Origin of the sequence: Stenotrophomonas hibiscicola ATCC 19867 (genome assembly GCF_000382065.1) — a bacterium.
Taxonomy (GTDB): Bacteria; Pseudomonadota; Gammaproteobacteria; order Xanthomonadales; family Xanthomonadaceae; genus Stenotrophomonas; species Stenotrophomonas hibiscicola.
Window position 1 is genome coordinate 401,192 of sequence record NZ_KB907500.1, and the last position, 53,915, is coordinate 455,106.

Sequence of the window (53,915 nt, forward strand, 5' to 3'; positions counted from 1 at the left end):
CTGCCGCATCCTGTTCGATCCCAGCCACTTCGTGCTGCAGCAGCTGGACTATCTGGAGTATCTGGACATCTACCACCCACTGATCCGCATGTTCCACGTCAAGGATGCGGAGTTCCGCCCCAGCGGCCGCCAGGGCATCTATGGCGGTTATGCCGACTGGACCGAGCGCGCAGGTCGCTTCCGCTCGCTGTGCGATGGGCAGGTCGACTTCAAGTCGATCTTCTCCAAGCTGGCGCAGTACGGCTACCAGGGCTGGGCAACGCTGGAATGGGAGTGCTGCCTGAAGGACCAGGAAGCTGGCGCGCGCGAAGGCGCCGCGTTCATCCGCGACCACATCATTCCGGTCACCGACAAGATCTTCGACGACTTCGCCGGTGCACCGATCAGCACCGCACAGATGCAGCAGATGCTCGGCATTGCCTGAGCCCCAACGGAGCATTCCCCCATGACCACCTTCCTTTCCGCCGGCGCTGCCGGCGACGCTTCGCTGCGCCACCACTACCTGCGCATCGATGGTCAGCGCGTGCATTGCGTCTCCGCCGGGCACGGTGCGCCCGTGCTGCTGATTCCCGGCTGGCCGCAGACCTGGTACGCGTGGCGCCACGTGCTGCAAGCACTGGCCGAGGCCGGTTTCGAAGCAATCGCCGTTGATCCACCGGGCATCGGCGAATCCGACCGTCCCGCCCACGGCTACGACACCGGCAGTGCTGCCGCAGTACTGCACCAGACCATGCTGGCGCTTGGCCACGACCGTTACCAGGTGGTCGGCCATGACATCGGCATGTGGATAGCCTATGCACTGGCCAGCGACCAGCCGCAGGCCGTGCGCCAGCTGGCGGTCACCGAAGCGGTGATTCCCGGCCTCGCGCCGGAACCCGGCATTTTCGCCGCACCGGCCGACAACATCTTCCTCTGGCACTTCATGTTCAACCAGGTGGCCGACCTGCCCGAGGCGCTCATCAGCGGACGCGAACGCGCCTACCTGGAATTCATGTTCGACCGCTGGTCGTACCGGCGCGATGCGGTGGCCGCCGATACCTACATCGCCGCCTACAGCCGCCCCGGCGCACTGCGGGCAGGCTTCGCCTGGTACCGCGCGATTCCGGAGACCATCCGCCAGAACAAGCTGCGCGCGCAGCGCCGGCTGCCGATGCCGGTGCTCGCGATCGGCGCCGAACACGCCACCGCCGATGCGCCGATGCTGACCCTGCAACCGCATGCCGATGATGTGCGCGGCAGCATCGTGCCGGGCTGCGGCCACTTCATCATGGAAGAAGCGCCCCAGGCGTTCCTCGAACAGTTGTTGCCGTTCCTGCAGGAGGCACGCCATGCTGCTTGAGCCGGCACTGCAGCAGTTCGTTGACGCCGTCGCGGCCCATCCGCTGCCGGAGGACCTGCGCGAACTGCGCGCGATCAGCGAGAACGCGCTGCCACAGCTGCAGGGCGCGCCCCAGCCGGTAGCACATGTGGTCGAACACACCGTGATCGCTCGCGACGGGCAGGCGCTGGAGCTCCGCCTCTACACGCCGCAAGGACTGTCCCATGGGCCCGCGCCGGCCCTGCTGTTCGCTCATGGGGGTGGCTGGTTCCAGTGTTCGCTGGCGGTCTATGACGGTCCTTGCCGTGCGCTGGCCAATGCCAGCGGCTGCGTGGTCGCCGCCGTGGGCTACCGGCTGGCGCCGGAGCACCCGTTCCCAGTGCCGCTGTACGACATCGCTGACGCCTGGCAGTGGCTGCAGGACCACGCCGAGCGCCTCGGCCTGGACCCACAGCGGCTGGCGATCGGGGGCGACAGCGCCGGTGGCAACCTCGCGGCCGCCTGCTGCCTGCTGCTGCGCGAACTGGGCCTGCCGCAACCGTGCCACCAACTGCTGCTGTATCCGGCGCTGGATGCCGGCATGGACAGCGATTCCTACCGCGACTACGCCGCTGGCTACTACCTCAGCGCCGAACTGATGCAGCGCTGCTGGCAGGCCTATCTGGGGGATCTGGCCGAGCCGCCGGCGCTGGCTTCGCCGGCCCACGCAACCGACCTGAAGGGGCTGGCGCCCGCCTCCGTGCTCAGCTGTGAGCACGACCCGCTGCGCGACGAGGCCGAATACTACGCGCGACGCCTGCAGGCTGCGGGTGTCGGCTGCACGCTGGACCGGCTGCCGGGGATGATCCACGCCTGCATGCACCTGCAGGCGGTGAGCACCGCCACTGCAGTGGCGGTACAACGCGCGGGCGATCTGCTGCGCCACGCCTTGGCCTGAAACGGCCCGGGACGGCGGTGGATCCCGTCCCTGCCCCGTCCCGGCCGGGCGCTTGGCAAGCGCGGCAGGCGGCGCTACACTGAAAGCCTGCCGTGGGGCCATAGCTCAGCTGGGAGAGCGCGTCGTTCGCAATGACGAGGTCAGGAGTTCGATCCTCCTTGGCTCCACCACTCTTCAGAAGAACCCGCAGATCGCCATGATCTGCGGGTTTTTTCTTTTCAGCGCCTCCGGCTCAGGCCGGCTCCTGGTCTCCATCCTTGCGTTGCGGGCCGCGCGAGTGCGTATCACGCACCTGTTGATCGCGCTGCCCCGGCCGCTGCTTGGCCACATCGTCCTGCTTCCTGTCCTGGCGGCTTTCCTGGATGCCCTGCTTCGGGTCCTGATCCCTGCTTTGCTCGTTCATCGAAAACTCCCTCGCCGGCAGCAGGCCAGCGCTGCCACCACGCTAGAGGTTGCCGGGTAAGCCGCAGGTCAGTCCCGCGCCAACATCCTGTGCAGGAAGCGGCTTGCCGCCACCGCCCCGCCCAGCCAGAATCCGGGGCACCACGCTCACCGGTGTGCCATGCCCTCCTCTGCCCAGCATGCAGCCCACGCGTTGCCGATGCTCCTCAATGCGACCGACGGCAGCATCCAGCTCGGCAACCTGCCAGCATTGATCGGCCCCACCTTGTTACTGGACGAAGCGCGTGCCGCCTTTGCCCCGCTGGTCCGAGGGGAGCGCGATGTCGGCACCGGCTATCGCTGGCTCAGCCTGCACCGGCTCAGCCTGGGCGGTGTGCCCGCTGGCATCAGCCTGTGCTTCCACGGGCAACAGCTCGACATGGTGACGATCGGCGTCGATCTGCCTGGTGCGACACTGGAAGACGGCTGGCCGACCCAGGCCGCGATCGATGCCGAAGTCGCTTTCATGCGGCGCACCTTGGCCACGGCACTGGGGCGCAAACTGGCAGGTGGCCGCGCCCGGTTCGACTGGGGCGAAGCCTGGGCCGGTTTCGATCCGAAGGGCTTCATGGCCAGCAGCGGCATCCGCTACGCGCCACGCTCATGACGCCGCTCAGGTACGGGTGATCGACACGCCGCCTTCAACACGCATCGCGGTACCGGTAACGAAGCTGCTTTCATCGCAGGCCAGGAACAACGCCGCATTGGCGATCTCCTCCGGCTCGGCCATGCGCTTGAGTGCATGCAGCGAGCGCACGAAGTCGCGGGCATCGCCGGTCGGTGCGGCCTGCCGGCCCATTTCGGTATCGGTGCCACCGGGCAACAGCACATTGCTGCGTACGCCGCGCGCGCCGTACTCGGCCGCGATCACTTGGCTCAGGCCGATCAGCCCCGCCTTGCTCGACGCATAGGCCGCCATGCCCGGGAAGCCCACGGTATGGCCGACAAAGGTGCCGACAAACACGAGCGAGCCGCCGCCGCGCGCCAGCAGTGCCGGCAACTGCGCGCGTGCCCCGCGGAAAGCGGCATCCAGATTGGTCGCCATCACTTCGCGCCAGGCGTCCACCGGGAACTCCGCCGCAGGTACGCCCGGGCCGAGCATGCCAGCATTGTTGAGCGCGATGTCCAGGCCGCCGAAGGACTGCTGGGCCAGATCGACCAGCGCTTGTGCCGTGCCCGGGTCAGCCACGTCAGCGGCATGCGCCACGGCTTCGCCACCGGCGGCGCGAATCTGCTCGACCAGCGCCTGCAGCGGCTCCGGCCGCCGTGCGTTGAGCACCAGCTTCGCCCCTTCGGCGGCGAAGCGCAGCGCGCTGGCGCGGCCGATGCCGGCGCTGGCACCGGTGATGAGAGCGATCTTGTTGTTCAGGCGCATGGTCGTGGTACCGGTTGTGAAGTGGCCGCCACGATGCCGCGCCTCTCCCCTGCCAACACTCCGTTTCCGGGCCTGGCCCGTCGGTGCAGGAAACGGAGTTTCCGCAGCACCGGCGCGTGCCAGAATCCGGCCATGGACAGTACCGCCACCACCGCCCTCGATGCCCGCGTCGAACGGGTCTGCCGCCACCTTCAGGCCAGCCACGACGAACCCTCGCTGCAGGAACTGGCCGGGATCGCGGGTTGCAGCCCAACCCGCCTGCATCGCCTTTTCAAGGAAGCAACCGGGTTGACCCCGAAGCAGTACGCTGCCGCGCTGCGCGCCGACCGCCTGCGCACCGGGTTGGAACAACAGGAACGCATCACCGACGCTTTCCACGATGCCGGCTTCGGCTCCAGCGGACGCTTCTACGAGAACGCACCGAAGTTGCTGGGCATGACTCCCAAGCAATGGCGCGCAGGGGGGCGTGGCGAAGTCATCCATTTCGCGCTTGCCGAAAGTTCATTGGGCAGCGTGCTGGTGGCCAGCAGTGCCACCGGCGTGGTCGCGATCCTGCTCGGCGACGATCCGGAGACGCTGCTGCAGTCATTGCAGCAACGCTTCCGCCAGGCCGTACTGGTCGGCGCCGACCAGGGCTATGAACAACTGGTGGCACAGGTGGTGGGCCTGGTCGAGGATCCCACGCGGGGCGCCACACTGCCGCTGGACATCCGCGGCACCGCGTTCCAGCAACGGGTATGGCAGGCCTTGCAGCAGATCCCACGTGGCCAGACCGCCTCGTATGCCGACATCGCCGCGCGCATCGGCGCGCCGCGATCAAGCCGTGCGGTGGCTCGCGCCTGCGCCAGCAATCCACTGGCGGTGGCCGTCCCTTGCCACCGCGTCGTACGTCGCGATGGGGACCTGTCCGGCTATGCGTGGGGCGTAGCGCGCAAGCGCGAACTGCTGCGCCGGGAAAAGGCCTCGACTGCCTGACGTGGGTGCCGACCTTGGTCGGCACGCCCAGCTTCCGGTAGGTGCCGACCTTGGTTGGCACACCGCCAAGCCCTCAATCCAGCTTCACCACCAGCTTGCCGAAGTTGTGCCCCTTCAACAGCCCGAAGAACGCCTCCGGCGCATTCTCCAGCCCTTCCACCACATCCTCGCGGTACTGGATGCGGCCTTCGCGCAGCCACTGCGGCATCTCGCGTTCGAAGTCCGGCCACAGGTGGTTGAAGTCGTGCACGATGAAGCCACGCACGGTCAGGCGCTGGCGCAGGATCTGGCTGAACAGTGCCGGCAACCGGTCCGGGCCGGGCTGCTCGACGCCCCGCTCGTTGTAGGTGGCGATGGTGCCGCACACCGGAATGCGGGCGAAGTTGTTGAGCAGCGGCAGCACTGCATCCAGCACATGGCCACCGACATTCTCGAAGTACACGTCGATGCCGGCAGGTACCGCCGCGCGCAGCTGCTCGGCAAAATCAGCGGCGCGATGATCCAGCGCCACGTCCACGCCCAGCGTATGCAGATAGGCACGCTTGACCTCGCCACCAGCGATAGCCACTACGCGCGCGCCCTGCAGCTTGGCCAGCTGCGCCACGGTCGCGCCGACCGGCCCCGTTGCGGCAGCCACCACCAACGTCTCGCCCGGCTTCAGACGGGCGATTTCATGCAGGCTGGAATAGGCGGTGAAGCCGGGCATGCCATATACCCCCAGCGCCGTACTCAGCGGCAGTCCGGCCGGGTCCAGGCGGCGCCCCAGTGCCGTGGCCGGCAGCACCGCGTGGGTCTGCCAGCCACCCGGCGCCAGCACCAGCTCACCTGCAGCTACGCCCTCGGCGTTGGACTGCAGCACCTCGGCCACGGTCTGCCCTTCCATCACCGCGCCCACCGCCACCGGCGCGGCATAGGACGGTCCCTCATCCATGCGTCCACGCATGTACGGATCCAGTGAGAGGTAGCGATTGCGCAGCAGCACCTCGCCGTCGCCCAAGGGCGGCAGCGCGGCATGCTCCAAGCGGAAATTGGCTGCAGTAGGCGCCCCCAGCGGACGCGACGCCAGCACGATGCGGGTGGTGGTCGATGAGTCGGACATGACGACGATCTCTGCTGTTGCCAGCGTCAGGAAGAGAACGCCGACACTACGCCGCAGCGTGCCCCAATGGCGGTCACGAAAACAGCGTTCCATGTCAGGTGTCGGTGCCGTCCACGCGCTGGCCCCGCCACACCGCTTTTGTCGATCACCGTGGCCCGCTGAATTCCGCCGCAGGCGATGATCACCGCGCCGCCGCGCCCGGATGAATCGGCATCCAGCGCGCCCCCGCCCCGCGACGGCGGATCAAGTACTTGCGCCTGCGCAGACGGCAATGTGAAGGTTTTTTGCCAAAATGCTTGCCGTAGGCGACTGACCTCCGTAATATGCGCGTCCTTGGCAGCGACCTCGCTGCAATGAACTACGTGGCCGAGTAGCTCAGTTGGTAGAGCAGGGGATTGAAAATCCCCGTGTCGGCGGTTCGATTCCGTCCTCGGCCACCACGTTCGACAGCCTGCAGAAATGCGGGTCTTTTTTTCGGGAATCGCAGTTGATCGTGATTGCCACACAGTTTGGCCGAGTAGCTCAGTTGGTAGAGCAGGGGATTGAAAATCCCCGTGTCGGCGGTTCGATTCCGTCTTCGGCCACCATCTTTCGAGACCTGCAGAGATGCAGGTCTTTTTTTTGTCCGTGCTTCGCGCACTGCACAAGTTGCGGATGCGGCGCCTGCGCACACGCCCGGTTGACGAAACATTTACACCGGCATGCGCGGCGGCACCTACGCTCCAGACTCCTGCCTGGAGCCTAACGATGCCTCTGCGCCCTGCCCTGCTCGCCTGCCTGCTGCTGGCCGCCTTCCCGGTGATCGCCACTGAACCTGTGCGCGCGGTCGAGCGCCTGGACATCGATCGCTATGCCGGCCAGTGGCACGAGATTGCGCATCTTCCGGTGTCGTTCCAGAAGCAATGCGTGGGCGATATCACCGCCAACTACGGGCTGCGCCGCGATGGCCGCATCAGCGTCACCAATGCCTGCCGCAACGGCGACGGAGAACGCGTGGTTGCTGAAGGCGTGGCGCGCCCGGTTGCCGGCCATCCCGGCCAGTTGCAGGTGCGATTCGTTCCGGACTGGCTGAGCTGGGTGCCACTGGTCTGGGCCGACTACTGGGTCCTGGCCCTGGACCCGGACTATCAGTGGGCGTTGGTCGGTGAACCGGACCGAAAGTACCTGTGGATCCTCTCGCGCCTGCCGGAAATGGATCGCGCCCAGTTCGAACAGCTGAAAGCCAAGGCCGAGACGATGGGCTACGACCTCGGCCCGCTGCGCCTGATGGCCCCGATTCGCGATACACCCGCCGACTGAACCCCCCCGCATCCGGCGCACCACGCGCGCGCCATCCGGCGCCGCGCACGCCCGGCCGCCATCTTCACGCGCTACCCTCTGCGACGGGTCGCCACAGGCGATCCAAACGACCATACGCCGTAGTATGCTTATCCAACGCACCCCTTCAGAGGAACTGCGCCCATGCTCCACCGTTTCCGTATCGCCTTGATCGTCCTGTGCACCCTCGCCCTTGTTGCCTGCAACAACGGCATCGTCAAGCGTGTTTCGGAACCGGCGGCCAGCCTCCAGCAGCTGACCGTGCGCGCCGACGGCAACTGGACCGTGGCCCTGCGCCTGCAGAACTACAGCTCCATGCCCATGACCTTCGATGACGTCGCGCTGGCGCTGACCGTCGGCGACAGCGACGCCGGCACCCTGCAGGCCAAGCCGGGCATCTCCATTGGCGGCACCTCAGCCGATGTCATCAATGTTGACCTTGTGCCCAGCTCGGCCGCACGCCTGGTGGTGGCCGACGCGCTGGCCAGCAACCGCACCCTGGCTTACGGCCTGAAGGGAACGGTGGCGGCCACGCCGCAGGAAAAGAAGCAGCGCAGCTTCGATATCAGCAGCCGCAGCACCCTCAACCAGGCGCCCGGCCTGCCGGGCGTGCTGCGCTGATTTCCACCTTCCGTCGCGGCGCCTGGCGCCACTCTCCCCTGCCCTGATCAAACCGAGACGTACCGATGAGCAGCTACACCGCCCCGCTTTCCGACCTCCGTTTCGCCCTGCACGATGTGCTCAAGGTCGAACCCCTGTTCGCCCGCCTGGGCTTCACCGACGCCACCGCCGACGTGGTCGATGCCGTGCTGGAGGAAGCCGGCCGCTTCAGCGCCACCGTGCTGGCCCCGCTCAACAGCGTCGGCGACGAGATCGGCTGCGTGCTCGACCAGGCCACCGGTGAAGTGACCACCCCGCCCGGCTTCAAGCAGGCCTACGACCAGTTCGTCGATGGCGGCTGGACCGGCCTGACCGCCTCGCCGGAACTGGGTGGGCAGGGCCTGCCGCACACCCTGGGCGTGCCGCTCAACGAAATGATCAACGCCGCCAACCTGGCGTGGGGCAACTTCCCGCTGCTCTCGCACGGCGCCATCGAAGCGCTGAAGCAGCACGGCGAAGCCTGGCAGCACGAGGCCTTCCTCAAGCCGCTGATCGAAGGCCGCTGGACCGGCACCATGTGCCTGACCGAACCGCACTGCGGCACCGACCTGGGCCTGCTGAAGACCAAGGCCGAGCCGAATGCCGATGGCAGCTACGCGATCACCGGCACCAAGATCTTCATCACCGCCGGCGAGCACGACCTGACCGGCAACATCGTGCACCTGGTGCTGGCCAAGCTGCCCGACGCCCCTCCGGGTGCCAAGGGCATCTCGCTGTTCGTCACCCCCAAGTTCAAGGTCGACCGCGAAGGTAACGTCGGCGAGCGCAACACACTGCGCTGTGGCTCGATCGAGCACAAGATGGGCATCAAGGGTTCGGTCACCTGCGTGATGAACTTCGATGGCGCACAGGGCTACCTGGTCGGCCAGCCGCACAAGGGCCTGCAGGCGATGTTCACCATGATGAACACCGCGCGCCTGGGCGTTGGCCTGCAGGGCATCGGCCTGTCCGAGCGCGCCTACCAGAACGCACTGAAGTACAGCCGTGAGCGCCTGCAGTCGCGCGCCCTGAGTGGCGCCAGGTTCCCGGACAAGCCGGCCGACCCGATCCTGGTCCACCCGGATGTGCGACGCATGCTGCTGACGGTGAAGTCGCTGGTCGAAGGCAGCCGCCTGCTGGCGCTGCACGCTGCCACCCTGATCGACATTGCCCACCATGCCGGCGATGCCGCCGAGCGCGAGCGCGCCGACACCCTGGTGAGCTTCCTCACGCCCATCTCGAAGGCCTGCCAGACCGAATGGGGCATCGAGAACACCTACAACGCCCTGCAGTGCTTCGGTGGCCACGGCTACATCCGCGAACACGGCATGGAACAGCTGGCCCGCGATGCGCGCATCACCACGCTGTATGAAGGCACCACCGGCATCCAGGCGCTGGACCTGATCGGCCGCAAGACCGCCTCCAGCCAGGGCGCCGGCCTGAAGCTGATGCTGGCCGAGATCGAAGCCTTCGCCAAGGAACACGAGGGCAACGAAGCGCTGGCCGAGTTCATTGGCCCGCTGCGCGCCAAGGCCGCCGAATGGGGCAAGCTGACGATGGACGTGCTGCAGCGCGCGGCCGGCAATCCGGACGAACTGGGCGCAGCCAGCTACGACTACCTGTTCTATTCGGGTTACGTGGTGCTGGCCTACTGGTGGGCCCGCAGCGTGGCCGCCGCCGATGCCAGCGCGCACGGTGCCGCTTTCGCCCAGGGCAAGCGCGAAACCGCGCGCTTCTACTTCGCCCGCGTGCTGCCGCGCACCCTCAGCCACGCCGCCGCCATCCAGGCCGGCGCCGCCCCGCTGATGGCAATGGACGACGAGCGCTTCGGCGCCTGAGCCGGGCTGCCGCCCGGCACCCGCGGTAGTGCCGGCCGCTGGCCGGCAACCGCAATAGGAACAGCTGGATCCCGGTGGATGGCGGGGCGGTGTGGGCTGGCAGGACACGCCGTAAACCCCGCTCCGCGGTCCGGCCCAGCCGCTGGCGGCTGGGCGTTCGGGCGCTTGCGAAGCAGTGCTTCGCAAGCAAAGCGCCCTCACCCCTGGGGGCTCGATGGCGCCATCCATGGCGCCAACGGTCCTGCCAACCCACACCGCCCCGCCTCTGACAGTTCCCCGCGATCTGCGTAAATCCACGCCGCGCGTGGATGAAGGCCACCGAAATCCCTCGGGGAAAAGCCCCCCTTTGTTAAGGGGGCGCGCCGATGGCGCAGGGGATAGGAGGAATGCGTGGGCATCCCAACCCGCCATCGGCGGGCTGGGATGCGGAATGCGCGGACCTGAATCTTGCGATTTGGGTTTCGCCCACAGGGCGATACCCAAATCGCAATGATTCAGGTATAAGCTGTTCTCCCGATGGAGACAGACACTACACGCTTGGGTCTGATCGAAGCCGGAGCTCCCCTTTCTGCTCCGGGCGCCGAAGCATCGCCCAACGCCACGACGCTGCATCGCCCCGGTTCGGTCCGGCTGCTCTCGCTTGATGCCCACGGACGCGTACTGGACTGGATCACCTGGCAGGACGCAGCCTGCCTCTACGCCCGCGAAGCGGTTGCCTGGACGCTGGGCGATCCCTGCCTGCACATCCACGGCGGTACCAACCGCTTCAGCGGCCTGCAGAGCGGCATGGACCTGCACCCGATCATTGCCGCCCGCGGCCACGCCCGCTCCCGCGCGATCGATCCGACACCGAACCTGACCAACCCGGCCCTGTTCGCCCGCGACGCCCATCTGTGCATGTACTGCGGCCAGCAGTTCAACCGCCCCACGCTCACCCGCGACCACGTCGTGCCGCTGTCCAAGGGCGGCCTGGATTGCTGGGAAAACGTGGTTACCGCCTGCTTCCACTGCAATTCGCGCAAGAGCGACCGCACCCCGCAGCAGGCCGGCATGCCCCTGCTGGCAGTCCCCTACCGGCCCAGCTGGATCGAGCACCTGATCCTGTCCAACCGCAACATCCTGGCCGACCAGATGGCCTTCCTGAAGGCGCAATTGCCCAAGCGGTCGAAACTGAGCACCTGAACGCCTGAAAAAATGCAACCCTCACCGTCCTGTCACGGGCGGCGGCGTTTGCTTGCCCCACCCCCGTTTGAGGGCGAAAATGGGCGTTCAGAAAAAGTGCGAACATGATGATCGACTCTGCCCGCTATCCCCGCCTCGCGCGCATCCAGACTCCGGATGACCTTCGCACGTTCGACGAATCCGAATTGAGGGCGGTCGCCGACGAACTGCGCGCCTACCTCATCGAATCGGTGGGCAAGAGCGGCGGCCACTTCGCCGCCGGCCTGGGCGTGATCGAACTCACCGTGGCCCTGCACTACCTCTACCAGACTCCGGTCGATCAGCTGGTCTGGGACGTGGGTCACCAGACCTACCCGCACAAGATCCTGACTGGCCGCCGCGACGAGATCCATACCGTCAAGCAGAAGGACGGCGTCGCGCCGTTCCCGAAGCGCGAGGAAAGCGAGTACGACACCTTCGGCGTCGGCCACTCCTCGACCTCGATCTCGGCGGCACTGGGCATGGCCATCGCCCGCCAGTCCGAAGGCGACGACCGCAAGATCGTGGCCGTGATCGGTGACGGCGCGATGACCGCCGGCATGGCGTTCGAAGCGCTGATGCATGCCGGCGGCATGGAGCCGGAACCGAACCTGCTGGTGATCCTCAACGACAACAACATGTCGATCTCCGAGGCGGTCGGCGGCCTGACCAAGATGCTCGGCCGTGCTACCGGCAGCCGCACGCTCAATGCGCTGCGCGAAGGCGGCAAGAAGATCCTCGGTGACAAGAAGAACAACCCGGCGCGCTTCGTGAAGCGCTGGGAAGAACACTGGAAGGGCATGTTCGTGCCGTCCACGATGTTCGAGGAAATGGGTTTCCACTACACCGGCCCGATCGACGGCCACGACATGCCCGCCCTGCTGTCCACGCTGAAGACGCTGCGCGCCTCCAAGGGCCCGAAGCTGCTGCACGTGATGACGACAAAGGGCAAGGGCTACGAGCCGGCTGAAGGCGATCAGATCGGCTACCACGCGGTGGGTCCGTTCGATCCGGACAAGGGCCTGGTGACCAAGGCCGGTGCCAAGAAGCCGACCTACACCGATGTGTTCAGCGACTGGCTGTGCGATGCCGCCGCCGCCGAACCGCGCCTGTACGGCATCACCCCCGCGATGCGCGAAGGCTCCGGCCTGGTGCGTTTCAGCAAGGAATACCCGCAGCGCTACTTCGACGTGGCCATTGCCGAACAGCACGCGGTCACCCTCGCCGCCGGCATGGCGACCCAAGGGGGCAAGCCGGTGGTGGCGATCTACTCGACCTTCCTGCAGCGCGCGTACGACCAGTTGGTGCATGACGTGGCCATCCAGGACCTGGATGTGCTGTTCGCGATCGACCGCGCCGGCGTGGTCGGCCCGGACGGCGCGACCCATGCCGGCAACCTCGACCTGAGCTTCCTGCGTTGCGTGCCGAACATGGTGGTGATGGCCCCCTCCAACGAAGCAGAATGCCGGCAGATGCTCAGCACCGGCCTGCAGCACCCCGGCCCGGCAGCCGTGCGTTATCCGCGTGGCACCGGCACCGGCGTGGCTGCCGGCACCGACCTGTCCACCCTGCCGATCGGCAAGGGCGAGCTGCGCCTGCAGGGCAGCCGCATCGCCCTGCTGGCCTTCGGCAGCACGGTGGCCGCCGCCGAGCAGGTCGGCCGCGAACTGGGCCTGAGCGTGGTCAACATGCGTTTCATCAAGCCGCTGGACCGCGAGCTGTTGCTGGCTGTGGCCGCCCAGCACGAGGGCCTGGTGACGATCGAAGACAACGTGGTGGCCGGTGGCGCCGGCTCCGGCGTCGGTGAGCTGCTCAACGCCGAAGGCGTGCTGCGCCCGATCCTGCACCTGGGCCTGCCCGACAGCTACCAGCACCACGCCAGCCGTGAAGACCTGCTGGCCGAAGCCGGTATCGATGCCGCGGGCATCCGCGCGGCGGTACTCAAGCGCTGGCCGCAGCTGGCCGCCGGCACACCGCCGCTCAGCGCGGCCGGCTGAGGCCGATTGCCAATTCGTGGATCCACGCATGGCGTGGATCTACTGCGGAACAGAGGCGCAGACCCACGCCAGATGCAAAGTAGATCGACGCCATGCGTGGATAGCGGGGTCCCAGAACCGGATCTGGCCGGAAGCCCCAACCCTCAGCCGTAGCTGACCGCTTCCACGAAGGCGCCGCTGGCTTCCACCCGCACCGCAGCGCGCTGCCCGGTGTCGACGAAGTGGAGACGTGCAAGGGTCTCGGCGAAATCATAGGCTCTGGCACCGTCGCGGAACTCGATCGGTTCGGGCCGGTCCGGGTGCAGCACGCGCCATTGGCGTTGCTCGCATTGCAGGCGGATCAACATGCAGCTCACTCCTTGAGGCAGCGTATCGACGGTGGCGGGATGGGCGTGCCGGTTACGGCAGACTTCATCGCGACGGATCAGGGGCACGCAGGGGTGCCCTGATTCGCAGAAGATACGACGTTCAAAATGTGAGCTGTATCAGATTATTCTGATTTTCGAGGGGCGCGCTCAATTCACCTGGAACTGCGCCCGGCAGCCGTCGCTGACCCAGATGCCACGGCGGTCCCAGCCCCAGGTCTGGCCTTCGATGCAGGCACTGCGTGAATCCTGGCGGACCAGGCGCACGCCACGGCGGATGCGGGCATCGCAGTATTCCTGGCGGTGACCGTTGGAATGGCAGGTGATCACATCGCCCCCGCCCCCGCCCCAGCCATTGCCACCATTGCCCCAGCCGTTGCCATGGCCACCACCCCAGCCACCGCCGCGGCGGTAGTCGCCGACGAACTCGGCACGGCAGCCCTGGGTGACCCAGACGCCGTAGCGCGATTGCCCCCAGGTCTCGCCTTCCACGCACGGCGAGCCGGACAACTGACGGATCATCCGGGCACGGCCTTCCAGGCGGCATTCATTGCTGCGGTTCTTGATCGATTCGCAGCGTACGATGCCGCCGCCGTCGCGACCGCCATAGCGATCGTCGTCATAACCGTAGCCATAGCTCTGCGCCTGCGCGCCGCCTGCGGCGGCCAACATCGGCAGCAGCGTGCAGGCCAGGGTGCGCCAGGTGAGTGCCTTGCCCATCGGAATCTCCACATGAATACGATGGCGCAAGCATCCGGGATTCGCGGCGCGGCGGACAGGGGGCGCCCCCAAGGCGGTTCTTTCCCCATTCAAACAGCTCAACCGTGGCTGACTGCACCTCGGCCGGGTGGTGTCAACGTCCGAAGTGGAGTGCGTCCACGGAATTGCCAAGCGCCTCGACCCGTACCGTGCTGCACTGGCCGGTGCGGCGGTGGTGCTCCTGGGCCCGCGCTGCGGCGTCATCGAAGGCCTCGGCACCCCGTGCATAACGGGTTGCGTCATGCGCCTGCGGGTCCAGTACGGACCAGTGCCGGGCATTGCATTGAACGGTAATAACCATTGGAGACTCCTGCGGAATGGGTCAAGCCGGCGACGGAAGGCCCTGAGCACCGGTACCCCATCAGGCTAGCGATCGCCTCCGGGATGGCCCATCAGATTTGTACGAAAATGCCGCGCCGCGCTGTCAGGGCGCCCCGCCATCACATCCCTGAGGCCGTTTAGTGAGTCCCCTTTCGTGACCCTTGTCACGGAGTTGGCGGAGCTTCACACTACCGTCACCAACAGGGGCCCCTTCCACATGCGCACCTTCTTCTCGCAGCAGCGTTGGACGCTGCTGAAGTTCTACTTCGTGGCCAGCTACCTCGTGCTGATCGAGGAACTGATCCGCGCCGCCCTGCACTGAGCGCTTGCTGCAGGGCTATTTGCGGCAGACACTGTCGCTTTAGGCACGGAGCCCGCCCGATGAAAGCGCTTCTTCTGATTCCAGCCCTGCTGGTGCTGTCCGCCTGTGCCAACCAGCATCAGGCCGCTGCGCGTGCCGATACGGCGGCCACTTCGCCTGCCACGCCGAAGATCGGTGGCGACCGCGATGCCCACGGTTGCATCGGTTCGGCCGGCTACCAGTGGTGCGAGCACAGCCAGCGTTGCGAACGTCCGTGGGAACTGGCGCAGGCACAGGGTCTGGCCAACACCGCCGAAGCCATCGATGCCTACTGCGCGAAGCCGGCCAGCCCGGCGCGCAAGTGAGTCGCGCCGCCCATGGCTGAGCTGAGTCCGCTACCCACCCTGGCCCCGGGCCGCTACCGCCACTTCAAGGGCGGCGAGTACGAAGTGCTCGACATCGTCCGCAGCAGTGAGACCCTGCAGCCGATGGTGCTGTACCGCGCGCTGTATGGCGAAGGTGGCCTGTGGGTACGCCCGTACGCCATGTTCGTCGAGCAGGTGCCGGGCGAGCACGGACCGCAACCGCGTTTCGCCCGCATCGACGCATGATGGCTCCGCTGCCGGCCTTGACCGGCAGCGCGCGGCAACGCGGTGGGCCTGCGCTACAGTCGTACCGTCCAGTCGGTTTCTTCCCGCCACGCCGGTATCCGCTCCTGTTCGCGCTGCAAGGCAGCCGACCGCGTGCGCCAATCACTGCTGCGGGCCACCATCGAAGTAGCCTGCCGTAATGGCTTGGCTGCTGGTGGATGAAGCCACCGGCGCGCTGATCGGCGATTTCGAAGCGCGGGCAACCCGATGGAACCAGCGCTGCCTGCGCTTGACGTCCTGGAAGCGTGCGATGCTGGCCGAATCCTGGCGACGCCAACGGTACGCGGCGCGCTGCACGCTGCCAATGGCTGCTGGGCCACGGCCTACCCGCTGGACGCGCAGGAACGTGCCAGCGCATTGACCATGGCCGAACAGGCGCTGAAACTGAGCGCAATGAGCTGGAGCGGTCAATGAATTCCTATCTCTACCTTGCCGCTGCCATCGTGCTGGAAGTGATTGCCACATCACTGCTGAAGGCGTCCGACGGCATGAGCCGGCTGGCGCCGACACTGGGCGCACTGGTCGGCTATGGACTGTGCTTCTACCTGTTGTCGATGACCATGAAGTCGATCCCGACCGGCATCGCCTACGCGATCTGGTCCGGCGTCGGCATCGTGCTGATCTCGTTGATCGGGCTGGTGGTGTTCAAGCAGCGCCTGGATGCACCCGCGCTGATCGGCATCGGCCTGATCTGCGCCGGTGTACTCGTGATCAACCTGTTTTCGCGCAGCAGCGCGCACTGAGCACGCTGCTGCGCGATCAACGCTAGCTGACCTTCTTGGCCACGGTCATGCCGAGCAGGAACAGCACCACGGCGATGATGATGCCGGCCCAGAACAGGAACTTGGCGATGCCGACCGAGGCACCGGCGACGCCACCGAAGCCGAGCACGCCTGCGATCACACCGATGATGGCGAAGATGATGGCCCACTTGATCATGTCAAACCTTTCCCTGCGGGGACTGCGTACTGGATGATCAGGCTAGGCCGTCACCGATGCGGCAGTCGTGAACAGGCCGCGTGCGCGGCGTGAATCAGCGCGGACGAAAGCGCAGCAGCGCGACGGCAAACGCCAGGAACACGCTACCGACCAACCGCTCGAACCAGCGTCGCGCAAAGGGTTCGGCCAGCCAGCGGCGCAGGCCATGGCCACCGGCTGCATACATCACGTACCAGAACAGTTCGCAAGCGGCGAAGGTGGCCACCAGCACGCTGTACTGAAACGCCTGGCCACGTGACGGGTCAACGAACTGCGGCAGGAACGCCGCCGCGAACAGCAGCAGCTTGGGATTGCTCAGGCCCACCAGAAGGCCACCACGGAACACGGTCCAGGCACCAAGCGTCGGCATCATCGGCAGTGCGGCATCCACCGTCACCGTAGGCGCGGGACGGCAGCTGTCGCGCCATGCCTTCAGGCCCAGCCAGGCCAGGTAGGCCACGCCCAGATAGCGCAGCACTTCGAACAGCATCGGCGAGGAATGAAGCAATGCGCTCAGGCCAGCAGCGGACGCGGCCAGCACCAGCAGCATCGCCAGCAGGCAGCCGGCCATCGCCGGTACACTGCCGCGGAAGCCGAGTCCGACGCTGCGGCCGAGGATATGCAGCATGTTCGGCCCCGGCGTGCCACACAGAACGAACACCGTGGCGAGGAACCACCACCAGGTATGCAGGGCCATGGCGCACATCCACTTCAGAAGACCGTACCAGCATAGAGTGCGTCTGCAACGCGCGGCACATACAGCACAGCGTGGATGTGGTGGTTACAGAGGCAGGCTCAGGCCGCGTGCGCGTCGCGCCGTACCAGTACCTGGTCGATCAGGCCCCATTCGCATGCCTGCTCGGCACTCATGAAACGATCGCGGTCCAGGGTCTGCTCGACCTCCTCGACACTGCGTCCGCAATGCTGCGCATACAGCCGGGTGATGCGCTGCTTGGTGCGCTGCATTTCCTCGGCGTGGATGAAGATGTCCGAAGCCTGGCCCTGCACCCCGCCCAGCGGCTGGTGCACGTGCAGGCTGGCATTGGCCAACGCCGCGCGGTGACCCGGCTCGCCGGCCATCAGCAGGAACGACCCCATCGACCGCGCGGTGCCCATGCACAGCGTATGCACCGGAGCAGAGATGTATTGCATCGTGTCGTACATCGCCAAGCCGCTGGAAATGACTCCGCCTGGCGAGTTGATGTACAGATGGATCGGCTTCTCCGGGTTTTCCGATTCCAGGAACAGCAGTTGCGCGCAGACCAGCGCCGATAAGATGTCATCGACTTCGCCGTTGAGAAAGATGATGCGCTCGCGCAGCAGCCGCGAGTAGATGTCATAGGAACGCTCGCCGCGCTCGCTGCGTTCCACCACCATCGGTACCAGCTGCATCCTGTCCCGCATGTGCCTGCTCCTTGTCCGGTGGGATTGAGGCGTCGCCTCACGCCGCGCGCATCATGGTGCGATGATCGTCGTTGGCGGCCAACGGCCGCAGCGCGCGCAGGTCGGTGAGCCGATGCACGATGGTCAGCACCGTTCCCCCGCCGTCATCCGCGCGCAGCCGGAAACACACCTGGCTGTGCAGATGCGGGGGATGCGCATCGCGCAGGTGGAACCCCAGCTCCCGCCCCTCCTCGCGCAGGCAAGGCTGCGGATCGGCAAGATCGGCCGCAGGCAACCAGCGCTCACGCAGCGCCGGGTCCAACAGTGCGCGCCAGACCCGTTCCGGTGGCGCTGGCAGCCACTGCTCCATCACCAACGCAGGAGCCGCTTCGTTCAGAACGTCGTCCATCAATCCATCTCCTTCAGCAGATCCTGCAAGGCATCCATACGCGCGGGCCAGTAGGCCCGGTAGCGCTGCAGCCAGTTGCCGATGTGGGCCAGTCCGCGCGGATCGACCTCGTAGTAGACGAAGCGGCCTTGGCGCTGTTCGCTCACCAGCCCGGCATCGCGCAGCACTGCCAGGTGCTGGGACATCGCAGACTGGCTGATCGCCACGCCCTCGCGCAGCGCGCTGGCATGCTGCCCGCCCTCGGCCAGCTTTTCGAAGATGTGGCGGCGGGTCGGGTCGGCCAGCGCCTTGAACAGGGCGTTCTCGATCATGGTCAACACATTAGCAATCGCTAATGTGTGGTGCAACTGCCGCATCGGTTGTGCTGCAATGACGGCTCCCCGGCATGGAGCTGTGCATGAAGACCCTTGGCCTGATCGGCGGCATGAGCTGGGAAAGCTCGGCGCAGTATTACCGGCTCATCAACGAGGACGTGCGGCAGCGCCTCGGTGGCGCACATTCGGCGCAGCTGCTGCTGTGGTCGGTGGACTTCGCCCCGATCAAGCAGCTGCAGCACGACGGCGACTGGGATGCACTGGGCGACCACATGGTTGAGGCCGCACGGCGCCTGCAGGCCGGTGGTGCCGAACTGCTGCTGGTCTGCACCAACACCATGCACCAACTGGCCGACCGCATCGAGGCGGCCTGCCCACTGCCACTGCTGCATATCGCCGACCCCACCGCCCAGGCCATCGTGCAGGCAGGGGCGCGAAAGGTGGGCCTGCTCGGCACCGCCTTCACCATGGAGCAGGACTTCTACCGCGGCCGGCTGCAGGATCGCTTCGGATTGGAGGTCCTGGTTCCCGAAGCCGATGATCGTCGCAGCGTGCACGACATCATCTACCAGGAACTGATCGCCGGCGTGGTCAGCGAACACTCACGACAGGTCTACGCCGGCGTGATCGAGAGACTGGTCGCGCGCGGCGCCGAGGCCATCATCCTCGGCTGTACCGAGATCATGCTGCTGGTACGGCCGGAGGACAGCACAGTGCCGCTGTTCGATACCACTGCACTGCATGCGCGGGCCGCCGTGGACGCGGCGCTGGCGTGAATCAATGCGCGCCGGAACGCGGAATCAGTCCGCGCCCTGCACTTCCAGCGCGGTGATCAGCCATTCGACCACCGCCTGGGAATCGCACAGGAAGAAGATGGCATCGCCGGAGCGCGCTTCGGTAAGCAGGCGATAGACCGTGATCGCCACCGCCGACTGGTTGGCGATGAACACTTCCGGGCTGCGCGGCCCTTCGCTGTGGCCGGCAACCGCGTGCAGCGCCTTGCGTGCGGCCACGGTCGCAACCGGGTCCGCGCTGCGGGTCAGTTCCGGCCCGCGCAGGCCCCAGGCAGTGAACACGTGCTTGCCCTTGAACGTGGTGTCCAGGACCCGCACCTCGGCGCCGCCTGCGTCGGCCGAGCGATGAATGACGGTACTGCTGATCAACGCAACCCCCTGTGGTCGTCGTGGTCCGCGCATCCTCCCGCACAGGCCGCCCGCACACCAGTGACGGCAGCCACAGGCTGCGCCGACAGGCGTGGAAGACATGTAAGAAGGTGTAAACCGATGCGATCGGATGTGCAGCGATGATACGGGATGTAAGCCTCTGCATGGGCCCGTGCGCACTACTAAATCCTTACTGAGCCACTTCCGGAACGATGCGTTCCGACGGCCCCGTGCTGGGTCATTCTTGCCGCCCGAATCCCCCGCTCGAGGCTCCCCATGACCCTTCGCCCGCTGCTGCCGATCACCGGTGCCGTCCTTGCCCTGCTGCTGGCCGCCACCGCCGTGGCCGCCCAGGACCACGACACTGATCACATTCCAGCGCTGCGCTGCGAATCCCAGTTCAACAAGACCGAGCAATGCCCCATTGAGGGCCCGATGCGCCTGGCCAGGCAACTGTCGGTCACCCGCTGCGTGGAGAACCAGAACTGGGGCCAGAGCCGCCGCACGTTATGGGTGACCGACGGCTGCCGCGCCGAGTTCGTCGCCGACGGATACGGGCGCTGGCCGGGACGTGGCCGTGGCCGTGATCGCGACAACGAGGGTGAACGCCTGGTCTGCGAGTCCTACGAGAACAAGGACAAGCAGTGCCGCATCCGCGTCCGCCACGAGGTGCGGCTGGTCAAGCAGAAATCGGTGACGACCTGCATCGAGGACCGCAACTGGGGATGGGACCGTCGCGGCGTGTGGGTCAGCGACGGCTGCCGTGCCGAGTTCCGGGTGTATTGACTGCCTGCCACGCGCTGGCTGTGGCGCATGCGCGGACACGGCCGACGTGATCGATAGACTGGGCGCAACCAGCCCAGGAGCTTCGATGGTGCCGCCCGATCCTTCCTCGACGACGCTGCATATCCGCGAGGCAATGCCCGCCGACGTTCCCGCGTTGATCGCGCTCGACAGCGTTGCGTCCCACGATCCGAGGCGCGCACGGCAGATCAGCGACTGGCAGGCCAGCGGTGGCATGCACGTGGCCGAACGGTCCGGCCAGCTGGCCGGTTACCTGGTCATCCATCGTCACTTCTTCGGCGAAGCCTTCGTCGAGATGCTCATGGTGGCGCGCGAACAACGCAGACAGGACGCCGGCGCCGCCCTGCTGCGCCATGCCATCGCGCTGCTGGGGCAAGGCAAGCTGTTTACTTCGACGAATGCATCCAACACCAGCATGCAACGCCTGCTCGCCGCCTCGGGTTTCATCGAAAGTGGCATCGTGCATGGATTGGACGAAGGCGATCCGGAACTGATCTACTGCTTTGCCGGCAGCTGATCGAGATACACGTCCACCTTGGCGTCCAGCAGGTCCATCAACAGCGGATCCATGCAGCGATAGTCGTCGGGGATGTCCAGGCAATGCAGGCGCTTGTGTTCCAGCAGGCGCGCGCACGTGGCCTGCAGGCGATGCTGGTGCTTGGCCTCCATCACGAAGATGACATCGGCCCAGCGGATATCCGCCGGGCCGATGGGGCGTCGTGCGTGCGGGCTGGTACCGGCCGACAGCGCGTTGAAGCCGGGCCGCCGTCGCCACATGGCTTCGGCGGTCGGGCTGCGCAGCTGGTTGCGGCTGCAGACGAACAGCAGGTTGATCATTCCTGTTCCTGCAGTTGGCGGGCGCTGAGGACCGGATAGGTGAAGCCCAGCTGGCGTGCGCGCGCGAGCTTGGCATCGCGCGTATACAGCAGCTTCCAGTTCTTCTCGGGCTTGTAGCTGTAGGCGGTCGTGGCGCGGTCGCCACCACGGTTGCGGGCCTGGCTGCGACGCCAGGCACGGTTTCTTGCAGATTCCATGATGTGTTCTCGTGAGTACCGGGTTCAGCAGCCGCGGTAGTACGAGTGGCGCGCAGCATACACCGCACGCACAAAAAAACCCACGCATCGCTGCGCGGGCTTCTTGATTCATCACAGTGGTCGGGACGGCCGGATTCGAACCGACGACCCTCTGCCCCCAGGCATCATCACTGGTTGCCCCATCCCGTTGATCTATAAGGGTTTCAGGCCTGCACCGGGCCTCCCATAAGTGCCGATTGAGGCCCAATTCAATCAATTACTTCCGCGCTGATAGGGTTGCAGCCACCGGGACTAAACATGGCTCCGCATCTGCTGCGGCCCTGCCCTCATCTACGCCCTACGGGCGTCGCTCGGACGGAGCTTGGTCACCGGCGGCGGCTTGGCGGGCTCCAATGACCGCACCCTCCTGCCTCGGACTATTCCGGCGGAGAAAAACCGTGTGCTTGACCCAAAACGAAAAACTTGTACGCGTTCGGGAATCGAACAGCGCCTGGATGTGAGCTGGCCGCCAACTCTAGTGCGTACGAAAGAGATGAGACATTCTTGCCGGGGACCGGCGGATGCCGCAGCGCCATGCCCTTGTCGTCAGTAAAATGAGTGAACTCGTGGACCATCGTGCCAACCTTTGAGGGTTCACCAATGTGATTGGCGGGCAGCATAGATAGGGACCAAAATACAGGGCATGCGTGAATTACGTATGGAGCACCTGACTGCACATAAGCAATGGTGTCTGCCGGCACTTCGTCAGCATTGCACCGGCAGGAGAGGGACACCGGCGGCTTCGGGGTCACTCCGTCTCCCGAAATTCTCCAGATGATCGCCATCAAAGTGCTATCAACCAGCGCATCATCTTCGTTGACATCTTCACCGGCAACGACGTTGACGTCCGGGCCATGCTCCCCGAAGTAGCGCGTATAGTGAACTGAGGGGCTGAACCTCAGCCACAACTCAGTTTCAGATGTTGTATCGACCTCAGTCATCTGCTGGAGCTGGCTCAGCGCATTTCCTGCACCAATCGTTACCCCAGCCAATACACTCTGAAAAATTGCACTTTTTTGGCCGAAGGCGGGGTGCCGGCCGGATCGACACATGCCACAGGTTCAAGAAACTCCCCCGCCCGGGCTTGCTTCATTGTTCTTCCAGTAACGGGTACAACAACCGTGCGGGGTGCGGGATACGCACTTTGCCACTTGCCTGATTGCCGCTTTATGGGCCCAGCTTCCGCATTCCTGCCGTCGGCGGTGCGATAGGAAATCGGGGCTCGCAAGCCAATGGTGTAACTCAGCCCTGGCGACAGACTATAGCCACTTGCAAGATTTATATCTAGGCTGAAACTGCCGCCAGGAGGTATGGACAAAGAACTCGGAGTTTCGGAGAGCGTATCCCTCATTATCCCGAAGAACTGGACTTCGCGCCCATCCTGCTGTTTCACTATGAAGGGATCATCCAACAACATTTTGCGAGCATTGAGCATCGGCAGAGAAGACTCAGCGACTACCGCAACCTGGTCACCGACATTCGAGAGCTTCAACGCGATTGAAGTTTCTCCCAGGTCGCCCTTCAGCGGAACTATTTCGACTTGTAGCCGAGCGTCGGCCATCGCAACATTGCTGCTACAAAGCGCGATGAACAGCATTGCCACTTTAATGGGTGATTTCATTCCGCCACCCGCCTTCTTCCATGATTCAAGATGCGTTATTAACATACAGATCAGCATTTTCCAACCCGAACCTCAGCCATCGATCTGTAGGACTTCCCCGAACCGCAGATTAAATTTTCGAACCGCCATAAGAATCACGTTTTTGCAGGCACTGACCTCCAGGACCTTTTGCTACCGCGCCTACGCCACTGTGCCGAGCTCGGCCATGATCGCAAAGGCCATCGCCGGCGAGACCGTTGGACTTCAGTGAAGCGTCGAAGAACTACGCCTTTCGCCTGGCAATCGAGCGCATCAGCGGAGAGCCGCGAGTTCCAGGACGTCCGCGAGTCAATCAGCTTGGATCGGCATGCATCAGGTGTCACTCCAGGAGATCCGCAGGCTTGGCGGTGCTCTTCCACACAACCGTCGAGGTTGGTCGGAAGAACAAGTGCAGCACCTTCTCACACACAGCTCGCCGGCGATGACCGAGGTGTATCTGGAAGGCCACGAAAGGCCGTGGACCGAGATCAACACGGGCATCCTCGCCATTCGATAGGGTGGCGATAGGGTGCACAACGAAGAAGGGCCTGCACCGTATGGCGCAAGCCCTTGTTCTATCGCTGCTTTTGGTCGGGACGGCCGGATTCGAACCGACGACCCTCTGCCCCCCAGGCATCGTTACTGTTCGGCCCATCTCGTTGATTGGCAAGGAATCTTCATAACAATGAAGCTCCCCAAAAGTGTCGATTGCGACACTAGCAATCAATCACTTACGAGCCGATAGGGTGCATATGGCGGCTCTACCCGACGCCATCCGAACGGCGGCGATGCGATCCCCCCTTCAGCCAATTCCCCTTCCCTGTCCCGCCAATCGAGGATCTTCTCCGGGTGCTCCCCGCCGCGCCCCGTATCTAGCGCCCCACGGCCAGCATCCCCTTCCTCGGCGAGCGTACATGCAGCGGATCGCGACGAGCCTAGGCAGGTGTCACGAACTGCTGCCCGTCGGCGTCCTTGCTTCGGGTGGGGCGATTCCGGCCCCACAGATACCCGAAAAGGACCCATTAAAATGAATCGAGCGAACTGGTTCGTAGTCTCTCCCGAGGGCGCCAAAGCCGTGGGGCAACTGCATCACTTTGTGACCGCGGGCACCTCTCTGCCGCCGAAACTGGTGCATCTGGTGTTTTTGCGTGTGTCGCAGCTAAACGGCTGCGCCCACTGCATCGACATTCATACCCGTGATCTGCTTAAGGAAGGCATGCCGTTCGACACAATCGCTCTCCTACCTGTTTGGCACGAGGCCGCCTATCTATTCTCGGAACAAGAGCGCGCCGCACTGGCATGGGCAGAGGAAGTGACGCTCGTGAGCGAAACCCATGCATCTGATGAGGCGTACGAAAAAGTAGCCGCAGTATTCGGCGAGAAAGACCTGGTCGACCTCACGCTCACCATTGCGGCCATGAACGCGATCAACCGGATGGGCGTGAGCTTTAGATTGAAGCCCCGCGCCAAGCCCGCTGCGGAGAAGTAGCGTACGGCACGCCGGAGATCGTCCTGGCTTTGTCCGGGCCGAGGCGCTCGTAGGAACCATCGGTGGCCTACTCACCGCAAGGAACGGGCGGAGCAAGCCCCGCCCACATAGTGCCTTAACCCTGGACTTCCGCCCGGAAGGCAATCTCAATCAGCTGCTCGGGGAAGGCCAACGCCGAGACCCCGATCAGGTTGCTGGCCACCTGCGGCACCGGCTGGCCATACACGGCCGGCCGGACTTTGCTACTGGCCGCGAAAGCGGCCGGAACGTCGATGACGAACAGCGTTTCCTCGACCACGTCAGCGATCGACCCACCCAGCTCTGCCAGCAGCACCTGCGCGTTCTCGTAGGTGCGCCTCATCTGGGCTTCCATGGTGTCGAAGTCGGCGGGCTTGCCGTCGGCCCCCAGCTCCGCCGGCGCAACCAGCTCGCCCTGCGGCGTGTGCGAGAGCTGGCCGGACACGAAGATCGTGTTGTTGACGCGGACGGCCTGTACGTACCCGTAGGCCGATTCCCACGGCACTCCGAAGCTGGCGGTCTTTCGATTGGTAGCGTTCATCATTGCTCTCTCTGGTGAAAGGGCAAGTGTGGCAAGCATTTTGAGTCGACCGCCTCCCCTGAACGGGGGATCAGATTCGAGCACGGGACAGCTGCTCTCTACCTGCCTTGACCCACGCCTTCATCGGATCCCTCGCCCTGGGCTTGGTCTCCTTCGGCGGTCGGCGCGGTTCCAGCGCTTCCTTGATCCGCGCCAGTTCCAACCGCCCGGCCTCGGCTAGGCGCCGGGCCTGTTGCTGCTGCTCACGAGTCGGCGGCAGGCCGGGCAGTGGCGGGGGCAACTGAATCGGAGTGCTGTCGGTCAGCCGGGCGACCGCCTCACGCAGAGGCAGCTCGGGATACAGCCTGGCGGCGCACAATCCCGCGCTGGCGACTCGCCGGTTCCAGCACGAGCGGAAGCGCGTGCGCCTGACCTTGGACGTGTACCGGGCCATATGGGACCAGGCCGCGCCGTGGCTGCGCAACGCGATGGACCTGTCGTTGGTGACGCTGCTGCGCCGCGAGGACGTGGTGACGGTGAAGTTCGCCGACGTGCGCGACGGCCACCTGTGGGTGGTGCCTTCGAAAACCGAGGGCTCGACGAACGTTCGGCTACAGATCGCCGTGGCCGGGCCCCTGCTCGACCTGCTGGCCCGGTGCCGCGATGACGTGGTTTCGCCGTTCGTCATCCACCGGCTGCCGGAGAAAGCCAGGCCCAGCGACAAGCGCGCAAAGGACCGAGCGCACCACACGCAGGTGTTGCCCGAGCAGCTGTCGCGTGCGTTCGCAAAGGCGCGCGATGCTGCCGGCGTGGGCGGCGAAGCGCCGCCAACTTTCCATGAGATCCGCAGCCTGGGTGGCGCGCTGCTGCGCGATGCGGGCTGGACCACGGAACAGATTCAAGCGCTGATGGGGCACGGCAACGCATCGATGACCGAGCATTACCTGGGTGGCCACGAAGCGCCGTGGCAGTCGGTTACCACGGGTATCGCGCTGCCACGATAGTGGTGGAATAGTGGACACGTAGTGACCACAACGAAAAAGGGCCTGCACCGTATGGCGCAAGCCCTTGTTCTATCGCTGCTTTTGGTCGGGACGGCCGGATTCGAACCGACGACCCTCTGCCCCCCAGGCAGATGCGCTACCAGGCTGCGCTACGCCCCGACTGATGCTGCGATGTGCCCGCCAGTGCGGCGGGCCGTGAAGTATAGCGGATTACGATGGAAATGGGATCAGCGGCGCAACAACTGCAGCACTTCTTCCAGCTCCATGCGCACCTGCTTGATGATCTGGTTGCTCAGCGCCGATTCCTCGCGGGCATCGGGGCCGTCCAGACGCAGGCGTGCACCACCGATGGTGTAGCCCTGTTCGTACAGCAGGCTGCGGATCTGCCGGACCATCAGCACGTCGTGGCGCTGGTAGTAGCGGCGGTTGCCTCGGCGCTTGGCCGGCTCAAGGCTGGGAAACTCGGTTTCCCAGTAGCGCAGGACGTGCGGCTTGACGTCGCACAGCTCGCTGACTTCACCGATGGTGAAGTAGCGCTTGGCCGGAATCGGCGGTAGTTCGCGGTTACTGCCCGGATCCAGCATAAGCTTCCACCCTCTCCTTGAGCTTCTGGCCCGGACGGAAGGTGACCACCGTACGGGCGGAAATCGGAATTTCCTCGCCGGTCTTGGGGTTGCGACCCGGGCGCTGGTTCTTGCGCCGCAGATCGAAATTACCGAAGCCCGACAGCTTCACCTGACGTCCCTGTTCCAATGCTTCACGCAGCACATCGAAAAACGCGTCGACGAATTCCTTGGCTTCCCGCTTGTTCAGACCGACTTCGTCGAACAGCTTTTCCGCCATCTCCGCCTTGGTCAATGCCATTGCCTGCTACCCCCGAGTGCTGCCCGCTCAGCCGCGGATCCGGGCGTGGTGTTCACGCTCGATGGCAGTGACCGCCTCGGCCACCACCGCTTCCACGTCGCGGTCCGTCAGAGTGCGCGACTTGTCCTGCAAAATCAAGCCCATAGCGAGACTCTTGAATCCCGGCTCGACGCCCTGGCCGACATAGCGGTCGAACAGGTTCAGGTCGCGCAGCAACGGGCCGGCGGCCTGGCGGACGGTCGCCGCCAGATCGGCCCAGGCCACCTGTTCAGGCACCAGGAATGCCAGGTCGCGGCGCACCGCCGGGAAGCGCGACAGTTCGCCGGCACGCGGCAGGCGGCGGGCGGTCAGCGGTTCCAGGTCCAGTTCGAAGGCGTAGACGTCGGCTTCGATGTCCATCGCCCTGGCCAGGCGCGGGTGAACCTGGCCGATCCAGCCGATCGCCACGCCATCGCGCAACACCTCGGCCGAACGCGCCGGGTGGCCGTAGGCGCGGGTGGACGGACGGAACTCCAGCTGCGCGCCACTGGCGGCCGCCAGCGATTCGAGGTCACCCTTCAGGTCATGGAAATCGACCTTGCGGGTCGGCAGGCCCCACTGCACCGCCTGCGCATCACCGCAGACCGCAGCGGCCACGCGCGGGGTTTCCAGCGGTGCCGGCTGGCTTTCGCCAAGCGATGCATCTCCGGCCTGCCGGGCGAACACCCGACCCAGCTCGAACAGGCGCACGCGGCCGAGCTGGCGAGCGGCATTGCGGCCTAGGGTGGCAACCAGGCCCGGCAGCAGCGACGGGCGCATCACCGCCAGTTCGGCCGACAGCGGGTTGGCCAGCGGCACCAGGGCGTCGCGCAGCTGCCACTGGGCCAGCAGTGCGTCGTCGACGAAGGCGAAATTGACGGTTTCCTGCAGGTCGCGAGCGATCAGCTGGCGGCGCACGCTCAGCGCGTCCAGCTGGGTCTCGCTCGGCATCGCCACGCGCGAGGCACCGCCCGGCAGCGTGGTCGGGATCTGCTCGTAACCGTGGATGCGGGCCAGTTCTTCGATCAGGTCCTCTTCGATGGCGATATCGAAGCGGCGGCTCGGCGCGGTGACCTGCCAGCCGTCGGCGGTGGCGGCCACGTCCATGCCCAGCGCACGCAGGATGCGCTCGACTTCGGCATCGTCAATGGTGATGCCAAGCACGCGGGTGATGCGCGTGCGGCGCAGCACGATCGTGGCCGGCTGCGGCAGATCGGCCTCGCGCACAGCTTCGGTGACCGGCGCCGGGGTACCGCCGGCCAGGTCCAGCACCAGGCGGGTGGCGTACTCGATCGCGGTACGCGGCAGTGCCGGATCGACACCGCGCTCGAAGCGGTGGCCGGCATCGGTGTGCAGGCCCAGCTTGCGGCCACGGCCCATGATCGCGGCCGGCGCGAAGTGCGCGGCCTCCAGGAACACGGCGGTGGTCGCGTCGGTGACACGGGTGTCGAAGCCGCCCATCAGGCCGGCCAGGCCGACCGCACGATCGGCGTCGGTGACCACCAGGAAGCTGTCGTCCAGCGCGGCATCGCGGCCGTCCAGCAGCTTCAGCGTCTCGCCCGCGCGCGAACGGCGCACGGCAATGCTGCCCTGCAGGGTGGCCAGGTCGTAGGCATGCATCGGCTGGCCCAGTTCCAGCATCACGTACTGGGTGATGTCGACCAGCAGCGAGACCGGACGCACGCCACTGCGGCGCAGGCGCTCGGCCATCCACAGTGGGGTCTTGGCGGCAGCGTTGACGCCCTCGATCACACGGCCCAGGTAACGCGGCGCTTCGGCGCCAGCGTCGAGCTGGATGGCCAGCTCACGGCTGCCGGCAGCCGGAATGGCGTCGGCGGCGAAATCCAGCACTTCACTGCGGGTAGCGGCGGCGACGTCGTAGGCGATGCCGCGCAGGCTGAAGCAGTCGGCGCGGTTCGGGGTCAGCTTGATTTCGATACTGGCGTCCGGCAGGCCCAGGTACTCGACCAGGGCCTGGCCAACCGGGGCGTCATCGGGCAGTTCCAGCAGGCCGGAGGCATCGTTGTCCAGGCCCAGCTCCTTGGCCGAGCACAGCATGCCGTTGGACTCGACGCCACGCAGCTTGGCCGGCTTGATCTTCAGCTCGCCGATCTGCGCACCGACCATCGCCAGTGGCGCGACCAGGCCCGCGCGGGCGTTCGGCGCACCGCAGACGATCTGCAGCAGCTCGCCCTGCCCGGCATCGACCTTGCACACCTGCAGGCGATCGGCTTCCGGGTGGCGCGCGGCCTCGACGATGCGTGCCACGACCACGTGATCGAGGCCTTCGCCCAGCGCGGTTACTTCTTCCACTTCCAGGCCGATGGCGGTCAGCACCGCGCTCAGCTCATCGCGCGAGGCGGAGGTCGGGACGTGGCTGCGCAGCCAGTTTTCGGAGAATTTCATGGTGTCACCCTGGTGGGAGGCGTGCCTCCCGTTGCGGTTTTTGTGGTCGCCCAGCGCATGCGCAAGGAGGCGTCCATCCAGAAAGGCAGCCGAGCATGGCCCGGCTCTACACGGTTGCGGCTTACGCGAACTGCTTCAGGAACCGCACATCGTTCTCGAAGAACGCGCGCAGGTCGTTGACGCCGTAGCGCAGCATCGCGAAACGCTCCACGCCCATGCCGAAGGCAAAGCCGGTGTAACGCTCCGGATCGATGCCAACATTGCGCAGCACGTTCGGATGCACCATGCCGCAGCCGAGCACTTCCAGCCAGCGGGTGCTGCCATCGGGCTGCTGCCAGGCGATGTCCACTTCCGCACCCGGTTCGACGAACGGGAAGTAGCTGGGACGGAAGCGCATCTCGAAATCGCGCTCGAAGAACGCGCGCACGAATTCTGCCAGCGTGCCCTTCAGGTCGGCGAAGGTCGAGTGCTCGTCCACCAGCAGGCCTTCGACCTGATGGAACATCGGCGAATGGGTCTGGTCGCTGTCGCTGCGGTACACCTTGCCGGCAGCGATCATGCGCAGCGGCGGCGCGTGGTCGCCCATGTAGCGCACCTGCACACCGGAGGTATGCGTGCGCAGCAGGCGGCCGTCGCCGAAGTAGAAGGTGTCGTGCATGGCGCGCGCCGGGTGGTGCGGCGGGAAATTCAGCGCCTCGAAATTGTGCCAGTCATCCTCGATCTCCGGCCCTTCCGACAGCTCGTATCCCAGCCGGCCGAAAATACCGGTGATGCGTTCCAGGGTACGGGTGATCGGATGCAGGCCAGCGCGGTCGCCATTGCGGCCCGGCAGGGTGATGTCGATGGCTTCGGCAGCCAGCCGCGCGTCCAGTGCGGCGTCTTCCAGCAGCGCCTTGCGCTCGGCCAGCGCACGGGTCAGTGTGTCGCGGGCCTGGTTGATCGCTTCACCGGCGGCCTTGCGCTCCTCGGCCGGCAGGGTACCGAGCTGCTTGAGCTGCGAGGTGATGCTGCCGCTCTTGCCAAGCAGGGCCACGCGCAGCTGTTCCAGCACGTCAGGGCTCTGTGCGGCGGCCACATCGGCCAGCGCCAGGGTGGTGAGGGATTGGATGTCGCTCATGGGGGGCCGGAACTCCAGTCGATCTGCCATCGCGATGCGCGAAGGGCCGACCCCTGTCGCCACCGCCGTCCCCGCGCTGCCGCTGTGGCCGCACCGGGACCCAAAAAAGAATGGGGAAGGACTTGCGCCCTTCCCCATGCATTGCCTTGACCTGACACCGTTCCGAGTGAACGGTTACGGCATCGGGAAGGACTTATGCCGCCAGCGCGCCCTTGGCCTTTTCGGCCAGCGCGGCAAAACCGGCTGCGTCGTGCACCGCGATGTCAGCCAGGACCTTGCGATCCAGGGTGATGCCGGCCTTCAGCAGGCCGTTCATGAAGCGGCTGTAGCTCAGGCCGTTGATGCGGGCAGCCGCATTGATGCGGGTGATCCACAGCGAACGGAAGTTGCGCTTCTTCTGCTTACGGCCGATGTAGGCGTACTGCTGTGCCTTGATGACCGCCTGCTTGGCAACGCGGAAGACCTTGCGACGGGCGTTGTAGTAGCCCTTGGCGAGATCCAGAATCTTCTTGTGGCGGCGACGCGCCTGTACGCCACGCTTAACTCGTGCCATTTTTCAGTTCCTCAGAGGTAAGGGAGCATGCGGTCCAGACGGCCTGCGTCTTCTGCACGGACATGGCCCGTCTGACGCAGATTACGCTTACGCTTGGTCGCTTTCTTCGTGAGGATGTGGCTACGGTTGGCGTGGCCGCACTTGTACTTGCCCGAGGCGGTCTTGCGGAAACGCTTGGCCGCTGCCCGGTTGGTCTTGATCTTGGGCATTGCAATGTCCTTGATGGGATTTGACCCTGGTTTCTGACTGATCTGGCGGCGGCTTGGGCCGCTCTTTCCGTCCTGCCATGATCGGCGTACGACCCGTCCTGGGTGGGTCGAGCCGGGCATGATACAGGCAAAACGGCCCTGCCACCAGCCCCTGCCCGCCTTTCATCCGCAACCCGCCGGCCCGCCACAAAAGCAAAGGGACGCCAGCGGCGCCCCCTTACCCTGAACCATTCAGCCAGGCGCCCCGAAAGGCAGCCCGTCAGGCCTCAGGTCTTCTTCTTCGGCGCGATCATCATGACCATCTGACGCCCTTCCAGGCGCGGACGGGATTCAATGACGATGTCCTCGCCCAGATCGGCCTCGATCCGGTTGGCCATTTCGCGGCCCAGCTCCTGGTGGCTCATTTCACGGCCACGGAAGCGGATGTTGACCTTGATCTTGTCACCATCTTCGAGGAACCCGCGCATCTTGCGCAGCTTGATCTGGTAGTCGCCCTCGTCCGTGACCGGACGGAACTTCACTTCCTTGATCTCGACCTGCTTGGTCTTCTTCTTGGCCTCGCTGGCCTTCTTCTGCGCTTCGAACTTGAACTTGCCGAAGTCCATGATCTTGCAGACCGGCGGATCGGCCTGCGGCTGGATTTCGACCAGGTCCAGGCCTTCATCTTCGGCCATGGACAGCGCTTCGTCGCGCGACAACACGCCGATCATTTCTCCGTCACTGCCGATCACGCGGACGCGCGGCACACGGATTTCCTGATTCTTGCGGTTCTGTTTGTTGTCAGGGGTGCTGATATTACGTTCTCCCAAGGGTATCGAACCGGCCCGGGTGCCTGTGCCCCCGGACCGGACCTTTGCTTACGCGCCCTCGGCGTGGAGCCGCTCGATGAAGGCCTGCAGGCTCATGCTGCCCAGGTCTTCGCCAGAACGCGTACGCACCGCCACAGCCCCATTTTCCTTCTCGCGGTCACCGATGACCAGCAGGTAGGGCACGCGCTGCAACGTATGCTCGCGGATTTTATAGCCGATCTTCTCGTTACGCAAATCCGAGCTGACGCGGAAGCCTTGCTCCGCAAGGGTTTTGGTCACGCCCGAGACATAGTCGGCCTGGGCGTCGGTGATGTTGGCCACCACCACCTGGGTCGGCGCCAGCCAGGCCGGGAACTGGCCGGCATGGTGTTCGATCAGGATGCCCAGGAAACGCTCCATCGAGCCGACGATGGCCCGGTGCAGCATCACCGGGTGCTTCTTCTGGCTGTTCTCGTCCACGTACTCGGCGCCCAGGCGGCCAGGCATCATGAAGTCGACCTGCATCGTGCCCAGCTGCCAGGTACGGCCGATGGCATCCTTCAGGTGGTACTCGATCTTCGGGCCGTAGAAGGCGCCCTCGCCCGGCAGCTCCTGCCATTCCACGCCACAGGCGGTCAGCGCCGAGCGCAGCGCGCCTTCGGCCTTGTCCCAGGTGGCGTCGTCACCCAGGCGCGATTCCGGGCGCAGCGCGATCTTGATCTGGATCTCGTCGAAGCCGAAGTGCTGGTAGACCGCCAGCGCCTGCTGGTGGAAGGCAGTCACTTCCGACTCGATCTGGTTTTCCGTGCAGAACACGTGGCCGTCGTCCTGGGTGAAGCCACGCACGCGCAGGATGCCGTGCAGCGCGCCGGACGGCTCGTTGCGGTGGCACGACCCGAACTCGCCGTAGCGGATCGGCAGGTCGCGGTAGCTGTGCAGGCCTTGGTTGAACACCTGGATGTGGCCCGGGCAGTTCATCGGCTTGACCGCGTAAGTGCGTTTCTCCGATTCGGTGAAGAACATGTTGTCCTGGTAGTTGTCCCAGTGGCCGGACTTCTTCCACAGGCTCACGTCCAGAATCTGCGGGCAACGCACTTCGCCATAGCCGCTGTTGCGGTAGACCTTGCGCATGTACTGCTCGACCACCTGCCACAGCGCCCAGCCCTTCGGGTGCCAGAACACCAGGCCCGGGGCTTCTTCCTGCAGGTGGAACAGGTCCTGCTGCTTCCCGATGCGGCGGTGGTCGCGCATTTCGGCTTCTTCGATGCGCTTGATGTACGCCTCCAGCTGCTTCTTGTCGGCCCAGGCGGTGCCGTAGATGCGCTGCAGCTGCTCGTTCTGCGCGTCACCGCGCCAGTAGGCGCCGGAGATGCGGGTCAGCTTGAAGGCCTTCAGGAAGCGCGTGTTCGGCACGTGCGGGCCGCGGCACATGTCCACGTATTCCTGGTGGTAGTACATGCCCATCGCCTGGATGTCGTCGGCCATGTCCTCGATCAGGCGCAGCTTGTAGTCCTCGCCACGGGCCTTGAAGATCTCGATCACTTCGGCGCGCGGCGTCATCTTCTTGATGACGTCGTAGTCCTGGGCGATCAGTTCACCCATGCGCTTCTCGATCGCGGCCATGTCGTCCGGGGTGAACGGGCGCTCGGAATAGATGTCGTAGTAGAAGCCTTCGGCGATCACCGGACCGATCACCATCTTCACATCCGGGTACAGCTGCTTGACGGCGTGGCCGACCAGGTGGGCGCAGGAGTGGCGGATGATCTCCACGCCCTCCTCGTCCTTGGCGGTGATGATGCGCAGGCTGGCGTCGTGGTCGATGACGTCGCTGGCATCGACCAGCACGCCATCCACGGCACCGGCGATGGTGGCCTTGGCCAGGCCGGCGCCGATCGACTGGGCAACCTCCATGACGCTCACAGGGTTTTCGAATTCGCGGCGGCTGCCGTCGGGAAGGGTAATGTTGATCATCGCAGTGGCTTCGTGCGGGGCCCGCCGGGCGGGCTGGAAAGCGTTCCCGGGCCGTTGCCCGGGCAATAAAAAAGCGCCGCGAGGGCGCCTGGAACGCAGGGCCTTCGGGGGCAGGTCAACAGTGGGCGGTGGTAGTGCTCATGTCGCACGCTCGGCCGGCGCTGGGCGCGGGCCACCTTGTTCCAGTCAGGGGTTCTGCGATGATCTTAAACCAGCGCACCGGAAAGCCCAAGGGCCACCGTACGGCCCGCTGAATGAGCCGCGCTGGCGGCGTGAAAACGCAATGATTACCATGTGCGCGCAGCCCGCCCCGTGCCAGCCTGCCCGCTTTCCCCCAGGACCTCGTGATGCGCCACCCGCTTCGACCGGCTGCCGCCGGCCCCGCCCGTGCCCCGCGTTCGCCGACCCGCCGCCGCGCAGGCTGCCCGCGATGATCACCGTCGGCCTCTCCACGCTGGGGTTCTGCAGCCTGGGCATGCTGGCGGCGATGTTCTCGGCACTGGCCTTCTATGCGGCCTCGCCCCACTGCCGCTGGCCGCGCCTGCGCCGCGCCGGGCGTCTTGGCCACCAGATCGGCCTGGTCGCCGCTGCGGCCGCGCTGTGGCTGTGGATGGCCGAACTCGGCTTCGCCGCCGGCCTGGTGGCAATGCTGTGCACCTGGATGCTCGCGGCGATGCTGCTGCCGACGCTGGCCTCCTGGCACCGACCAGGCACGGAGTTGCCCTGATGTGGGCGCGCGCCTTCGCCGGCATCATCGTCGGCTTCCTGCTTGCAGCCGCCGTTACCGGCCTGCTGGCCTGGCTTCCGCCGGGCCCTTGGCAGCGAGCGCTGGTACCTACCCTGATCGCCTTCATCCCGCTGTGGATGCTGGCCGCCCTGTGGGCGTTCAGCTTCCGCAGCGCGCTACGCGCCTGGCTGGTGCTGGGCGGCAGCGCCGCCACCGGCTTCATCGTGCTCGGGCTGCTGCGCCTGACCGGCGCGGTGCAATGAGATCCACGCCATGAAGTTCAGTTCGCAGACCCTGCGCACGTTCACCACCCTGCACACCTGGGTCGGCCTGGTGGCCGGCTTCGGCCTGTTCGTGGCTTTTTACGCAGGCTCGCTGACCCTGTTCCACCATGACCTGCCGCGGTGGCAGACACCGGGCGCCGCCACGGCACTCCCGGCCAGCCTGGATGACGCCCAGTACCTGCTGGAGGACGTGCTGGCGGCGCATCCGGAAGCGCGCCGCCACGTCGGCATGACCTTCCCCGGCACCGAACACCCGCAGCCTCTGGCGTACTGGCAGGCCGATGACGGCAGCTGGCGCTATGCGTGGCCGGGGCAGATCGCCGGCAGCCCCGCGCCGCCGCAGTCCGGACTGGCCGAACTGGTAAACGAACTGCACTACAGTCTCGGCCTGCCGGTGGCCGGCATCTACGTGATGGGCATCGTCAGCCTGCTGTATGGCATGGCGTTGCTGAGCGGCCTGGTGATCCACCTGCCCAGGCTGCTCGGCGACCTGTTCGCACTGCGGCCGGGTCGCAACCTGAAGCAGCTGTGGCAGGACGCGCACAACGTGGTCGGTGTGCTCAGCCTGCCCTTCCACCTGATGTTCGCGGTCACCGGCGCCCTGCTCTGCCTGGTGTTCGTGCAGATGGCCCTGCTCAATCCGCTGATCTACGACGGCAACGCGCTGCAGGCAGTACCGACTGCGATGGACACCGCGCCGGTGCGAAATGCCAGTGGCATCCCGGCACCGCCGGGCAGCCTGCGCGTGCTGCATGCGCGCGCACTTGAAGTGGCCCGCGCACAGGGCGTGGCCAACTTCGAACCGGCCTATCTGAAGCTGGCCAATGGCGGCGATGCCAACGCGACGATCGAGATCACCGGCGAGGCCAGTGGCACCCTCGGCCCGCTTGGTGCCGTGGCATTGGACGTCGCCACCGGCAATCTGCTCGCGTCGCAGCTGCCGGGCCAGCGCGACGCCAACCACGCCACGCTCAGCGCCGCCTACGCGTTGCACTTCGGCGAATTCGGCAATGGCGTGGTGGTCTGGCTGTACTTCCTGCTCGGACTCGGCGGTGCGTTCCTGTTCTACTCCGGCAACCTGCTGTGGATCGAGTCGCGGCGCAAGCGTCGCCAGCCGCAACAGCCACGTGCCGGTGTGAACATGGCGCGGGCCACGGTCGGCGTGTGCATCGGCCTGTGCGTGGCGATCTCCATCACGTTCGGCACCGCACTGGTGCTGGAGCGGCTGGCACCGTCGGCGGTCGACCACGGCATCCGCTGGGCCTGCTTCGGCAGTTGGGCGGCCTGCGCGCTATGGGCCGCGCTGCGCCGCCCGGCGCAGGCGGCACGCGAACTGCTGTGGGCGGCGGCGGTCAGTACCGCGCTGGTGCCGGTGCTGCACGGCGCACTCAATGGTGACTGGCTGTGGCGCGCCGCCGCAGGGGGGCACTGGCCGCTGTTCTGGGTCGATGCCATCGCGCTGGCGATGGCCTTCGGCTTCGCGCGTCTGGCCGTGGCCAGCCAACGCCGCGCCCGCAACGGCGATCCCAACAGCGTCTGGGCCGATTGAGCCTTCGCCGGGCATGGCCCGGTGCTACTGGAAGTCGGCTTGGCATGGGCAACGACGTACACCGCAGTGTGTGTATCAAGTCGGTGACGTTGCGGCATGGGCCCAGCACGACGCGCCACCCGATACTCAATCGCCGATGCGCGCCTTCTGCCAGGGGCCCAGCATGGCATTGAGCAGGCTGGCCTGTTCGTCATCGCCGGTCAGTTCCCACATGAACACCCCGGCCAGGCCCTGCTCACGGGCGAACTGCGCACGCAGCCCGATCGAGCGCGGGTCTTCATAGCTGATGAAGATCTTCTGCGCGGCGTTGTACAGCCACGGGCTCTGCGCCTGCGGCTGCCAGTGTTTCGTCCAACCCGGCTGGTCGAGATAGCGCGCCTTGATCACCCGCCAGTCGCCGGCATCAGCCGGCGCACTGTAGGCCTGGTACAGCCCATCCGGGGCGTCGCCGGTGACCTTGAAGCCGCGCCCGTAGAACGGTACGCCCAGCACCAGCTTCCCGGCCGGCACGCCGTGCTCGCGGTAGAACTCCACCGCGCCGGCCACGTTGTTCCAGCGCCGCAGCTCCGGCGCCAGCGGATCGGCCGGCACTTCATGCAGAGGCGCATTGAAGGTCGACACCGAGGAGAAGCCGGTGCCCATGTCGTAGCTCATCAGGTTGATGAAATCGAACACCTTGGCCAGCGCCGGCAGGTCATAGCTCGCTGCTGGATCGTAGGGGCCATCGGTCTGCAGGCGACCGGCGGCCAGCGCGGCAGTCAGCAGCATCGACTGCCCCGTCCGGCGGCCGCGCGCATCGAGTGCCGCGCGGAAGGCCTGGGCAAGCCGGGTCAGATTGACGCGATCCTGCGGGCGATGCGCCAACTCCTTCGGTCCGCCACTGACCGGGAACTCCCAATCGATGTCCACGCCGTCGAAGCTGCCGGCATGGCGATCGAAGAACAGCGCCACGCACGAATCGACCAAGCGCTTGCGGCTGGCCTCGGTCAGCGCTGCATCGGAGAACCCACCCGCACCCCAGCCACCGATCGAAATCAGCGTGCGCAGGTGCGGATGCGCCTTCTTGAGTTCGGCCAGTGCGGCGAAATTCTTCGGCGCTTCCGCACCGATCGTGCAGCGCCCGTCCTCGATGGTGGAGAACGCATAGAACAGATGCGTCAGGCGCTCGGCTGGAATGCTCGAGACCGGATAGCGTTCGGCCGAGCCGCCCGGGTAGTAGGCGCCGAAGATCGGCGGCTGCGCGGGCGCCGCGTGCGCGGCGGTGGGCAAGACACCGGCAATCAGCACGGCAAGGACGGCCACGGTCTGGCGGAACATGCAGATCTCCCGATTCGAAGGCGCCGCCACGTTAGCAAACCGATGGGGCTGCGGTACGGGTGTCGCGGCATGTTGTCCCATGGACAGGCGCGATCCGTGCAACCGAGACAGAACGATGGCCGCGTGGCGGCCCTCATGCACTGCAGCAGGACATGCAGCGACCTGGATGAGCTTCTCTTCGCAACATCGAGGCAAAGAAAAAGCGGGCCGAAGCCCGCTTTTTCATTTGCGAAAGCGTGAGGACCAACGGTCCTCACCCACCGCACGATCAGCAGTATCGATTATTCGGCGCTGGCGCCTTCGCCTTCTTCGACGGCCTTCATCGACAGGCGGATACGGCCCTGCTTGTCGACTTCCAGCACCTTGACCTTGACCACATCGCCTTCCTTCAGCTTGTCGCCGACCTTCTCGACGCGCTCGCTGGAGATCTGCGACACGTGGACCAGGCCGTCCTTGCCCGGCAGGATGGTGACGAACGCACCGAAGTCCATGATCTTGGCGACCTTGCCTTCGTAGATGCGGCCCGGCTCGACGTCCGAGGTGATCTGCTCGATGCGGGCCTTGGCAGCCTGGGCAGCGATGGCGTTGACCGACGCGATGACGATGGTGCCGTCGTCCTGGATGTCGATCTGGGTGCCGGTTTCCTTGGTGATGGCCTGGATGGTCGAGCCGCCCTTGCCGATCACTTCGCGGATCTTGTCCGGGTGGATCTTGATGGTCAGCAGGCGCGGCGCGTAGTCCGACAGCTCTTCACGCGGAGCGGTCAGGCCGTGGGCCATCTCGCCCAGGATGTGCAGGCGGCCAGCCTTGGCCTGCTGCAGGGCCTGCTTCATGATTTCTTCGGTGATGCCTTCGATCTTGATGTCCATCTGCAGGGCGGAGATGCCCTCAGCGGTACCGGCCACCTTGAAGTCCATGTCGCCCAGGTGATCTTCGTCACCCAGGATGTCGGACAGGACCACGAAACGATCGCCTTCCTTGACCAGACCCATGGCGATACCGGCCACCGGGGCCTTCACCGGCACGCCGGCGTCCATCAGGGCCAGCGACGAGCCGCAGACCGAGGCCATCGACGAGGAACCGTTCGACTCGGTGATTTCCGAAACGACGCGGATGGTGTACGGGAAGGCTTCCAGCGACGGCATGACAGCCAGCACGCCGCGCTTGGCCAGACGACCGTGGCCGATTTCGCGGCGCTTCGGGCCCATCATGCGGCCGCACTCGCCCACCGAGAACGGAGGGAAGTTGTAGTGGAACAGGAAGTTTTCCTTGTACTCACCGGCAACGGCGTCGATGACCTGGCCATCACGGGCGGTGCCCAGGGTGATGGTCACGATGGCCTGGGTTTCGCCGCGGGTGAACAGCGAGGAACCGTGGGTACGCGGCAGCACGCCGGTCTTCACGGTGATCGGGCGGACGGTGTCCAGCGCACGGCCGTCGATGCGGACCTTGGTGTCCAGCACCGAGTCACGCATGGTGCGGTATTCCAGCTCGCCGAATTCCTTCGACAGCTCGGCCGGGTTCCAGCCTTCGGCGGCCACGCGGCCCGCCAGGGCTTCGAACACGTCCTTCTTGATCGCCGAGATGGCGTCGCGGCGCTGCAGCTTGTCACGCACCTGGAAGGCTTCGCCCAGGCGCGGGCCGATGGCTTCCTTCAGGGCGGAGATCAGCGCGTCGTTCTTGGCCGGGGCTTCCCAGGTCGACGGCTTGGTGCCGGCTTCGACGGTCAGCTCGTTGATCGCGTTGATGACCTTCTGCATTTCGCGGTGACCGAAGGTCACGGCGCCCAGCATCACTTCTTCGGACAGCAGCGCGGCTTCGGATTCGACCATCAGCACGGCGTTGGAGGTACCGGCGACGACCAGTTCCAGCTGCGAGTCAGCCAGTTCGCTGACGGTCGGGTTCAGGATGTACTCGCCGTTCTTGTAACCGACCTTGGCAGCGCCGATCGGACCCATGAACGGGGTACCGGCCAGGGCCAGGGCAGCCGAGGCACCGATCAGGGCCGGGATGTCACCGTCCACGTCCGGGTTCAGCGACATCACCGTGGCGATGATCTGCACTTCGTTCTTGTAGTCTTCCGGGAACAGCGGGCGGATCGGACGGTCGATCAGGCGCGAGATCAGCGTTTCCTTCTCGGTCGCACGGCCTTCACGCTTGAAGAAACCACCCGGGATACGGCCGCCGGCGTAGAACTTTTCCTGATAATCGACGGTCAGCGGGAAGAAGTCCTGGCCTTCGCGCGCGCTCTTGGCGGCGACGGCGGTGACCAGCAGTACGGTGTCGTCCATCTTGACGATGACGGCACCGCTGGCCTGGCGGGCGACTTCGCCGGTCTCAAGCGTGACGGTGTGCTTGCCGTACTGGAAGGTTTTGGTGATTTTTGCCACGGAGGGTGTCCTTGGGGATGCTGTCTGCGAATTTGGACCGTCGGCGACCCTTGCCGCCAACGGGTGACCGGATCGTTCCGGCCTGAATCGGGGATTGCGGTACTACAAAACAAAACCGCGGCGCATCGCTGCGCCGCGGGGAATTCGTTGCTTAGCGACGCAGGCCAAGCTTCTCGATCAGGGCCTTGTAACGCTCGACGTCCTTCTTCTTCAGGTAGTCGAGCAGGCTGCGACGGCGGTTGACCATCTGCAGCAGGCCGCGGCGGCTGTGGTGGTCCTTCTTGTGGGTCTTGAAGTGGCCGGTCAGCAGTTCGATGCGGGCGGTCAGCAGGGCCACCTGGACTTCCGGGGAGCCGGTGTCAGCGGCGCTGCGCTTGTTGTCTTCAATGACCTTCTGGGTGTCGATCGACATTTCTTTTTTCTCTGTGATGCGTGGCCGGCAGGAACGCGCTTCGCGCACCGCCAGGCTCGCCGTGGACTACGAGGATGAAACCTGCACGAGGCAGGCTGCCGGAAAACGGCCGCGAAATTGTAACGGCCAGGGGCTTCCGGGACAAGGACCGGGGCTGAACCGCCCTGGCCCCGGTCAGAGGTTGAAACGACGCTGCGGAGCCAGCAGGCCACTGCCATCGACCTGGCCCAGCCCCTGGACAGCATCGCCCGGACCGAACACCGCCACCAGGCCGTGGGGCCAGGACGGGTCGCGCTGGCGCTGGCCGACGCAGAAGCGATGGGTCTGGTCGGCATCGAGATCGACCCGCGGGTATTCAGCCAGGCCGGCCGCCAGCGGCAGCAGCAGCGCATCCATGGCCGCCTCGTCGCCGGCCTCGGCCATCGCCCGCAGCTGGTCCAGGGTGACCATCGCCGGTTCGCGGAACGGCTCCACCCAGAGCCGGCGCAGCGCACTGATGTGTGCGCCACATCCCAGCGCCTCGCCCAGGTCGCGGGCCAGGCTGCGGATGTAGGTGCCCGAACCGCAGGTCACGCGCAGCCGCAAGCGCTCAGGCTGCTGCTCCAGCACGTCGATGGCGTGCACCTGCACCTCGCGTTCCGGCGCCTCGATGACGTCACCACGGCGGGCCTTCACATACAGCGGCTCACCACCCTGCTTCAGTGCCGAATAGACCGGGGCACGCTGGCGGATGTTGCCGGTCAGCGGCGCCAACGCGGCCTGCAGGGCCTCGGCACCGATCGCCGGTACCGGGCGCTGCAGCAGCACCTGGCCCTCGGAATCGTCGGTATCGGTCGTCTGGCCGAGCACGATCTCGGCATCGTAGGCCTTGGCCGACCCCAGCAGCAGCCCAGCGATCTTGGTCGCCTCGCCGAAGCACAGCGGCAGCAGACCGGTGGCCAGCGGGTCGAGGCTGCCGGTGTGGCCGCCCTTCTCGGCACGGAACAGGCGACGGGCCACCTGCAGGGCGGCGTTGGAGCTCATGCCGGTCGACTTGTCGAGCAGCAGGATGCCATCCAGGCGGCGGAACTGAATTCGGGTCATGACAGAATTTTGTAGAGTCGAGCCATGCTCGACTGCCGCAGCGCGGTCTGCATCAGACATCGCGCAGCCGGAATGCAACAACGCCGGGCATGCCCGGCGTCACGCGGTTATTCTTCGTCGCTCTCGCGACGCTTCTCCGCGGCCAGCGTATCGGGCAGGTCGCGCAGGAGGTTGTCGATATGCTCGCCACGATCGACCGAGTCGTCGTAGTGGAAATGCAGCTCCGGCACATGGCGCAGCTTCATCGCCCGGGCCAGGTCCATGCGCAGGCGGTAGCCCAGTTCCTTCAGGCCGGCCACCGCTTCCGCCGAACGCTCCGGCATCAGCGCGGTGACGAAGACCTTGGCATGAGCCATGTCGCGGGTGATTTCCACGTCGGACACGCTCACCGAGGGCAACCCGTGCTCGCGCACGGCGTTGTGCACCAGGGTGCCGAGTTCGCGGCGCAGCTGGGCAGAGACACGGTCGGTTCGATGGAAAGTCTTGGGCACGAGGAGCTCTTGGTTCAGTTGTCGCCCGACCAACGGTCGGGCGCTACCTTTGATTCGATTGTCGCCCGGCCAACGGTCGGGCGCTACATCTACCATGGTACCCGACCGTTGGTCGGGTTCTACATCACGGTAGGGCCCGACCGTTGGTCGGGCCGCCTTGCAGCATTACAGGGTGCGCGGCACTTCGATACGCTCGAAGCACTCGATCTGGTCACCCGGCTTGACGTCGTTGTAGGCCTTCACCGCGATACCGCATTCGGTACCGTTGCGGACTTCCTCGACGTTCTCCTTGAAGCGACGCAGCGATTCCAGCTCGCCCTCGAAGATCACCACGCTGTCGCGCAGCACGCGGATCGGCTTGTTGCGCTTGACCACGCCCTCGATGACCATCGAGCCGGCAACAGCGCCCAGCTTGGAGCTGCGGAAGACGTCGCGGACCTCGGCGATACCGATGATCTCTTCGCGGATCTCCACGCCCAGCAGGCCGGAGGCCACCTGCTTCACCTGATCGATCACGTCATAGATGATCGAGAAGTAACGCAGGTCCACGCCGTTGGATTCGATGATGCGACGGGCCGAAGCATCCGCACGCACGTTGAAGCCGATGACGGTGGCCTTCGAAGCGGCCGCCGAGTTGGCGTCCGACTCGGTGATGCCGCCCACGCCGGAGTGGATCACGTTGATGCGGATGTCGTCGTTGGACAGCGCGACCAGTGCCTGGCTCAGGGCCTGCACCGAACCCTGCACGTCGGCCTTGATGACCAGGTTGAGGACCTGCTGGCCCTCGCCCTTGCCCAGGGTCGCCATGATGTCTTCCATGCGGCTGCCCGCGGTGGCGACCAGGCGCGATTCACGGCGCTTGGTCTCACGCTGCTGGGCAACGTCCTTGGCCAGGCGCTCGTCCTCGACGACCACGAAGTCGTCACCGGCTTCCGGCACGCCGGACAGGCCCAGGACCTGCACCGGGATGGACGGGCCGGCGAACTCCGGCTGCTTGCCGGTTTCGTCGAACAGCGCACGCACGCGGCCGTACTGGATGCCGCACACCAGGTAGTCGCCCTTCTTCAGGCGACCCTGCTGCACCAGCACGGTGGCGACCGGGCCACGGCCCTTGTCCAGCGACGATTCGATCACCACGCCCGAGGCCCGGCCTTCGTCGACCGCCTTCAGTTCCAGCAGTTCGGCCTGGATCGAGATGGCGTCCAGCAGGTCGTCGATGCCCAGGCCGGTCTTGGCCGAGATCTCCACCATCTGGGTGTCACCACCGAAGTCCTCGGCCACGACCTGCTCGGACAGCAGTTCGTTCTTGACCCGCATCGGGTCGGCGTCGGACTTGTCGATCTTGTTGATCGCCACGATCAGCGGCACACCCGCCGAACGGGCGTGCTGGATCGCTTCCTTGGTCTGCGGCATGACGCCGTCATCGGCAGCAACGACCAGCACCACGATGTCGGTCAGCTTGGCGCCGCGCGCACGCATCGAGGTGAACGCCGCGTGGCCCGGGGTATCCAGGAAGCTGATCACGCCCTTGGGCGTATCCACGTGGTAGGCACCGATGTGCTGGGTGATGCCGCCGGCTTCGCCGGTGGCAACCTTGGTGCGGCGGATGTAATCCAGCAGCGAGGTCTTGCCGTGGTCGACGTGGCCCATGATGGTGACCACCGGCGGACGCTGGGTGGCTTCGCCCTGGTTTTCACCGGCCGAGGCCAGCAGCGCGTCTTCGGCGTCGTTGTCGTTGGCACGGATCGCCTTGTGGCCGAGTTCTTCGGTCACCAGCGCGGCGGTGTCATGGTCGATGGACTGGGTGATGGTGGCCATCACGCCCATCTTGAACAGCGCCTTCACCACCTCGCCACCCTTCAGCGCAAGCTTCTGCGCCAGGTCGGCCACGGTAATGGTGTCGCCGATCGCCACTTCACGCACCACCGGTGCGGTCGGACGTTCGAACGCGTGCGGGCCGGCGTTGTTGCCACCACGCGACATGTCGCGACGGCCACCGGCCTGGTTGCGGCCGCCCGGACGACCACGGGTGTTGCTGTTGTTGCTGTTGCCACGACGCGCACGATCGGCCGCAGACAGGTGCATCTGGCCGGCGAAACGATCACCCGGGCCACGCTCGTTGCGCGGCGCGCTGCGGTTGTTGCGGTCGTCGTTGCGCGGCGGCGGCGCACTGCGCGGCGCAGCCGGGGCTGTCGCCGGGGCGCGCGGCGGGCGCGGCGCGGTTTCGTCGATCGGAGCACGCTTGGGCTTGCTGGCAGCCAGCGTCTCGGCCGCCTTGGCGGCAGCCGCAGCTTCCTCGGCGGCCTTCTTCTCGGCCTCGGCGCGTTCCTTGGCGGCGGCCTCTTCCTCGCGGGCACGGACGATGGCTTCGTCGCGCAGACGATCCTTTTCGGCCAGCGCCTGCTGTTCGGCGAGGTTGCGCGCACGCGACTCTTCCAGCTTGCGCAGGATGTCGGCGCGCTCTTCGTCCGGCGTCATGGCGCGAGCACCATCCTTGACGTAGGTACGCTTCTGGCGCACCTCGACATTCACGGTCGTCTTGCTGCGACCGGAACTGACCGTCACTTCCTGCTGTTTCCGGCGGTTGAGCGTGATCTTCTTTGCAGACTGATCCGTCTCTTCCGGGGCCTGCTCGGGCTTGCCGTGCGAACGACGAAGGAAGCCCAGGAGCTTCACCTTCTCGGTACTGGTCACGACCTGGTCGGGACCGCTGAACTTCATGCCGGCACCGGCCAGCTGTTCCAGCAGTTTTTCGACCGGTGTGTTGACCAGTTCGGCAAGCTTGCGGATGGTGGTTTGCTGCGACATTCGGATCCTATGATCTTGTGGGCGCCCCCCCGCATCTGGAGGTGGCGCGGATTCTACGCCCTGAGCGGCTCAGGGCCCTGTTCATTGCCGGCTCATTCGCCGCGTTCCAGTCGGGCGATCTCCTCGGCACGCGCGGCCAGGATCAGCGCCGCAGCGCGCTCCTGGTCCAGCCCTTCAATGCCGAAGTCCATGACCTCGTCGGCGGCTAGGTCGGACAGGTCCTCGCTGGTACGCACGCCGTGGCCGGCCAGCGCATACGCGGTGGCTTCGTCCATGCCCTTCAGGGACAGCAGGTCCTGCGCCGGCTGGCCGTCTTCAAGGCCTTCCTCGACTGCCAGGGCCTCATTGAGCAGCGCATCGCGGGCACGAGCGCGCAGCTCTTCGACGATGTCTTCGTCGAAACCTTCCACGGCCAGCAGTTCGCCGACCGGGACATATGCGATTTCCTCGACGGTGCCGAAGCCTTCGCTGACCAGGATGCCGGCGATCTCTTCGTCCACTTCCAGCTTGTCCATGAACAGCTGGCGTGCGGCGGCCTGCTCGGCCTCGGACTTGGCGGTGACCTGGTCCTGGGTCATCACGTTGAGCTGCCAGCCGGTCAGGCGGCTGGCCAGGCGCACGTTCTGGCCGCCCTTGCCGATCGCCTGGGCGAGACGGTCTTCGGCAACGGCCAGGTCCATCGAGTGCTTGTCTTCATCGACGATGATCGACTGGACTTCGGCCGGCGCCATCGCATTGATGACGAAGTTGGCCGGATTGTCGTTCCACAGCACGATGTCCACGCGCTCGCCGTTGAGCTCGTTGGACACGGCCTGCACGCGCGAACCGCGCATGCCGATGCAGGCACCGATCGGATCGGTGCGCTGGTCGTGGGCCAGCACGGCGATCTTGGCGCGATCGCCCGGATCGCGCGCACAGGCCTTGATTTCCACCAGGCCCTGGCCGACTTCCGGCACTTCCAGCTTGAACAGCTCGATCATGAATTCCGGGGCGGCGCGGCTGATGAACAGCTGCGGACCACGCGGTTCCGAACGGACCTCGGCCAGGTAGCCGCGCACGCGGTCACCGGCGCGCAGCACGTCGCGCGGGATGCCCTTGTCCTTCGGAATGAAGCCTTCGGCGTTGCCACCGAGGTCGACATAGATGTTGCCACGCTCGGCGCGCTTGACCACGCCGGTGATCAACTCACCGACACGATCCTTCCACGCGTCCACGACCTGCTGGCGCTCGGCTTCGCGCACGCGCTGGACGATGACCTGCTTGGCGGCCTGGGCAGCAATGCGGCCGAAGTCCGGGTTCTCGATCTGTTCTTCGATGTAGTCGCCGACCTCGACGCCTTCGGCTTCGTCGACGGCATCCATCAGGCGGATCTGGCGGTCGGGCGACTCCATGACCACATCATCGGCCACCACTTCCCAGCGGCGGAAGGTTTCGTAGCTGCCATCCTTGTGGTCGATGACCACGCGGGTCAGCACTTCCTCGTCGGGATAGCGCTTCTTCGCTGCCGAGGCCAGAGCGGCCTCGATGGCATCGAAGATCACTTCACGCGGCACGCCCTTCTCGTTGGCGACTGCGTCGACTACCAGCAACAGTTCCTTGCTCATTGGCTCACTCCGCGCGCGGCTTCTTTGCCGCCGGCTCGTTGGAAGAAGAATTCGTGTTCGGCTTCGGACGCTTCGGTGCCGGACCGGTCGGCTTGCTCGGGGCCAGCCCCAGCGCCACCCAGTCGGGCATGATCCGTGCCTTGTCGATGTTGTCGGCCGACACCACCACTTCGGCCTTGTCGACGATGAAGGTGATGGTGCCCGCAGCCTCGTCGGTCGCCTCGATACGCCCCTGCAGGCGACGACGGTTGTCCTGCGGCAGCTTCAGCGTGACCTTGGCCGATTCACCCTGGTGGCGAGCGAACTGCTCCAGGTTGAACAACGGGCGATCCACGCCCGGCGAGGACACTTCCAGCGTGTAATTGCCGCTGATCGGGTCTTCGACGTCCAGCTGCGCCGACACTTCGCGGCTGACCCGCTCACAGTCGTCGACATTGATGATGCGCTCGGGCTGTTCAGCCAGTGGCACGTCGATGTAAAGGCGCAGGGTCGCACCGCCGGGGGCCGGCAGATACTCAACGCCCAGCAGCTCCAGGCCCAGCGACACAACGGTCGGGGCGAGCAGATTCGCGATGTCGGTTGCCTTGTCGCTCACAGCCTGCCTTGATCTCTTGGTTGGGTGCCGGCCTTGGCCAGCGTGAAAACATGACGCCCCGGAAACGACAAAGGGCCCGCTGGGCCCCTTTTCCGGAAAGACTCCGGTGACTGGATTCCGGTTGCAACCTGCATTGCCTGCCGGTCGCGGCCCTCCTTCCGGATCCGGACTCCCGCTGGGAGGCCGCCTTCAGGGGTACTGCTAGGCCGCTGATGATAGCGGCTGCACCGCGCTGGTGCAAGGTGCGGGCCTGGGGGCAGCCCCTTTTCCGCACCGGCAGTTCGGGCATGGCTCGACTCTACAGAAACGGGCCAGCCCAAAGAAAAACGCCTTCGAAGGAGGACTTCGAAGGCGATCTCTTTACTTGGTAGCGGGGGCAGGATTTGAACCTGCGACCTTCGGGTTATGAGCCCGACGAGCTGCCAGACTGCTCCACCCCGCATCAGGAGCGGAATTATGAGCGATTGCTTCGAAACATGCAAGCTTTCCCTCATTCATCAAATCGGTTGGCGCCGATCCGACGTTGGTAGCGGGGGCAGGATTTGAACCTGCGACCTTCGGGTTATGAGCCCGACGAGCTGCCAGACTGCTCCACCCCGCACCGGAAGTGTTTGAACTGCTGCCGCGCTCTTTCGAGGACGGCTACCGCAACGATGTTCTGGCTGAACCGCTGCAGTGACAACTCAGGCTGCGCATATTACACGAATCGCGCAGCTTTGTGTCAATTTTTATGCAAGATGCGCAAATGCCTGCTGGCACCAGACCATGATCGGGTTCCAGGCAAGGCCCAGCGCCAGCAGTGCCAGCGCGTTCACGCCCAGCACCAGGCCCAGCACGCGGTCGTTGCTGCGCGGCATGGCCTCGCCCACCGGCTCATCGAAGTACATGACCTTGATGACGCGCAGGTAGTAGAAGCAGCCCACCACGGCGCACAGCACGCCAAGGATGGCCAGCCACAGCAGGCCGCCGTTGACGGCCGCGCCCAGCACCGCCAGCTTGGTCCAGAACCCCAGGAACGGCGGGATGCCGGCCAGCGACGCCATGATGCACAGCACCAGGCCGGCCATCCACGGATTGCGGGCGTTGAGCCCCTTGAAGTCCTCGATGTTCTCGGCTTCGAAACCGGCGCGCGACAGGGCGATGATCGCACCGAAGGCAGCGGTCGACATGATGGCGTAGGCCAGTGCGTAGAACAGCGCGGCGGCATAGCCCTGCGCGCCGCCACCGGCGATGCCCATCAGCAGGAAGCCGATGTGCGAGACGGTGGAGAACGCCAGCATTCGCTTGAGGTTGCTCTGCGCGATGGCCATCAGGTTGCCGATGACCAGCGAGACTGCGGCCAGGCCGGCAATGAGCAGCTGCAGCTCGGTCGACAGCGGCCCCACGCCCATTTCCAGCAGGCGGTAGGCCATGCCGAAGGCCGCCAGCTTCGGCGCCGAGCTGATGAACAGCGCGATCGGTGCCGGGGCACCCTGGTAGACGTCCGGCAGCCACATGTGGAACGGCGCGGCGCCCAGCTTGAAGGCGACGCCGGCGATCATGAACACCGCACCGGTGATCAGCAGCACGCGCTCTTCCGAGTGCGGGATGGCATCGCGGATGACGTCCAGGTGCAGGCTGCCGGTGGCGCCGTAGATCAGCGACATGCCGTACAGCAGCAGGCCCGAGGCCAGCGAGCCCAGCACGATGTACTTCATCGCCGCTTCCGAGGCCAGGCCGTTTTCACGGTTGCTGGCGACCAGGGCGTAGGAGCACAGCGCCAGCAGCTCCAGGCCCAGGTAGACCATCAGCAGGCTGCCGGCCGAGACCAGGATCATCATGCCGGCGGTACCGAACAGGATCAGCACCGGGATCTCGCCCTGGAACAGGTTGCGGTCACGCAGGTAGCGCCAGCCGTAGATCAGGGTCAGGCCGCTGAGCAGCACGATCCCGGTCTTCATCACGTCCGCGGCGGTATCGCGCACGAACATGCCATGGAAGACCTCCCCCTGCCCGCCCACGCCGGTGGCCAGCATGAACAGCACCACGGCCAGCGCAGCGAGCGCGAACAGGTGGGTGACGATCTTGTTCCGGTTGCTGACGAACAGGTCGAGGATCATCAGGGCGAAGGCGCTGCCGATCAGCACCAGCTCGGGAGCGAGCGGTGGCAGGTCAGCGGCGGTCAATGGCAGCAGCGGCGAGGTGGTCATCATCAAATCCTGGAATTACAGCAGCTTGCTGGATGCGATCTGCATCGCCAGCTTCGCGATCGAGGGCTCCATCAGGTCGGTCAGCGGCTTGGGGTAGATGCCCAGGGCCAGCACGCCGATGGCGAACACGCCCAGCACCAGCCATTCGCGGCCGTTGATGTCCTTCAGTTCGGCCACATGGCTGTTGGCCACTTCGCCGAAGAAGATGCGCTTGTACAGCCACAGGGTGTAGGCGGCGCCGATGATCAGGGTGGTGGCCGCGCCCAGGGCGATCCACGGATTACGCTGGAAGGCCGAGAGGATGACCATGAACTCGCCGACGAAACCGCTGGTACCCGGCAGGCCAGCATTGGCCATGAAGAACAGCATGGCGAAGGTGGCGAACCACGGCATCACGTTGACCACGCCGCCGTAATCGGCGATGCGGCGGCTGTGCATGCGGTCGTACAGCACGCCGACGCAGGAGAACATGGCGCCGGACACGAAGCCGTGCGAGATCATCTGCACCATGGCGCCCTGCAGGCCCAGGCGGGCGGCATCGGCGTTGCCGGCTTCACGCACCAGCCACAGGGCGATGAAGGTGCCGAGGGTGACAAAGCCCATGTGCGCGATCGACGAGTAGGCGATCAGCTTCTTCATGTCGTCCTGCACCAGGGCGACCAGGCCGACATAGATCACTGCGATCAGCGACAACGCGATCACCAGCCAGGCCCATTCCTGCGACGCGTCCGGAACGATCGGCAGGTTGAAGCGCAGGAAGCCGTAGCCACCGATCTTCAGGGCGATCGCGGCCAGGATCACCGAACCGGCGGTCGGCGCTTCCACGTGGGCATCCGGCAGCCAGGTGTGGACCGGGAACATCGGCACCTTGACCGCGAAGGCGATCAGGAAGGCGAAGAAGATCCAGGTCTGTTCTTTGGCCGACAGCGGCAGTGCGTACAGGTCGGCCAGCTGGAAGCTGCCGCCCTTCATGTACAGGTAGATCAGCGCCACCAGCATCAGCACCGAGCCGAGGAAGGTGTACAGGAAGAACTTCAGCGCGGCGTAGATGCGGCGCGGGCCGCCCCAGACACCGATGATCAGGAACATCGGAATCAGCATCGCTTCGAAGAACACGTAGAACAGCATCGCGTCCGTCGCAGCAAAGATGCCCACGGTGACGCCTTCCAGGATAAGGAAGGCCGCCACGTACTGGTTCACGCGCTTGTCGATGGCGCTCCACGCGCCGATCAGGGCAAGCACGCTGACCAGGGTGGTCAGCAGGATCAGCGCCACGGCAATGCCGTCCACGCCCAGGTTGTAGCCGATCTTGTACGCCGGGATCCAGGCGTGGGTCTCGACGAACTGCAGACCGTCGACGCCCGCGTTGTAGCCGCTCAGCAGCGAGAGGCTCGCCACGAACGTCAGCACCGCTACGCCCAGCGACGCCCAGCGGGCGGTCTGCGCATCACGGATCGCAAGAATCAGGGCACCACCGATGATCGGCAGCCAGATGAGGACACTGAGTAGAGGCCAGTTCGACACGTCTTCTTATTCCGTACAGGTCATCAACGCAGGTAATGCATCAGCACGCCCAGCAGGGCAATCAGGCCGATGATCATCGCGAAGGCGTAGTGATAGAGGAAACCGGATTGGGTACGACGCAGCACGCCGGCTGCGACGTCCACAACACGTGCCGAGAGATTGACCACGCCGTCGACGATGTTGCTGTCGATCCAGCGCGAGACCTTGCCCAGCTTGACGCTGCCACCGGCAAAGCCATCGATCCACAGCTTGTCGAAGCCGTACTTGTTTTCCAGCACCGACACCAGCGGAGCGAAGGTCTTGCGGGCCTTGCCCGACAGGTCCGGCTTCCACAGGTAGAACAGTGCGGCCAGCAGGAAGCCCGCAACGGTCAGCACGAACGCCGGCGCCATCATGCCGTGCAGCGCGAACGCGACCGGGCCATGGAACTCCTCGCCCAGGAAGCCGATGGTGTTCTTGGCCGGATCGTAGAAGTCCACGATGCCGGTGAAGAACGTATGCGCCTGTCCCTTGATGGCGTCGTGCGCGTGGTGGCCGGCCCAGTCGGTGCCATACAGCATCGGACCGATGCTGAAGAAGCCGATGGCGATCGAAGGGATGGCCAGCAGGATCAGCGGCAGGGTCACCACCCACGGGGTTTCGTGCGGCTCATGAGGACCGTGGCCATGCCCGTGGTCGTCGTGATGCGCATCGCCGTGGTGGGCATCGGCGGCATGGTGCTCGTCATGGCCATGGCCATGCGCGTGGTCATCATGCGTGTCGCGGAATCGTTCCTTGCCATGGAAGGTCAGGAACAGCAGGCGGAAGCTGTAGAAGCTGGTGACGATCACGCCGCCCAGTACGGCCCAGTAGCCGTAGGTGGCCACCCAGTTGTTGGACAGGTGCGCGTGCAGCTCGGCCGCCTCGATGATGGTGTCCTTCGAGTAGAAGCCGGAGAAGAACGGCGTACCCACCAGCGCCAGGGTACCGATCCACATGGTGATGAAGGTGATCGGCATGTACTTGCGCAGGCCGCCCATCTTGCGCATGTCCTGCTCGTGGTGCATCGCGATGATGACCGAGCCGGCGCCCAGGAACAGCAGGGCCTTGAAGAAGGCGTGGGTCATCAGGTGGAACACGGCGGCCGAATAGGCCGACACGCCCAGTGCAACCGTCATGTAGCCCAGCTGGGACAGCGTGGAATACGCGACGACGCGCTTGATGTCGTTCTGCACGATGCCGATCAGGCCGGTGAAGAACGCGGTGGTGGCACCGATGAACAGCACGAAGTTCAGCGCGGTCTGCGACAGCTCGAACAGCGGTGACATGCGGGTGACCATGAAGATACCGGCTGTCACCATCGTCGCGGCGTGGATCAGTGCCGAGATCGGGGTCGGGCCTTCCATCGAGTCCGGCAGCCACACATGCAGCGGGACCTGGGCCGACTTGCCCATGGCACCAATGAACAGGCAGATGCAGATGACGGTGGCGATCGACCAGATCACCGGCTCGTTCAGCAGCTGCATGCCCAGGATGGTGCCGTCCCAGATCTGCAGCTGGGCGCGCGGGTCAGCCAGCATGCCGGCCTGCGAGAACACCTGCGAGTAGTCCAGGGTGCCGAACACCCACAGCACGCCGGCGATGCCCAGCAGGAAGCCGAAGTCACCGACGCGGTTGACCAGGAACGCCTTCATGTTGGCGAAGATCGCGGTCGGGCGCTTGAACCAGAAGCCGATCAGCAGGTACGACACCAGGCCCACCGCTTCCCAGCCGAAGAACAGCTGCAGGAAATTGTTGCTCATCACCAGGGTGAGCATCGAGAAGGTGAACAGCGAGATGTAGCTGAAGAACCGCTGGTAGCCCGGGTCGTCCTGCATGTAGCCGATCGTGTAGATGTGGACCAGCAGCGACACGAAGGTCACCACTACCATCATCATCGCGGTCAGCTTGTCGACCATGAAGCCGACGTGCGCCGAATACTGGCCGACTTCAAAGAACGTGTAGATGTTCTGGTTGAACGGCTGCGCGCCGCCCCACATCAACTGGTAGAACGTGTACATCGACAGGCCGCAGGCCACCGCGACGCCGAGGATGGTGATGGTCTGCGCGCCGAAGCGCTTGACCTGGCGACCGAACAGGCCGGCGATGATGCTGCCGAACAGCGGTGCGAGCACCACTGCGATCAACAGACTCTTGGAGAGAGTGATTTCCATCTGTGGATCAGCCCTTCAACGAATCGACTTCGCCGACATTGATCGTGCGGCGGGTACGGAACAGGGTCACCAGGATCGCCAGGCCGATGGCGGCTTCCGCGGCGGCGACGGTCAGGATGAAGAACACGAACAGCTGGCCGGACGGATCGCCCAGCTGGCGCGAGAAGCCGACGAAGTTGATGTTCACCGACAGCAGCATCAGTTCGATCGACATCAGCAGGACGATGACGTTCTTCCGGTTGAGGAAGATGCCGGCCAGGCTGATGGCGAACAGCACCGCGCCAAGCGCAAGGATGTGGCCAAGGGTAATCACGGCTGGGTCTCCTCGCCGGTGGCCGGCTTGCTGTTGCTGTGCACGACCGGGGCCTCGGCACCCATCTTGACCATGCGCAGACGCTGGCCGGCCTTGACCATGGTCTGCTCACCCGGGTTCTGGCTCTTGACGCCGGTGCGGCGACGCAGGGTCAGCATCACGGCAGCAACCACGGCCACGGTCAG

Annotated in this window: 61 protein-coding genes and 7 tRNA genes (2 of these 68 running past the window's edge); 24 read left to right on the forward strand and 44 right to left on the reverse strand. The window is 65.5% G+C overall.

Annotation, left to right across the window (positions count from 1 at the left end; all coding sequences use genetic code 11):
• The 4 genes from G370_RS0110305 to G370_RS0110320 form a co-directional block, all read left to right on the forward strand.
• Positions 1–424, forward strand: the final stretch of a protein-coding gene (locus G370_RS0110305; protein ID WP_019660534.1) for a sugar phosphate isomerase/epimerase family protein. The gene continues 632 nt to the left of window position 1, outside the view; only the last 424 of its 1,056 coding nucleotides appear in the window; its start codon lies off the left edge, out of view; the stop codon is at positions 422–424.
• Between the two features lie 21 nt (positions 425–445).
• Positions 446–1,339, forward strand: a complete 894-nt coding sequence (locus tag G370_RS0110310) for an alpha/beta fold hydrolase (RefSeq protein WP_019660535.1) — start codon at positions 446–448, stop codon at positions 1,337–1,339.
• On the forward strand, positions 1,329–2,255 hold the full coding sequence (locus tag G370_RS0110315; RefSeq protein WP_019660536.1) for an alpha/beta hydrolase: 927 nt from the start codon (positions 1,329–1,331) through the stop codon (positions 2,253–2,255). The genes G370_RS0110310 and G370_RS0110315 overlap by 11 nt, the downstream gene beginning before the upstream one ends.
• Positions 2,256–2,349: 94 nt before the next feature.
• Positions 2,350–2,425, forward strand: a tRNA-Ala gene (locus G370_RS0110320).
• A gap of 62 nt (positions 2,426–2,487) precedes the next feature.
• Here G370_RS0110320 and G370_RS1000000121740 read toward each other — a convergent pair.
• On the reverse strand, positions 2,488–2,658 hold the full coding sequence (locus G370_RS1000000121740; RefSeq protein ID WP_019660537.1) for a hypothetical protein: 171 nt from the start codon (positions 2,656–2,658) through the stop codon (positions 2,488–2,490).
• Between the two features lie 159 nt (positions 2,659–2,817).
• On the opposite strand from G370_RS1000000121740, the gene G370_RS0110330 reads away from it, so the two are divergent.
• A complete protein-coding gene (locus G370_RS0110330; protein WP_019660538.1) occupies positions 2,818–3,303 on the forward strand; it encodes a hypothetical protein in 486 nt (161 codons plus the stop codon).
• A 6-nt stretch (positions 3,304–3,309) separates the two neighbouring features.
• On the opposite strand, the gene G370_RS0110335 is transcribed toward G370_RS0110330, so the two are convergent.
• Positions 3,310–4,071 (reverse strand): SDR family oxidoreductase, encoded by a 762-nt coding sequence (locus tag G370_RS0110335; protein ID WP_019660539.1) that lies wholly within the window; start codon positions 4,069–4,071, stop codon positions 3,310–3,312.
• A gap of 132 nt (positions 4,072–4,203) precedes the next feature.
• On the opposite strand from G370_RS0110335, the gene G370_RS0110340 reads away from it, so the two are divergent.
• Positions 4,204–5,046 carry a bifunctional transcriptional activator/DNA repair enzyme AdaA gene (locus G370_RS0110340; protein WP_026347075.1) on the forward strand — a complete coding sequence of 281 codons (843 nt, stop codon included), beginning with the start codon at positions 4,204–4,206 and terminating at the stop codon, positions 5,044–5,046.
• Between the two features lie 73 nt (positions 5,047–5,119).
• On the opposite strand, the gene G370_RS0110345 is transcribed toward G370_RS0110340, so the two are convergent.
• On the reverse strand, positions 5,120–6,145 hold the full coding sequence (locus G370_RS0110345) for an NADP-dependent oxidoreductase (protein ID WP_019660541.1): 1,026 nt from the start codon (positions 6,143–6,145) through the stop codon (positions 5,120–5,122).
• Positions 6,146–6,509: 364 nt separating this feature from the next.
• Between G370_RS0110345 and G370_RS0110350 the strand changes: the two genes are divergently transcribed.
• From G370_RS0110350 to dxs, 7 genes are all read left to right on the forward strand, one after another.
• Positions 6,510–6,585: transfer RNA gene (locus G370_RS0110350), tRNA-Phe, on the forward strand.
• A gap of 71 nt (positions 6,586–6,656) precedes the next feature.
• A tRNA-Phe gene (locus tag G370_RS0110355) sits at positions 6,657–6,732 on the forward strand.
• 160 nt (positions 6,733–6,892) lie between these two features.
• Positions 6,893–7,444 (forward strand): lipocalin family protein, encoded by a 552-nt coding sequence (locus G370_RS0110360; RefSeq protein WP_019660542.1) that lies wholly within the window; start codon positions 6,893–6,895, stop codon positions 7,442–7,444.
• A gap of 162 nt (positions 7,445–7,606) precedes the next feature.
• On the forward strand, positions 7,607–8,083 hold the full coding sequence (locus G370_RS0110365) for an LEA/WHy family protein (RefSeq protein WP_010486516.1): 477 nt from the start codon (positions 7,607–7,609) through the stop codon (positions 8,081–8,083).
• 65 nt (positions 8,084–8,148) lie between these two features.
• On the forward strand, positions 8,149–9,939 hold the full coding sequence (locus G370_RS0110370; protein WP_019660543.1) for an acyl-CoA dehydrogenase C-terminal domain-containing protein: 1,791 nt from the start codon (positions 8,149–8,151) through the stop codon (positions 9,937–9,939).
• A gap of 516 nt (positions 9,940–10,455) precedes the next feature.
• On the forward strand, positions 10,456–11,121 hold the full coding sequence (locus G370_RS0110375; protein WP_019660544.1) for an HNH endonuclease: 666 nt from the start codon (positions 10,456–10,458) through the stop codon (positions 11,119–11,121).
• 107 nt (positions 11,122–11,228) lie between these two features.
• Positions 11,229–13,136 carry a 1-deoxy-D-xylulose-5-phosphate synthase gene (gene dxs / locus G370_RS0110380; RefSeq protein WP_032955342.1) on the forward strand — a complete coding sequence of 636 codons (1,908 nt, stop codon included), beginning with the start codon at positions 11,229–11,231 and terminating at the stop codon, positions 13,134–13,136.
• 143 nt (positions 13,137–13,279) lie between these two features.
• Here dxs and G370_RS0110385 read toward each other — a convergent pair whose 3' ends face one another.
• The 3 genes from G370_RS0110385 to G370_RS0110395 all read right to left on the reverse strand — a co-directional run bounded on the left by G370_RS0110385 (position 13,280) and on the right by G370_RS0110395 (position 14,561).
• Entirely contained in the window at positions 13,280–13,483 is a 204-nt protein-coding gene (locus G370_RS0110385) for a hypothetical protein (protein ID WP_005417823.1), read from the reverse strand.
• Positions 13,484–13,651: 168 nt separating this feature from the next.
• Positions 13,652–14,221, reverse strand: coding sequence for a DUF3011 domain-containing protein (locus tag G370_RS0110390; protein ID WP_026347076.1), 570 nt, complete (start codon positions 14,219–14,221; stop codon positions 13,652–13,654).
• Between the two features lie 133 nt (positions 14,222–14,354).
• The gene (locus G370_RS0110395) at positions 14,355–14,561 is read right to left on the reverse strand and encodes a hypothetical protein (protein WP_019660547.1); all 207 of its coding nucleotides are present in this window, start codon (positions 14,559–14,561) and stop codon (positions 14,355–14,357) included.
• A gap of 401 nt (positions 14,562–14,962) precedes the next feature.
• Here G370_RS0110395 and G370_RS0110405 point away from each other — a divergent pair, with 401 nt between their 5' ends.
• Both G370_RS0110405 and G370_RS0110410 read left to right on the forward strand, forming a co-directional pair.
• A complete protein-coding gene (locus tag G370_RS0110405) occupies positions 14,963–15,247 on the forward strand; it encodes a hypothetical protein (RefSeq protein ID WP_019660548.1) in 285 nt (94 codons plus the stop codon).
• A 12-nt stretch (positions 15,248–15,259) separates the two neighbouring features.
• Positions 15,260–15,493 (forward strand): DUF1653 domain-containing protein, encoded by a 234-nt coding sequence (locus G370_RS0110410; protein ID WP_019660549.1) that lies wholly within the window; start codon positions 15,260–15,262, stop codon positions 15,491–15,493.
• A 141-nt stretch (positions 15,494–15,634) separates the two neighbouring features.
• Here the strand turns inward: G370_RS0110410 and G370_RS0110415 are convergent, their stop codons facing one another.
• Positions 15,635–15,829, reverse strand: a complete 195-nt coding sequence (locus G370_RS0110415) for a hypothetical protein (RefSeq protein WP_019660550.1) — start codon at positions 15,827–15,829, stop codon at positions 15,635–15,637.
• Positions 15,830–15,942: 113 nt separating this feature from the next.
• On the opposite strand from G370_RS0110415, the gene G370_RS0110420 reads away from it, so the two are divergent.
• Positions 15,943–16,275 (forward strand): SMR family transporter, encoded by a 333-nt coding sequence (locus tag G370_RS0110420; protein WP_019660551.1) that lies wholly within the window; start codon positions 15,943–15,945, stop codon positions 16,273–16,275.
• Positions 16,276–16,297: 22 nt separating this feature from the next.
• On the opposite strand, the gene G370_RS1000000121345 is transcribed toward G370_RS0110420, so the two are convergent.
• The 5 genes from G370_RS1000000121345 to G370_RS0110445 form a co-directional block, all read right to left on the reverse strand.
• The gene (locus G370_RS1000000121345) at positions 16,298–16,471 is read right to left on the reverse strand and encodes a DUF1328 domain-containing protein (RefSeq protein WP_019660552.1); all 174 of its coding nucleotides are present in this window, start codon (positions 16,469–16,471) and stop codon (positions 16,298–16,300) included.
• A 94-nt stretch (positions 16,472–16,565) separates the two neighbouring features.
• Positions 16,566–17,207 (reverse strand): LysE family translocator, encoded by a 642-nt coding sequence (locus tag G370_RS0110430; RefSeq protein ID WP_019660553.1) that lies wholly within the window; start codon positions 17,205–17,207, stop codon positions 16,566–16,568.
• Positions 17,208–17,305: 98 nt separating this feature from the next.
• A complete protein-coding gene (locus G370_RS0110435; RefSeq protein WP_019660554.1) occupies positions 17,306–17,914 on the reverse strand; it encodes an ATP-dependent Clp protease proteolytic subunit in 609 nt (202 codons plus the stop codon).
• Between the two features lie 37 nt (positions 17,915–17,951).
• The gene (locus tag G370_RS0110440) at positions 17,952–18,302 is read right to left on the reverse strand and encodes an SRPBCC family protein (protein WP_019660555.1); all 351 of its coding nucleotides are present in this window, start codon (positions 18,300–18,302) and stop codon (positions 17,952–17,954) included.
• A complete protein-coding gene (locus tag G370_RS0110445; protein ID WP_019660556.1) occupies positions 18,302–18,613 on the reverse strand; it encodes an ArsR/SmtB family transcription factor in 312 nt (103 codons plus the stop codon). The genes G370_RS0110440 and G370_RS0110445 overlap by 1 nt, the downstream gene beginning before the upstream one ends.
• Before the next feature lie 86 nt (positions 18,614–18,699).
• On the opposite strand from G370_RS0110445, the gene G370_RS0110450 reads away from it, so the two are divergent.
• A complete protein-coding gene (locus G370_RS0110450) occupies positions 18,700–19,392 on the forward strand; it encodes an aspartate/glutamate racemase family protein (RefSeq protein WP_026347077.1) in 693 nt (230 codons plus the stop codon).
• Positions 19,393–19,416: 24 nt separating this feature from the next.
• On the opposite strand, the gene G370_RS0110455 is transcribed toward G370_RS0110450, so the two are convergent.
• Positions 19,417–19,812 (reverse strand): hypothetical protein, encoded by a 396-nt coding sequence (locus G370_RS0110455; RefSeq protein WP_019660558.1) that lies wholly within the window; start codon positions 19,810–19,812, stop codon positions 19,417–19,419.
• Between the two features lie 243 nt (positions 19,813–20,055).
• Between G370_RS0110455 and G370_RS0110460 the strand changes: the two genes are divergently transcribed.
• Together G370_RS0110460 and G370_RS0110465 are read left to right on the forward strand one after the other, a co-directional pair.
• Complete coding sequence (locus G370_RS0110460) at positions 20,056–20,565, forward strand: DUF3011 domain-containing protein (RefSeq protein ID WP_019660559.1); 510 nt, start codon at positions 20,056–20,058, stop codon at positions 20,563–20,565.
• An 85-nt stretch (positions 20,566–20,650) separates the two neighbouring features.
• Positions 20,651–21,100: a GNAT family N-acetyltransferase gene (locus tag G370_RS0110465; protein WP_019660560.1), complete on the forward strand. Its 450-nt coding sequence runs from the start codon at positions 20,651–20,653 to the stop codon at positions 21,098–21,100.
• On the opposite strand, the gene G370_RS0110470 is transcribed toward G370_RS0110465, so the two are convergent.
• The 5 genes from G370_RS0110470 to G370_RS1000000121610 form a co-directional block, all read right to left on the reverse strand.
• Positions 21,079–21,420, reverse strand: coding sequence for a low molecular weight protein tyrosine phosphatase family protein (locus G370_RS0110470; RefSeq protein ID WP_019660561.1), 342 nt, complete (start codon positions 21,418–21,420; stop codon positions 21,079–21,081). The genes G370_RS0110465 and G370_RS0110470 overlap by 22 nt on opposite strands.
• Positions 21,417–21,617: a hypothetical protein gene (locus G370_RS1000000121745; RefSeq protein WP_014037933.1), complete on the reverse strand. Its 201-nt coding sequence runs from the start codon at positions 21,615–21,617 to the stop codon at positions 21,417–21,419. The genes G370_RS0110470 and G370_RS1000000121745 overlap by 4 nt, the downstream gene beginning before the upstream one ends.
• A gap of 117 nt (positions 21,618–21,734) precedes the next feature.
• Positions 21,735–21,804, reverse strand: a tRNA-OTHER gene (locus tag G370_RS1000000121605).
• Positions 21,805–22,033: 229 nt separating this feature from the next.
• A complete protein-coding gene (locus tag G370_RS1000000121350; RefSeq protein ID WP_180876562.1) occupies positions 22,034–22,597 on the reverse strand; it encodes a M35 family metallo-endopeptidase in 564 nt (187 codons plus the stop codon).
• A gap of 38 nt (positions 22,598–22,635) precedes the next feature.
• The gene (locus G370_RS1000000121610) at positions 22,636–23,334 is read right to left on the reverse strand and encodes a hypothetical protein (protein ID WP_154081334.1); all 699 of its coding nucleotides are present in this window, start codon (positions 23,332–23,334) and stop codon (positions 22,636–22,638) included.
• A gap of 988 nt (positions 23,335–24,322) precedes the next feature.
• Here G370_RS1000000121610 and G370_RS0110480 point away from each other — a divergent pair.
• Entirely contained in the window at positions 24,323–24,784 is a 462-nt protein-coding gene (locus G370_RS0110480; RefSeq protein WP_019660562.1) for a carboxymuconolactone decarboxylase family protein, read from the forward strand.
• 115 nt (positions 24,785–24,899) lie between these two features.
• Here G370_RS0110480 and G370_RS0110485 read toward each other — a convergent pair whose 3' ends face one another.
• Complete coding sequence (locus G370_RS0110485; protein WP_233653907.1) at positions 24,900–25,343, reverse strand: RidA family protein; 444 nt, start codon at positions 25,341–25,343, stop codon at positions 24,900–24,902.
• A gap of 70 nt (positions 25,344–25,413) precedes the next feature.
• Positions 25,414–25,701, reverse strand: coding sequence for a hypothetical protein (locus G370_RS1000000121910; protein ID WP_019660564.1), 288 nt, complete (start codon positions 25,699–25,701; stop codon positions 25,414–25,416).
• Between G370_RS1000000121910 and G370_RS01000000120800 the strand changes: the two genes are divergently transcribed.
• The gene (locus G370_RS01000000120800) at positions 25,634–26,326 is read left to right on the forward strand and encodes a tyrosine-type recombinase/integrase (RefSeq protein ID WP_425423328.1); all 693 of its coding nucleotides are present in this window, start codon (positions 25,634–25,636) and stop codon (positions 26,324–26,326) included. The two genes, G370_RS1000000121910 and G370_RS01000000120800, sit on opposite strands and share 68 nt — an antisense overlap.
• 82 nt (positions 26,327–26,408) lie before the next feature.
• Here the strand turns inward: G370_RS01000000120800 and G370_RS0110500 are convergent.
• The 9 genes from G370_RS0110500 to thrS form a co-directional block, all read right to left on the reverse strand.
• A tRNA-Pro gene (locus G370_RS0110500) sits at positions 26,409–26,485 on the reverse strand.
• Positions 26,486–26,553: 68 nt separating this feature from the next.
• Positions 26,554–26,910, reverse strand: a complete 357-nt coding sequence (locus G370_RS0110505) for a MerR family transcriptional regulator (protein WP_005410431.1) — start codon at positions 26,908–26,910, stop codon at positions 26,554–26,556.
• Positions 26,891–27,190 (reverse strand): integration host factor subunit alpha, encoded by a 300-nt coding sequence (locus G370_RS0110510; protein WP_005410432.1) that lies wholly within the window; start codon positions 27,188–27,190, stop codon positions 26,891–26,893. The genes G370_RS0110505 and G370_RS0110510 overlap by 20 nt, the downstream gene beginning before the upstream one ends.
• A gap of 27 nt (positions 27,191–27,217) precedes the next feature.
• The gene (pheT, locus tag G370_RS0110515) at positions 27,218–29,614 is read right to left on the reverse strand and encodes a phenylalanine--tRNA ligase subunit beta (RefSeq protein ID WP_019660566.1); all 2,397 of its coding nucleotides are present in this window, start codon (positions 29,612–29,614) and stop codon (positions 27,218–27,220) included.
• Between the two features lie 121 nt (positions 29,615–29,735).
• Complete coding sequence (gene pheS / locus G370_RS0110520; RefSeq protein ID WP_019660567.1) at positions 29,736–30,731, reverse strand: phenylalanine--tRNA ligase subunit alpha; 996 nt, start codon at positions 30,729–30,731, stop codon at positions 29,736–29,738.
• 193 nt (positions 30,732–30,924) lie between these two features.
• The gene (gene rplT / locus G370_RS0110525; protein WP_005410435.1) at positions 30,925–31,284 is read right to left on the reverse strand and encodes a 50S ribosomal protein L20; all 360 of its coding nucleotides are present in this window, start codon (positions 31,282–31,284) and stop codon (positions 30,925–30,927) included.
• 11 nt (positions 31,285–31,295) lie between these two features.
• Positions 31,296–31,493, reverse strand: coding sequence for a 50S ribosomal protein L35 (gene rpmI / locus G370_RS1000000121355; protein ID WP_005410436.1), 198 nt, complete (start codon positions 31,491–31,493; stop codon positions 31,296–31,298).
• Between the two features lie 266 nt (positions 31,494–31,759).
• Positions 31,760–32,302: a translation initiation factor IF-3 gene (gene infC, locus G370_RS0110535; protein ID WP_019660568.1), complete on the reverse strand. Its 543-nt coding sequence runs from the start codon at positions 32,300–32,302 to the stop codon at positions 31,760–31,762.
• A gap of 48 nt (positions 32,303–32,350) precedes the next feature.
• Complete coding sequence (gene thrS, locus G370_RS0110540) at positions 32,351–34,252, reverse strand: threonine--tRNA ligase (protein ID WP_019660569.1); 1,902 nt, start codon at positions 34,250–34,252, stop codon at positions 32,351–32,353.
• A gap of 430 nt (positions 34,253–34,682) precedes the next feature.
• Between thrS and G370_RS0110545 the strand changes: the two genes are divergently transcribed.
• The 3 genes from G370_RS0110545 to G370_RS0110555 are packed head-to-tail and all read left to right on the forward strand — an operon-like array spanning position 34,683 to position 36,812.
• Positions 34,683–34,979 (forward strand): hypothetical protein, encoded by a 297-nt coding sequence (locus G370_RS0110545; protein WP_019660570.1) that lies wholly within the window; start codon positions 34,683–34,685, stop codon positions 34,977–34,979.
• Positions 34,979–35,242 (forward strand): hypothetical protein, encoded by a 264-nt coding sequence (locus G370_RS0110550; protein ID WP_019660571.1) that lies wholly within the window; start codon positions 34,979–34,981, stop codon positions 35,240–35,242. The genes G370_RS0110545 and G370_RS0110550 overlap by 1 nt, the downstream gene beginning before the upstream one ends.
• Positions 35,243–35,252: 10 nt before the next feature.
• Positions 35,253–36,812, forward strand: coding sequence for a PepSY-associated TM helix domain-containing protein (locus tag G370_RS0110555; protein WP_019660572.1), 1,560 nt, complete (start codon positions 35,253–35,255; stop codon positions 36,810–36,812).
• A gap of 126 nt (positions 36,813–36,938) precedes the next feature.
• Here G370_RS0110555 and G370_RS0110560 read toward each other — a convergent pair whose 3' ends face one another.
• From G370_RS0110560 to G370_RS0110630, 15 genes are all read right to left on the reverse strand, one after another.
• The gene (locus tag G370_RS0110560) at positions 36,939–38,129 is read right to left on the reverse strand and encodes a glycoside hydrolase family 18 protein (RefSeq protein ID WP_019660573.1); all 1,191 of its coding nucleotides are present in this window, start codon (positions 38,127–38,129) and stop codon (positions 36,939–36,941) included.
• Positions 38,130–38,410: 281 nt separating this feature from the next.
• Entirely contained in the window at positions 38,411–40,519 is a 2,109-nt protein-coding gene (pnp, locus tag G370_RS0110565; protein WP_005417884.1) for a polyribonucleotide nucleotidyltransferase, read from the reverse strand.
• Between the two features lie 151 nt (positions 40,520–40,670).
• A complete protein-coding gene (gene rpsO / locus G370_RS0110570) occupies positions 40,671–40,931 on the reverse strand; it encodes a 30S ribosomal protein S15 (RefSeq protein WP_005417886.1) in 261 nt (86 codons plus the stop codon).
• A 174-nt stretch (positions 40,932–41,105) separates the two neighbouring features.
• Positions 41,106–42,014, reverse strand: a complete 909-nt coding sequence (gene truB, locus G370_RS0110575; protein ID WP_019660574.1) for a tRNA pseudouridine(55) synthase TruB — start codon at positions 42,012–42,014, stop codon at positions 41,106–41,108.
• A gap of 107 nt (positions 42,015–42,121) precedes the next feature.
• Positions 42,122–42,505, reverse strand: a complete 384-nt coding sequence (gene rbfA, locus G370_RS0110580) for a 30S ribosome-binding factor RbfA (RefSeq protein ID WP_019660575.1) — start codon at positions 42,503–42,505, stop codon at positions 42,122–42,124.
• Positions 42,506–42,670: 165 nt separating this feature from the next.
• Positions 42,671–45,313 carry a translation initiation factor IF-2 gene (gene infB, locus G370_RS0110585; protein WP_019660576.1) on the reverse strand — a complete coding sequence of 881 codons (2,643 nt, stop codon included), beginning with the start codon at positions 45,311–45,313 and terminating at the stop codon, positions 42,671–42,673.
• A gap of 92 nt (positions 45,314–45,405) precedes the next feature.
• Entirely contained in the window at positions 45,406–46,917 is a 1,512-nt protein-coding gene (gene nusA, locus G370_RS0110590; RefSeq protein ID WP_019660577.1) for a transcription termination factor NusA, read from the reverse strand.
• 4 nt (positions 46,918–46,921) lie between these two features.
• Positions 46,922–47,512, reverse strand: coding sequence for a ribosome maturation factor RimP (rimP, locus tag G370_RS0110595; protein ID WP_019660578.1), 591 nt, complete (start codon positions 47,510–47,512; stop codon positions 46,922–46,924).
• A gap of 365 nt (positions 47,513–47,877) precedes the next feature.
• Positions 47,878–47,954, reverse strand: a tRNA-Met gene (locus G370_RS0110600).
• 82 nt (positions 47,955–48,036) lie between these two features.
• Positions 48,037–48,113 (reverse strand) — tRNA-Met (locus G370_RS0110605).
• A gap of 127 nt (positions 48,114–48,240) precedes the next feature.
• Entirely contained in the window at positions 48,241–49,701 is a 1,461-nt protein-coding gene (gene nuoN, locus G370_RS0110610; RefSeq protein ID WP_019660579.1) for an NADH-quinone oxidoreductase subunit NuoN, read from the reverse strand.
• Between the two features lie 15 nt (positions 49,702–49,716).
• A complete protein-coding gene (locus G370_RS0110615; RefSeq protein WP_019660580.1) occupies positions 49,717–51,225 on the reverse strand; it encodes an NADH-quinone oxidoreductase subunit M in 1,509 nt (502 codons plus the stop codon).
• Positions 51,226–51,248: 23 nt separating this feature from the next.
• Entirely contained in the window at positions 51,249–53,417 is a 2,169-nt protein-coding gene (nuoL, locus tag G370_RS0110620) for an NADH-quinone oxidoreductase subunit L (RefSeq protein ID WP_019660581.1), read from the reverse strand.
• A gap of 7 nt (positions 53,418–53,424) precedes the next feature.
• Complete coding sequence (gene nuoK / locus G370_RS0110625; protein WP_005417921.1) at positions 53,425–53,730, reverse strand: NADH-quinone oxidoreductase subunit NuoK; 306 nt, start codon at positions 53,728–53,730, stop codon at positions 53,425–53,427.
• Positions 53,727–53,915, reverse strand: the 3' portion of a protein-coding gene (locus G370_RS0110630) for an NADH-quinone oxidoreductase subunit J (protein ID WP_019660582.1). 468 nt of this gene lie beyond the right edge of the window; only the last 189 of its 657 coding nucleotides appear in the window; the start codon falls outside the window, past its right edge; its stop codon occupies positions 53,727–53,729. Before G370_RS0110630 ends, nuoK begins: the two co-directional genes overlap by 4 nt.

Bases quoted from the DNA above. Each gene is read 5' to 3' on its own strand.
- G370_RS0110365 (WP_010486516.1), top strand. From the start codon at position 7,607: ATGCTCCACCGTTTCCGTATCGCCTTGATCGTCCTGTGCACCCTCGCC.
- G370_RS0110375 (WP_019660544.1), top strand. From the start codon at position 10,456: ATGGAGACAGACACTACACGCTTGGGTCTGATCGAAGCCGGAGCTCCC.
- G370_RS0110555 (WP_019660572.1), top strand. From the start codon at position 35,253: ATGAAGTTCAGTTCGCAGACCCTGCGCACGTTCACCACCCTGCACACC.
- G370_RS0110310 (WP_019660535.1), top strand. From the start codon at position 446: ATGACCACCTTCCTTTCCGCCGGCGCTGCCGGCGACGCTTCGCTGCGC.
- G370_RS0110550 (WP_019660571.1), top strand. From the start codon at position 34,979: ATGTGGGCGCGCGCCTTCGCCGGCATCATCGTCGGCTTCCTGCTTGCA.
- G370_RS0110445 (WP_019660556.1), bottom strand. From the start codon at position 18,613: ATGATCGAGAACGCCCTGTTCAAGGCGCTGGCCGACCCGACCCGCCGC.
- nuoL (WP_019660581.1), bottom strand. From the start codon at position 53,417: ATGGAAATCACTCTCTCCAAGAGTCTGTTGATCGCAGTGGTGCTCGCA.
- G370_RS0110385 (WP_005417823.1), bottom strand. From the start codon at position 13,483: ATGTTGATCCGCCTGCAATGCGAGCAACGCCAATGGCGCGTGCTGCAC.
- truB (WP_019660574.1), bottom strand. From the start codon at position 42,014: ATGACCCGAATTCAGTTCCGCCGCCTGGATGGCATCCTGCTGCTCGAC.
- G370_RS1000000121740 (WP_019660537.1), bottom strand. From the start codon at position 2,658: ATGAACGAGCAAAGCAGGGATCAGGACCCGAAGCAGGGCATCCAGGAA.
- G370_RS0110405 (WP_019660548.1), top strand. From the start codon at position 14,963: ATGAAAGCGCTTCTTCTGATTCCAGCCCTGCTGGTGCTGTCCGCCTGT.
- G370_RS1000000121610 (WP_154081334.1), bottom strand. From the start codon at position 23,334: ATGCTGATCTGTATGTTAATAACGCATCTTGAATCATGGAAGAAGGCG.
- nuoN (WP_019660579.1), bottom strand. From the start codon at position 49,701: ATGACCACCTCGCCGCTGCTGCCATTGACCGCCGCTGACCTGCCACCG.
- G370_RS0110485 (WP_233653907.1), bottom strand. From the start codon at position 25,343: ATGAACGCTACCAATCGAAAGACCGCCAGCTTCGGAGTGCCGTGGGAA.
- pheT (WP_019660566.1), bottom strand. From the start codon at position 29,614: ATGAAATTCTCCGAAAACTGGCTGCGCAGCCACGTCCCGACCTCCGCC.
- G370_RS0110545 (WP_019660570.1), top strand. From the start codon at position 34,683: ATGATCACCGTCGGCCTCTCCACGCTGGGGTTCTGCAGCCTGGGCATG.
- G370_RS1000000121345 (WP_019660552.1), bottom strand. From the start codon at position 16,471: ATGATCAAGTGGGCCATCATCTTCGCCATCATCGGTGTGATCGCAGGC.
- G370_RS1000000121350 (WP_180876562.1), bottom strand. From the start codon at position 22,597: ATGACTGAGGTCGATACAACATCTGAAACTGAGTTGTGGCTGAGGTTC.
- G370_RS0110465 (WP_019660560.1), top strand. From the start codon at position 20,651: ATGGTGCCGCCCGATCCTTCCTCGACGACGCTGCATATCCGCGAGGCA.
- G370_RS0110455 (WP_019660558.1), bottom strand. From the start codon at position 19,812: ATGCGCGGACCACGACGACCACAGGGGGTTGCGTTGATCAGCAGTACC.
- thrS (WP_019660569.1), bottom strand. From the start codon at position 34,252: ATGATCAACATTACCCTTCCCGACGGCAGCCGCCGCGAATTCGAAAAC.
- G370_RS0110315 (WP_019660536.1), top strand. From the start codon at position 1,329: ATGCTGCTTGAGCCGGCACTGCAGCAGTTCGTTGACGCCGTCGCGGCC.
- G370_RS0110340 (WP_026347075.1), top strand. From the start codon at position 4,204: ATGGACAGTACCGCCACCACCGCCCTCGATGCCCGCGTCGAACGGGTC.
- G370_RS0110430 (WP_019660553.1), bottom strand. From the start codon at position 17,207: ATGGCCCTGCATACCTGGTGGTGGTTCCTCGCCACGGTGTTCGTTCTG.
- G370_RS0110370 (WP_019660543.1), top strand. From the start codon at position 8,149: ATGAGCAGCTACACCGCCCCGCTTTCCGACCTCCGTTTCGCCCTGCAC.
- rplT (WP_005410435.1), bottom strand. From the start codon at position 31,284: ATGGCACGAGTTAAGCGTGGCGTACAGGCGCGTCGCCGCCACAAGAAG.
- G370_RS0110470 (WP_019660561.1), bottom strand. From the start codon at position 21,420: ATGATCAACCTGCTGTTCGTCTGCAGCCGCAACCAGCTGCGCAGCCCG.
- G370_RS0110395 (WP_019660547.1), bottom strand. From the start codon at position 14,561: ATGGTTATTACCGTTCAATGCAATGCCCGGCACTGGTCCGTACTGGAC.
- G370_RS0110435 (WP_019660554.1), bottom strand. From the start codon at position 17,914: ATGCGGGACAGGATGCAGCTGGTACCGATGGTGGTGGAACGCAGCGAG.
- G370_RS0110505 (WP_005410431.1), bottom strand. From the start codon at position 26,910: ATGCTGGATCCGGGCAGTAACCGCGAACTACCGCCGATTCCGGCCAAG.
- infB (WP_019660576.1), bottom strand. From the start codon at position 45,313: ATGTCGCAGCAAACCACCATCCGCAAGCTTGCCGAACTGGTCAACACA.
- dxs (WP_032955342.1), top strand. From the start codon at position 11,229: ATGATCGACTCTGCCCGCTATCCCCGCCTCGCGCGCATCCAGACTCCG.
- pheS (WP_019660567.1), bottom strand. From the start codon at position 30,731: ATGAGCGACATCCAATCCCTCACCACCCTGGCGCTGGCCGATGTGGCC.
- G370_RS0110410 (WP_019660549.1), top strand. From the start codon at position 15,260: ATGGCTGAGCTGAGTCCGCTACCCACCCTGGCCCCGGGCCGCTACCGC.
- G370_RS0110460 (WP_019660559.1), top strand. From the start codon at position 20,056: ATGACCCTTCGCCCGCTGCTGCCGATCACCGGTGCCGTCCTTGCCCTG.
- G370_RS0110480 (WP_019660562.1), top strand. From the start codon at position 24,323: ATGAATCGAGCGAACTGGTTCGTAGTCTCTCCCGAGGGCGCCAAAGCC.
- G370_RS0110345 (WP_019660541.1), bottom strand. From the start codon at position 6,145: ATGTCCGACTCATCGACCACCACCCGCATCGTGCTGGCGTCGCGTCCG.
- G370_RS0110450 (WP_026347077.1), top strand. From the start codon at position 18,700: ATGAAGACCCTTGGCCTGATCGGCGGCATGAGCTGGGAAAGCTCGGCG.
- G370_RS0110420 (WP_019660551.1), top strand. From the start codon at position 15,943: ATGAATTCCTATCTCTACCTTGCCGCTGCCATCGTGCTGGAAGTGATT.
- nusA (WP_019660577.1), bottom strand. From the start codon at position 46,917: ATGAGCAAGGAACTGTTGCTGGTAGTCGACGCAGTCGCCAACGAGAAG.
- G370_RS0110510 (WP_005410432.1), bottom strand. From the start codon at position 27,190: ATGGCATTGACCAAGGCGGAGATGGCGGAAAAGCTGTTCGACGAAGTC.
- G370_RS0110335 (WP_019660539.1), bottom strand. From the start codon at position 4,071: ATGCGCCTGAACAACAAGATCGCTCTCATCACCGGTGCCAGCGCCGGC.
- G370_RS1000000121745 (WP_014037933.1), bottom strand. From the start codon at position 21,617: ATGGAATCTGCAAGAAACCGTGCCTGGCGTCGCAGCCAGGCCCGCAAC.
- G370_RS0110360 (WP_019660542.1), top strand. From the start codon at position 6,893: ATGCCTCTGCGCCCTGCCCTGCTCGCCTGCCTGCTGCTGGCCGCCTTC.
- rpsO (WP_005417886.1), bottom strand. From the start codon at position 40,931: ATGTCGATCGACACCCAGAAGGTCATTGAAGACAACAAGCGCAGCGCC.
- rpmI (WP_005410436.1), bottom strand. From the start codon at position 31,493: ATGCCCAAGATCAAGACCAACCGGGCAGCGGCCAAGCGTTTCCGCAAG.
- G370_RS0110390 (WP_026347076.1), bottom strand. From the start codon at position 14,221: ATGGGCAAGGCACTCACCTGGCGCACCCTGGCCTGCACGCTGCTGCCG.
- G370_RS0110330 (WP_019660538.1), top strand. From the start codon at position 2,818: ATGCCCTCCTCTGCCCAGCATGCAGCCCACGCGTTGCCGATGCTCCTC.
- G370_RS0110560 (WP_019660573.1), bottom strand. From the start codon at position 38,129: ATGTTCCGCCAGACCGTGGCCGTCCTTGCCGTGCTGATTGCCGGTGTC.
- G370_RS0110440 (WP_019660555.1), bottom strand. From the start codon at position 18,302: ATGGACGACGTTCTGAACGAAGCGGCTCCTGCGTTGGTGATGGAGCAG.